Source organism: Rhizobium sp. CF080 (genome assembly GCF_000282095.2).
In the GTDB taxonomy this organism is placed as follows: Bacteria; Pseudomonadota; Alphaproteobacteria; order Rhizobiales; family Rhizobiaceae; genus Neorhizobium.
On the sequence record NZ_AKKC02000009.1, the window covers coordinates 112,477 to 168,065 of the forward strand.

The window sequence follows — 55,589 nt, forward strand, 5'->3', positions numbered from 1 at the left end:
CCCTTGGCTTCTGCGGCCTCTGCCGATGCCTTGTTCAACACGGCGAAAACCTCGTTGGAGGTCGTGTTCCAGGCAAGCCGCGTGCTGTTCAGCGAGCCGATGCCGGCGCGCAGGCGGTCGGCCATGCTGTTGGCGTGGTTTGCCATGTTGAGCCAGAGGCCGTCCTGCAGATAGGCATCGAACTGGGCCGAGATGAAGCGGGTCTTCGAGAACAGCTGGGCGGCGCGCTTGCGGATGAAGGCGAAGTCCCTGGCGAGCTCCGGATTGAAGAAGACAATCGCTTCCGCACACCAGCAGCCGTTCTTGGTGCCGCCGAAGGAGAGGATGTCGATGCCGCGCTTCCAGGTCATTTCGGCGGGTGAGACGTCGAGAGAGACCAGCGCGTTGGCGAAACGGGCGCCATCCATATGCACCGGCAGGCCGTTCGCCTTGGCGATGCTGGTAATCGCGTCGATCTCGTCGAGCGTGTAGATGGTACCGGTTTCGGTCGCCTGGGTGAGGGTGACGGCAGCAGCGCGGCCGTGATGCAGCGAGTCCTGCGGGAAGCCGGCGATGCGGGCCGCCAGTTTGGCCGGGTCCATCTTGCCGTCTTCGCCTTCGACCGGAACCATGCGCATGCCGGAAAAGAAGTCCGGCGCGCCGCATTCGTCCTCGATCACATGCGCTTCCGAATGCGAGAAGGCGACGCCGCCGACCCGCGCGATGCTGGCAAGCGACAGCGAATTGGCCGCCGTGCCGGTGGAAACGAAATAGACGGAGACATCTCGCTCGAAGATCTCGTTGAACCGGGCTTCGACTGCCTTGTCGAGATCGCTGTTGCCGTAGGCGGCGGCAAACCGGGTCGACTCCTTGGAGAGGCGTTCATTGATGGAGGGATGGGCGCCGGCCCAATTGTCGGAAGCGAAAAACATTTTGAAAAATCACCCTGGAAGCTTTGTCTTGGAAGGCGTGCGGAGATTAATCTTTTTGAACCGGTAATCAATCGGCGAGAGCGCTCAAGGGCCCAAAACGGTTAGGTCAGCAAGTAGCACGCTTTAAAACCCCCTCGATTGTAATTAAATTTCGACATCTACGGCATTCGGCGTAATCTTCTGTCGTCAAATGCGGCAGATTTTTATCCACCGCTCTTGTCGCCGGTTAACTTCTATGGCATAGATTTTGGAAATTAGGACAGAAGTGCTGTCCTAATTCGGGGAAACGAAACGTTAATTTCGCGCGTCTTCCCCGCTGACGTTCACGCCGATCCGGGTTATGTTGCGCTGCAAAGCCGCACCTGACGCTGGAGCGGCGCCATCGCATGAAGCACGGGATGGAGCTTGTGTCTGTCATCCCCAAGAGACAATTGAGAGCCACTTTGCCCGCTGCCGAAGGCGGCCAACAGGAGGAATGACGATGACGAAGACCATCTCCGAGATGTCCGGCGCTGAAGCCCCGATGTCCGCCGAGACGAAAACTCGCATTCCGTTTGTCGCGAACGGCATTCCGGCCGCGCAGGGTCTCTATAACCCGCGCAACGAACACGATGCCTGCGGCGTCGGCTTCATCGCCCATATGAAGGGCAAGAAGTCGCACCAGATCGTCAAGGACGGCCTGTTCATCCTCGAAAACCTGACGCATCGCGGTGCCGTCGGCGCCGACCCGCTGATGGGCGATGGCGCCGGCATCCTGGTGCAGATCCCCGACCGTTTTTTCCGCGAGGAGATGGCGGCGCAGGGTGTCACCCTGCCGAAGGCCGGCGAATATGCGGTCGGTCACATCTTCATGCCGCGCAAGGCAGACGAGATCGAGCACTACAAGAAGGTGATCGAGGACGTCATCGCGGAGGAGGGGCAGCAGTTCCTCGGCTTCCGTGACGTGCCGGTCGACAACTCGTCGCTCTCCAAGGCGCCGGATATTGCCGCCACCGAACCGCATCACGTCCAGGTCTTCATCGGCGCCGGCAAGGACGCCGCGACCAACCACGATTTCGAGCGCAAGCTGTTCCTGATCCGCAAGGTGATCTCCAACCGCATCTATGACGCGTTCGGTGGCGTCGACATGGGCTTCTATCCGGTGTCGCTGTCGTCCTCGACAATCGTCTACAAGGGCATGTTCCTCGCCTATCAGGTCGGCGCCTATTACAAGGACCTGGCCGACCCGCGGTTCGAGACGGCGGTGGCGCTGGTGCACCAGCGGTTTTCGACCAACACCTTCCCGTCCTGGAAGCTCGCGCATCCCTACCGCATGGTCGCCCATAACGGCGAAATCAACACCCTGCGCGGCAACGTCAACTGGATGGCCGCGCGCCAGGCGTCGGTTTCTTCGCCGCTGTTCGGCGAGGACATTTCCAAGCTCTGGCCGATTTCCTACGAAGGCCAGTCGGACACGGCCTGTTTCGACAACGCGCTCGAGTTCCTCGTGCGCGGCGGGTATTCGCTTGCCCATGCGGTGATGATGCTGATCCCGGAAGCCTGGGCCGGCAACCAGTCGATGTCGCCGGAACGCAAGGCCTTCTACGAATACCATGCAGCGCTGATGGAGCCGTGGGACGGCCCGGCCGCGGTTGCCTTTACCGATGGTCGCCAGATCGGCGCGACGCTCGACCGCAACGGCCTGCGTCCGGCCCGCTATATGGTCACCGACGACGACCGCATCATCATGGCGTCGGAATCCGGCGTTCTACCGGTGCCGGAAGAGAGTATCATCAAGAAGTGGCGCCTGCAGCCCGGCAAGATGCTGCTGATCGACATGGAAAAGGGCCAGATCGTCTCCGACGAGGAGTTGAAGTCCGAGCTCGCGACCAAGCATCCCTACGGCAAGTGGCTGGACAAGACCCAACTCATCCTCGAAGACCTGAAGCCGGTGGAGCCGCGGGCGCTGCGCCGCGACGTGTCGCTGCTCGATCGCCAGCAGGCCTTCGGCTACACCTCCGAAGACACCAAGATCCTGATGTCGCCGATGGCGACGACGGGCCAGGAAGCCGTGGGCTCGATGGGCACCGACACGCCGATCTCGGCCATGTCGGAAAAGTCGAAGCTGCTCTACACCTATTTCAAGCAGAACTTTGCGCAGGTCACCAACCCGCCGATCGACCCGATCCGCGAGGAACTCGTCATGAGCCTCGTGTCGTTCATCGGCCCGCGCCCGAACATTCTCGACCACGAGGGTGCGGCGAACGCCAAGCGTCTGGAAGTACGCCAGCCGATCCTGACCAATGGCGACCTCGAAAAGATCCGCTCGATCGGCCACACCGAAGACCGGTTCGACACCAAGACGCTCGATTTCACCTATGACATCGAGCGCGGCGCCGAAGGCATGCCGGAAATGCTCGACCGTCTCTGCGAGCGCGCGGAAGCGGCGGTCAAGGGCGGCTACAACATCATCGTGCTGTCCGACCGCCAGATCGGTCCGGACCGCATCGCCATCCCGGCGCTGCTGGCGACCGCTGCCGTGCATCATCACCTGATCCGCAAGGGGCTGCGCACCTCGGTCGGCCTCGTCGTCGAAAGCGGCGAGCCCCGCGAAATCCATCACTTCTGCTGTCTGGCCGGTTACGGCGCCGAGGCGATCAACCCCTATCTCGCTTTCGACACGCTGACCGACATGCATGCGCGCGGCGAATTCCCGAAGGAAGTGGATTCCTCGGAAATCGTCTACCGCTACATCAAGGCGGTCGGTAAGGGCATCCTCAAGGTCATGTCCAAGATGGGCATCTCGACCTACCAGTCCTATTGCGGCGCGCAGATCTTCGATGCGATCGGCCTGTCGTCGGGTCTGGTCGAGAAGTATTTCTTCGGCACGGCGTCGAACATCGAAGGCGTCGGCCTCGAAGAGATCGCAGAGGAGACCGTCACCCGTCACCATGCGGCCTTCGGCAAGGACCCGGTTCTGGCGACGACCCTCGATATCGGCGGCGAATATGCCTACCGCATGCGCGGCGAAAGCCACGCCTGGACGCCGGACGTGGTCGCGACGTTGCAGCATGCGGTGCGCGGCAACAGCCAGGAACGCTACCGCGAATTCGCCGAGATGGTGAACGAGACGGCGGTCCGCATGAACACTATTCGCGGCTTGTTCAAGATCAAGTCGGCAGGTGAGATCGGCCGCGCTCCGGTCTCCATCGACGACGTCGAGCCCGCCGTCGACATCGTCAAGCGGTTCTCGACCGGCGCCATGTCGTTCGGCTCGATTTCCCGCGAGGCGCATACGACGCTTGCCATCGCCATGAACCGGATCGGCGGCAAGTCGAACACCGGCGAGGGCGGTGAGGAAAGCGATCGCTACATGCCGCTACCGGACGGCAGCCAGAACCCGGAACGTTCGGCGATCAAGCAGGTCGCGTCCGGCCGGTTCGGCGTCACGACCGAATACCTGGTCAATGCCGACATGCTGCAGATCAAGGTGGCGCAGGGTGCAAAGCCCGGCGAAGGCGGCCAGCTGCCCGGCCACAAGGTGGATGCGACGGTCGCCAAGACCCGTCACTCGACCCCGGGCGTCGGCCTCATCTCGCCGCCGCCGCACCATGACATCTATTCGATCGAAGACCTGGCGCAGCTGATATACGACCTGAAGAACGTCAACCCGACTTCGGACATTTCCGTCAAGCTCGTCTCGGAAGTGGGCGTCGGTACGGTTGCCGCAGGTGTCGCCAAGGCACGCGCCGACCATATCACGGTCGCCGGCTTCGACGGCGGCACCGGCGCTTCGCCGCTGACCTCGCTGAAGCATGCGGGTTCGCCTTGGGAAATCGGCCTTGCCGAAACCCAGCAGACGCTGGTGCTGAACGGGCTCCGCTCGCGCATCGCGCTGCAGGTCGACGGTGGCCTGAAGACCGGCCGTGACGTCATTATCGGCGCGCTGCTCGGTGCGGACGAATTCGGCTTCGCGACGGCTCCGGTCATCGCCGCCGGCTGCATCATGATGCGCAAGTGCCATCTCAACACCTGTCCGGTGGGTGTGGCGACGCAAGACCCTGTCCTGCGCAAGCGTTTCAAGGGTACGCCGGAGCATGTGATCAACTACTTCTTCTTCGTCGCCGAAGAAGTGCGTGAAATCCTGGCTTCGCTCGGCTTCACCCGCTTCGACGAGATCATCGGCATGGTCGAGCTTCTGGAAAAGGACGAGATGATCGCCCACTGGAAGTCCAAGGGTCTCGATTTCTCGAAGATCTTCCACAAGGTCGAGGCTCCGAAAAACGCCACATACTGGACCGAACGCCAGAAGCATCCGATCGACGACATTCTCGACCGCAAGCTGATTGAGAAGTCGCAGCCTGCGCTCGAAAACAAGGAACCGGTCGTCTTCGAAGTGCCGATCAAGAACGTCGACCGGTCCGCCGGCGCGATGCTCTCGGGTGCGCTTGCCAAGCGCTGGCGGCACAAGGGCCTCAAGGACGACACGATCCATGTGACGCTTCGCGGCACGGCCGGCCAGTCGTTCGGTGCGTTCCTGGCGCATGGCATCACCTTCGATCTGGTCGGCGACGGCAACGACTATGTCGGCAAGGGACTTTCGGGTGGCCGCATCATCGTGCGCCCGCCGGAAAATTCGAAGATCGTTGCCGAAAACTCGATCATCGTCGGCAACACGGTTCTCTACGGCGCGATCACCGGCGAGTGCTATTTCCGCGGCGTTGCCGGCGAGCGTTTTGCCGTTCGCAACTCCGGTGCGATCGCGGTCGTCGAGGGCGTTGGCGATCACGGCTGCGAATACATGACCGGCGGCATCGTCGTCGTGCTCGGCGAGACGGGACGCAACTTCGCGGCCGGCATGTCCGGCGGCGTCGCCTACGTGCTCGACGAAAGCGGCGATTTCGCCAAGCGCTGCAACATGGCGATGGTCGAACTCGAGCCGGTTCCGGAAGAGGACGACATGCTGGAGAAGCTGCACCATCACGGCGGCGACCTCATGCACAAGGGACGCGTCGACGTTTCCGAGGACATGACGCGCCACGACGAGGAGCGCCTCTACCAGCTGATCTCAAACCACCTGCATTACACGGGCTCCAACCGCGCCAAGGAAATCCTCGACCGCTGGAGCGAATACCGGCCGAAATTCCGCAAGGTCATGCCGGTCGAATACCGCCGTGCGCTGGTGGAGATGGAGCGGATGCGGATGGGTGTCGCTGCGGAATAAGTTTCGCGCGGGTTGTTAGGTTTTAACCGGCTGCGAGAGCGGCAGGACGGATTGAGGGTTTAAACATGGGCAAGGTAACGGGTTTCCTGGAGATTGACCGGCAGGTGGGCAAGTATCAGCCGGCCTCCGACCGCATCCGCCATTTCCGCGAATTCACGATCCCGATGTCGGATGCGGAGATCACCAAGCAGGCAGCGCGCTGCATGGACTGTGGCATTCCCTATTGCCACGGCCCGACCGGCTGTCCGGTTCACAACCAGATCCCGGACTGGAACGACCTCGTCTACAACAACAAGTGGGAGGAGGCGATCCGCAACCTCCATTCCACCAACAACTTCCCGGAATTCACTGGCCGCGTCTGCCCCGCGCCTTGCGAGGAAGCCTGCACGCTGAACCTCGAGGATGCGCCGGTTGCGATCAAGACCGTCGAGCAGGCGATTGCCGACAAGGCCTATGAGCTCGGCTTCATCGCGCCGCAGCCGGCGACCATCCATACCGGCAAGAAGGTTGCGATCATCGGTTCCGGCCCCGCCGGCATGGCTGCCGCCCAGCAGCTCGGCCGCGCCGGCCACGAAGTGCATGTCTATGAACGCGAATCCAAGGCTGGCGGCCTGCTGCGCTATGGCATCCCGGACTTCAAGATGGAGAAGAACTTCATCGATCGCCGCGTCGAGCAGATCACCGGCGAGGGCGTCACCTTCCATTACGGCGCCAATATCGGCGTCGACATTCCGGTCGAGAAGCTTCTCGCCGAGCATGATGCGGTGCTCTATTGCGGCGGTTCGGAAACCCCGCGTCCGGCCGGCATTCCGGGCGTCGAGCTGCATGGCGTCTATGACGCCATGCCTTACCTCGTGCAGCAGAACCGCCGCCTCGGCCGCGAGAACATCGAAAGCGTCGCCTGGGCGGCCGACCCGATCCTGGCCGGCGCCAAGCATGTCGTCGTTGTCGGCGGTGGTGACACGGCGTCGGACTGCGTCGGTACGGCCTTCCGCCAGGGCGCCGTCAAGGTGACCCAGCTCGACATCCGCCCGCAGCCGCCCGAGAAGGAAGACAAGCTCGCCGTCTGGCCGTTCTGGGCCACCAAGATGCGGACCTCGTCCAGCCAGGCCGAAGGTGCGGTGCGTGAATTCCAGGTGGCGACGCTCGAATTTGTCGGCGAAGACGGCCAGCTCATCGGCGTGCGCTGCTGCGAAGTCGACGAGCGGCGCAAGCCGATCGCCGGCACGGATTTCATCATCAAGGCTGACCTCGCCTTCATCGCCATCGGTTTCTCCGGCCCGCTGACCGATGGCGTGCTGAACGAACTCGAAGGCAAGCTGACGCTGAATGTTGACCGCCGCGGCTCGACCAACGTGGTTGCCAATGAAAAGGACTACAAGACCTCGGTCGACAAGTTCTGGACCGCCGGCGACGTGCGCCGCGGCCAGTCGCTGGTCGTCTGGGCGATCCGCGAAGGCCGCCAGGCGGCCCGGGCGATCGACGAGGCCCTGATGGGAAGCTCGGTTCTGCCGCGGTAAGTGGCGACAAGCTCCCTTCCATCTCCCCCACAAGGGGGGAGATCGGATGTGGCGCGGTTTCGCTCCCTCTCCCCGTTTGTGGGAAAAGGGCGATCGCTAACGCGTCGCCGCGCTCACGGCCGGAACCCGATAATCGTCAATGCGCCCGGCCGGCGCCGGGGCGAGTTCGCCGCGCCTGACCAGTTTGTCGCGGGGCGTTTCGACGAGGACGGAGGGGAGTGGGCCTGCGCCGAGCAGGTCCTTGCCGCCGTCGAGCTCGGGATCGGAGAGGCTGATCGGATGGGTCGGCACGGACTGGCCGGGCGAGGCCGGAAGGGCCGATAGCGCCGGCAGGTTGGAGCCGTCGAGCTTGACGACGTCGGGGCTTGCCATTTCGCCGAGATGGCGGCGGACCAGTTTCTCCACGTAGAAGGCGAGCTTTTGCTTGCCGGCCTTGGTGAAGGTGATGCCGTCGGAGCCGCGCAGGCGCACCTGCTGGCCGTTGACGTCGGAACCGGTGACGACGAACTTGCCATCCTCGTCGACGAAACCTTCCCAGATATCAACGAATTCGCCGCCAGCCTTTTCCACCTGGTTGCGGTAGATGGCATTGAGCGTCACCGCATCGGCGGTCGCCACCGGCGACTGGAAGGAGGGCAGGCCGACCCAGAGGAGCGGCAGCTTGCGGGTGGTGACGATGCCGACCAGTTCGGTGACCCGCCGCTCGTATTCCTTGAACCAGGCGTCGCTGCGGAACTTTTCCTTGATGCTGCCGCCGATCGTCATCTGCTGGCGGTCGTTGGCGCCGAGCATCACGACGACGACGGCAGGTTTCACCTCGTCGAGCATGACCGGAAGCTCGGCCGGCCAATCGAAATGATCCTCGCGGACGAGACCGGAGGAACCGTCGCTGCGCTCGGTGATCACCACGCCGGGAGACGTGACGAAGGCGGTTTCGAGCTCGCTGCCGATGCCGCCGGCCATGAAATCGCCGACGACCAGGATCTGCTTGGCATTTCCGAGCTTGGCGACCGGTTCCGGGGCGGGTGGTGCGACCGGCTGCACCGGGCGGGGGGCGGCCGCTCGTCCCGGGCTGCGGTTGCGCGGCCGCGGTGACATCTCGATGATCGAGCCGTCGCGGTCATAACGGCGCCGGCTATAAGGAGGGGCGCGCTCGTAGCGGTCGTCGCGTTCATAACGCGGGCCGCCGAACAGGTAGTCGAAGAGATTGCGGCGCGGGAGAGGTTCCTGGGCGGCGGCGGGCGGTGCCGCCAACGGCATGGCAAGCACGACCGCGAGGATGAGAAGGGCCAGAGGAGCCCATCCACTGTTTCGCCCGGCCCTGTTTTGCCCGGATTTATGCAAAGCCTTCATGCCTCCGCCATCCCGCACGCCTTGCGGGATATACCTTTAAACGATGTGGCGCGAAGCACGGTCTTGTCAACGCAAAGCTTCGAGAAGTGTCTTCGACGGTTCGCCGTTCTGCTGCATGCCGAGCCGCTTCTGGATCGCGGAGATCGCCGCCTTCGAGCCGGAGCCGAAATTGCCGTCGACTTCGCCTTCGTAATAGCCAAGCTGCTTCATGCGGTTCTGCAGCTCGAACTTCTGCTTGATGTCGAGCGTGCCCTCGGGACGCGGCCAGCTCTGCTGGACGCCGCCGAAACCGGCGATCTCGTCGGCGAGCAGGCCGACCGCCAGGGCGTAGCTGTCGGCGGCGTTGTATTTCTTCACGGTGAAGAAATTGCCGAGCATCAGGAAGGCCGGGCCGCTCTCGCCGGCCATCAGCTTCAGCGTCGCCCGGTCGGTGCCGCGCGGGAAGCTCTTGCCGTTCGGGCGAGCGAAGCCGAGCTTTGCCCATTCGCCGAGCGTCTTGGTCTGGCCTTCGTGGCGGGCGCCATTGGCCGGGAGCGCTGTCTCGTAGCCCCAGGTCTTGCCGCTCTGCCAGCCGTTCTTGGCGAGCAGGTTGGCCGAGGTGGCGAGCGCATCCGGGACGGAATGCCAGATGTCCCGCTTGCCGTTGCCGTCCGCGTCGATCGCGTAGAGCAGGTAGCTGGTCGGGATGAACTGGGTATGGCCCATGGCGCCGGCCCAGGAGCCGGTAAGCTGCTTCGGGGTGATATCGCCCGACTGCAGGATCTTGAGTGCGGCGATGAGTTGGTTGCGGGCGAACTTGGCACGCTTGGGATCGCCCCAGGCAAGGGTCGCCAGCGCCTGCGGCACATGGTGCAGGCGGTCGGGGTTTTCGAGCGCCGCGCCATAATTGGATTCCATCGACCAGATGGCGAGCAGGATGTTCTTGTCGACGCCGAAATGGCGTTCCAGGGAGGTCAGCGTCGAGCCGTACTTGGCGGCCATCTCGCGGCCGATCTTGACCGTATAGGGGTTTACGCGGCTGTCGAGATAGTCCCAGATCCTGGACTTGAATTCCGGCTGAAAATTCGCCTTCTCAAGTACGTCCTGATCGGGTTCACTGACGCCGGCGAACGCTCGGTCATAGGTGGAGCGTGTGATACCGCTTTTGGCTGCGGTGTCATAGAATTTTGCGATCCACGTCTTGAAACCGGCGTCTGCCTGGGCATCTATCGGCATGGCCGCGGCGGCAAGCCCGGCGATCAGGGAGAAGGCAAATCCACGAAAGAGGTTGGTGCTAAGCGTCTTCATCGGCAGTCGGGTCCATTCTTCTTTTACCAAGCCTGACGGCAAGAGTGGCATGCGGCTTAACGATGTAATAACAGAATTGGGTCAACAAACTCTTTACCATAGAAACCCGACCCACGGCAGTCTTTGCGAAACAGTAGCAATTCGTCATTAGATGCCAAGAATCGAATATACGCACAACGATGTGCTTTCAGGAGGCATGAGTGGCACAACAACAAAAGATCCGTAAGGCAGTGTTTCCGGTAGCAGGTCTGGGCACGCGCTTCCTGCCCGCGACCAAGGCGGTGCCGAAGGAAATGCTGACCGTGGTCGACAAGCCGGTCATCCAGTATGTGGTGGATGAGGCTGCCGAAGCGGGGATCGAGCATTTCGTCTTCGTGACCGGTCGCGGCAAGGCGGTCATCGAGGACTATTTCGACATCCAGTACGAGCTGGAGCAGATGCTGCGCGAGCGCAACAAGAATGCCGAGCTGACGCTGCTCGCCGGCCTTCTGCCGGTTGCCGGCACCGCCAGCTTCACGCGCCAGCAGGTGCCGCTCGGGCTTGGCCACGCGGTCTGGTGCGCCCGCGACATCGTCGGCAACGAGCCTTTCGCGGTCCTGCTGCCCGACATGATCATGGCCGGCGGCAAGGGCTGCCTCAAGGGCATGGTCGATCTTTATGCCGAAAGCGGCGGTAACGTCATCGCGGTTCAGGAATGCGATCCGGAACAGGCTCATAAATACGGCATCGTCGGCATCGGCGCGCCGGTTGGCGAGGGTTTCAAGATCACCCAGATGGTCGAAAAGCCGGCCAAGGGCACCGCGCCGTCCAACCTCTACATCAACGGCCGCTACATCCTGCAGCCGGAGATCTTCAAGATCCTGGAAACCCAGGAGCGCGGCGCCGGCAACGAGATCCAGCTCACTGACGGCATGCTGGCGCTCCTGAAATCCCAGGAATTCGCTGCCTATCCCTTCAAGGGCGACACGTTCGACTGCGGCGCCAAGGACGGCTTCATCCTGGCCAACCTCGCCTTCGCCCTGCAGCGCGCCGACATCCGCCCGGCAATCGAAGGGCCGATGAAGGCACTGCTCGCCTCGCTGAAGTAAATCTTTCCGGCCGGCGATGTGTCGGTCCGGGCGTCACGCAAACCCCTCATGGTCCCGCTATGAGGGGTTTTCTTTTTCACGGTGTCGATTGCAATGGCTGTTTCCGCAGGTAGCGATTTTCTGGAATTCCACGATCTTTCGGCTAATGTCGTCACGGCGGTGCTCGAACGCGCCGGCGCGCTTGGCGAAGCGTGGCGGGAACGGCGAATGCCGAAAAGCCTCGAGGGCAGACGGATCGCCTTGATCGTCGACGATGGTGGCTGGCGCAATACGACGGCGTTCGATCTCGGCATCCAGGCGATGGGCGGCATCTGCGTGCACGCGCCGGTCAGCCTCGGCGGTCGGGAGGCGATCGCTGACCTGGCGGGGTTATCTCAACAACTGGTTCGACATGATCGTCATCCGCACGCCGGAACTCGCCTCGCTCCGGGAACTTGCGGCAATTGCCGAGGCGCCTGTCATCAATGCCCGGACGCGATCGAACCACCCTTGCGAGACGCTTGGCGATCTCGCCTATATCAGCAACAGGCGCGGCGGAATCGACGGGCTGAAGATCGCCGGTGTGGCGCCGGACGCCAATATTCTGCGGTCCTGGGTCGAGGCGTCGATCTCGCTGCCGATCGAGGTGGTGCAGGTCTATCCGGACGATTGGCATGTGAACGATCCGGCGCTTCTCAATCTGAATTTCCGGCTGAGTACGGATATGCGCGAGCTTGAGGATGCGGATGTCATCTTCACCGACAGCTGGCCGGGTGGCGTGCCGGAAGGCGAGGTCGCCGACTATCGCATATCGGCCGAGGTTCTCGATCGCTGCCGCCCGGATGCGGTCTTCATCCCCTGTCCGCCGGTGGCTCGCGGCCAGGAAGTGACCGCGGATGCAATGGCGCATCCTGCCTGCCAGAGCAGGGAGGCGAAGGCGTTTCTGCTGCATGCGCAGAACGCGTTGATGGAGTGGATTGTCGGCTGGCCGGGGGTCAGCGCTTCAAGGTGAGACCGACGCCGGCGCGGACGATCTTGTCGTTGGTGCCGCCGCCGCCCGCATGCTCGTATTCGACGTCGCCGGTCAGATCGAGATAGCGGTTGATCGCCCAGGTGAGGCCGGCGCCGCCGATCCACACCGTTTCGTCGCTCGGGCCGCCGCTCGGGAAATCGCGCAGCGTCGAACTGCCGGTCAACCGGGCGATGAGGTTGTCGCGCATCTCATGGGTCAGCGCTGCCGTCGCCTGGTACTCTACCCAGCCGCTCTGGCCGGGAGTGGTCGAATCCTGCACTGTCGTGCGCAGGCCGAGATCGACATTGGTGCCGCGCTGCGGCGACCAGGTGGCGGTGCCGTTGAAGGTGACCGCGCCGACCGATTTCAGGCGGTCGTCCTCGTAGTCGACGATTTCGTAACCGGTGCCGATTTCGCCGCGCAGTTTTTCGCCCAGATCGAATTCGACGCCGGTGCGCGCCGCATAGCTCTGGGATGAGCGGGCATAGCCGGAATTGTCGCGCCTGAGGTCGTAGAAGGTGTGGCCGGTCGCCACTTCCACATAGGGGACGAGCGCCGGCGACAGTTCGTAGCCAAGCCGCAGGCGGCCGTCGATGCCGGTGCGGTTGCGGTCCTTGCTGCTGACGATCGTGCCGTCGGAGAGTTTCGCATCCGTATAGGCCGCGCGGGACAGATCGAGTGCGGCGGTGCCACGGATCTTGCCGAAGTCGCGCTGGACGGAGGCGCCGCCGGTGAATTCATGGACGCCGGGTTGGGTCGATGCACCGCCGAGCGCATTCGGATCGTAGTCGTCCTCACGGGAGAACCGGTAGCCGCCGGTGATATGGGCGACCGTGTCGTTGGAGAGATCGAGCCGCAGGTCCGCATTGATATTCGCTTCGGGCTGCTCGCCCTGGCTGCTGCTGCCGAGGTTGCGCTCCAGCGTGCCTTCGCCCGTCACCGTCAGCGAATGGCGCGACCAGTCGGAGGTCAACGTTCCGCGGATCGTCGTCGACAGGTAATCGCGACGGATCTTGGTGCCGCTGGAGCGGCGGGTCTCGGTGTCGATGCTCTGGTTGATCGAGGGGCGGAGCAGGAAGCTGCCCATGCGGATGCCGGTCGGATCGCCCGGTTCGCGAGGCTGTTCCTGGGTCTCGACGGGTTCTGCGCCACGATCGAGCGGCTCTTCACGGGGCTGGTTCAGATCCTCCTCATAGGGAGGCTCCTGATTGGCGGTCTGGTTGCGGCCGGGCGTGGTGCCGGTCGCGACATTCGGATCGTCCTGATTCTGGTCTTCGGCGGTATTGGTCGTCGTTTGTGCCGAGGTGCTGCCTCGCAACGCTGTGTTGGAGGCTGTGTTCGAAGTCGGCGACGTGGCGTTCGCGACCGAGGGCAGAGAGCCGTTCTGCGGCGGAAACGGGCTGCGGGTCTGGGCCATTGCCGGGGAAACGGGCGATGAGACAAGCGCCGAACAGGCCAGCAGAAGGCCGAGTGCCGCCCGGCGCCTCTGACGCGTCCCGCCTGTCATTGTGGTGATCTTCATAGGCCTGCCTGGGCAATCGCAAATGCTTACCCAAACGTAAAGCCATGTGGTTAACGTTTGGTTGCGACGCCATAGAGGGTGGCCAACTTGTTTGCCCCGCGCCAAAGCGGATAGACTTGAAAGACGAAAAGAGCTAAGCCTTGCCCATGATCAAGAGAGCTTTGCAACTGGTCGAGAACGACGTAGTCGATTCCGCCTTGAGAACGATTTCCTTCGGGAAACAAGGGCTTAACGCGCTGGAGCTGGCGCTTCAGAATGGTCTCGGGGACGCCTTCCGCAAGGCTGCGGAACTGATTGGAAACATCGAGGGCCGGGTCGTCGTAACCGGGGTCGGCAAGAGCGGACATATCGGCCGCAAGATCGCGGCGAGCCTCGCCTCGACCGGCACGCCCGCCTTTTTCGTCCATTCAGGGGAAGCCAATCACGGCGATCTCGGCATGATCGCGTCGAGCGATGTGGTGCTGGCGCTCTCCTGGGGCGGCGAGACCGCTGAGCTGCAGGGCATCGTCTCCTTCACCCGTCGATTCTCCATTCCGCTGATCGCGATAACGTCAGGCGCGCTTTCGACGCTGGCCCGCGAGGCCGATGTCGTGCTGCTGCTGCCCAAGGAACAGGAAGCCTGCCCTCACGGCCTGGCGCCGACCACCTCGACGCTGATGCAGCTTGCGATCGGCGATGCGCTCGCCGTGGCGCTGCTCGAAGCGCGCGGTTTCTCGGCAACCGATTTCCGCGTCTACCATCCGGGCGGCAAGCTTGGCGCGATGCTGAGCCATGTCAGCGACCTGATGCATACCGGTGACCGGTTGCCGCTGGTGAAAACGGGCGTCCTCATGCCGGAAGCGATCGAGGAACTGTCCCGCAAGCGTTTCGGTTGCGTCGGCGTGCTCGACGGGGACGGCTGCGTCTGTGGCGTGATCACCGATGGCGATATCTCCCGCCACCTGGACCTCGATTTGCGCCAGACACGCGTAGAGGATGTGATGACCCGCAATCCCAAGACGGTCGACAAGGAAACCCTCGCGACCAAGGCGATGGCCATCCTCAACAAGCACAGCATCGGGGCGCTGCTCGTCGTCGATGCGGAGCGCAAGCCGGTTGGCATCGTCCACTTCCACGACCTGCTGCGCGTCGGCGTCGCCTGACGTCGAGCGACTTCGGGCGGAATGATTTACGCCGCTTCGACCCTGAGGTCGCGGCCGCTTGCCGCCACGACCTTCACCTGCGTGCCGGCCGGCAGGTCGGGTCCCATCACCGACCACCATGTATCGTCGAGACGAATGCGGCCGCGCCCTTCGCTGATCGGTTCGTGGAGTGTCGCGGTGCGGCCGACCAGGCTTTCGCCACGACGATTGAGATTGGGCTCGTCGGTTGCCTGGTTGCGGCTGGCATAGAAGCGCCGGCCGGCGAGCGCGAAGGCGCCGGAAAGTAGCGCGAAGAGCAGGAGCTGGACGTGCCAGCTCCAGAAGGCCGCGTCCCAGAGCGCCAGAGACAGAACGCCGATGACGATCGCGGCCGCGCCGATCCAGATCAGGAAGACGCCGGGCGCCGCGAGTTCGGCGGCGAGGAGGACGACACCGAGGATCCACCAGCTCCAGGGACCGAGATTGACCACAGCATCATGCAGCATGGTTCAGGTCTCTGAAGAGTTTGGGTTGAACGGGTTGAGGATCGGCGTGGTGCGCGGGGTGGGCTGGGGACGCGGGCCGGCCGGCGAGCGCGGCGGTGCGGCAGGCCCCGAGCCGTCGCCGAAAACTTCCTTGGCAATGGCGCCGATGCCGCCGAGCGAACCGATGATGGAGGACGCCTCCAGCGGCATCAGCACGATCTTCGAATTCGGCGCCTTGCCGATCGCGACCAGCGCTTCCGTGTATTTCTGGGCGACGAAATAGTTGATCGCCTGCACGTCTCCGGCGGCGATCGCCTGGGAGACGGCCTGGGTAGCCCTGGCTTCGGCTTCCGCCAGGCGCTCACGGGCCTCGGCTTCCCGGAACGCGGCCTCGCGCTTGCCTTCCGCTTCGAGAACCGCCGCCTGCTTGGCGCCCTCGGCGCGCAGGATCTGGGCGCTGCGCGAGCCTTCGGCCTCGAGGATCTGGGCGCGCTTCTCGCGCTCGGCCTTCATCTGTCGACCCATGGATTCGACGAGGTCGGCCGGCGGCTGGATGTCCTTGATCTCGACGCGGGTGACCTTGATGCCCCAGGGGCCGACGGCCTCGTCGACGACGCGCAGCAGCCGCTCGTTGATGACTTCGCGGTTGGACAGCAGCTCATCGAGGTCCATCGAACCCATGACCGAGCGGATATTGGTCATGGTGAGGTTCTGGATGGCGTTTTCGAGATTGGAAATCTGGTAGGCGGCCTGGGCCGGATTGAGGACCTGGTAGAAGGACACCGCATCGGCAGAGACGCTGGCATTGTCCTTGGTGATGACCTCCTGGGTCGGAATACTGAGGACCTGTTCCATGACGTTCATGCGCACCCCGATGCGCTCGATGAAGGGTGTCAGCAGGTTGAGGCCGGGCTCCAGCGTGCGGGTGTAGCGGCCAAAACGCTCCACCGTGTAGCGATAACCCTGAGGCACGGTCTTGATCCCGGCAAACAGGACCAGGATGATCAGCACCACGATGCCGATCACAACGATATCGAAGCCACCCAGGCCGCCCAAGTTCATGACTTTCCTCCATCTTGGCGGTAAGCCCGCCAGGTCACACGTGATGAGTTAGCACGTTCTTTGCAGGGAAGAAATGACAGCTCGACGCTGTCGATGTCGCCCGGGTTATTCACAAGGACGCACCGGCGGTCTAGAGAGCAGGTTCGAACACCCGGTCGCAGCCTACCCGGTCAAAACAAGGATGAAAGCCCATGAAAACCATCGTCGTCTGCTCCGGCGGATTGGATTCCGTATCGCTCGCCCACAGGATTGCCGCCCAGCAGCAACTGCTCGGCCTGATTTCTTTCGACTACGGCCAGCGGCACAGCAAGGAACTCGATTTCGCCGCCGCCTGCGCCGCGCGGCTCGGCGTCTTCCACGAGATCATCGACATGCGCGGAATCGGCAGCCGGCTGACCGGTTCGGCCTTGACTGATGATCTCGATGTGCCGGACGGGCATTATGCCGAGGAGACGATGCGCGTCACCGTGGTGCCGAACCGCAATGCGATCATGCTGTCGGTCGCCTTCGGGGTAGCGGCGGCGCGCGGAGCCGATGCGGTGGCGATCGCCGTGCATGGCGGCGACCACTTCATCTATCCCGATTGCCGTCCGGGTTTCATCGACGCCTTCCAGGCGATGCAGGATCATGCGCTGGAGGGTTACGCCTTGGTCAGGCTGTTTGCACCTTATGTGAACGGCTCGAAGGCGGATATCGTCACGGACGGTACCAGGCATGGAACGCCGTTTGGGGAGACCTGGTCGTGCTACAAAGGCGGTGCCCAACATTGCGGCCGCTGCGGGACCTGCGTCGAGCGGCGCGAGGCCTTCCATCTCGCCGGGATCGAGGATCCGACGGAATACGAGGACCCGGATTTCTGGAAGGCCGCCACGGACGGCTTCAAGGCCACCGAGGTGCGGTGAGGCGGGTTACACCCAGCCCTGAAGTTCGCGGCGGACAACCTTCTCCAGCACGGTCATACCGCCCGGACTGTCGTTCAGGCAGGGGACATGTGCGAACTTTTCGCCGCCGTGATGCAGGAAGATCTCGCCCGCTTCTTCGGCGATCTCTTCGAGCGTTTCCAGACAGTCGGAGACGAAGCCGGGGTTCATCACCGCGATACGCTTGACGCCGTCATGGGCAAGTTTCTCGACCGTCTTGTCGGTATAGGGCTGCAGCCATTCCTCGGGCCCGAAACGGGACTGGAAGGTGATCATGAAATTTTTGTCGGTGAAGCCGAGGGCCTCCTTCAGCAGTCGCGCGGTCTTCTGGCAATGGCAGTAATAGGGGTCGCCCGCCTTGAAATAGGATTGCGGGATGCCGTGGAAGGAGGCGATCAGCATTTCCGGCTCCCAGTCGAGCGCAGCATATTTCGCCCTGACGGAGTCCGCCAAAGCCTCGATATAGGCCGGCTCGTCGTGATAGGGCGGCACGGTGCGCAGCGCCGGCTGCCAACGCAGCTTCATCAGGTGTTCGAAGGCCTTGTCGTTGACGGTGGCGGTGGTGGAGGCCGCATATTGCGGATAGAGCGGGAAGAGGAGGATCTTCTCGCAGCCCTTTTCCTTCAGCGCGTCGATGCGCTCCGCGATTGACGGTTTTCCGTAGCGCATCGCCCAGTCGACGACGACATTCGGCAGGTCCTTCAGCCGCTCGGCCATCAACTCGCCCTGGCTGCGGGTATAGGTGCGCAGGTAGCTTTCGTTCAAATCCTTGTTCCAGATCGCCTCGTAGGCCTTGCCGACCTTCTGCGGCCGCTTGTTGAGCACGATGCCGTAGAGGATCGGGTACCAGTAAAGCCGAGACCACTCGATCACCCGCTTGTCGGAGAGAAACTCGGAGAGATAGCGCCGCATCGACCAGTAGTCCGTGCCGTCGGGCGTGCCGAGATTGACGAGCAGCACGCCGACCTTGCCGAAACTCACCTTCGGATGATCGGAGGGCATGTGGGCGGAATTGGAGGTCATGCGGATACTTTCGGTTGAACGATAGGCGCGCGCTTTATCTGCGGGATTACTTAGGAAGAAAAACCGGCCCGGGAAAGCCCGGGCCGGCTGAAGAAAACGGGACAAATTGTCCTTGTCAGCGATGCCGCGGCTTATTTCGCCGGCAGTTCCAGCTCGGCCCCGACCTGGATGACATTCGGATGGCGCAGCGCGTTCAGCTTGGCAATCTCGGTCCACTTCTCGCCGTCGCCATAGGTGGCTTCGGCGATCTTCCAGAGCGAGTCACCCTTGGCGACCGTGTACTTGGTCGGGCCGGCCGGCTTTGCAGCGGTTGCCGCCGGAGTAGCCGGCGCTGCCGCCATGGTATTCGGAGCCGGTGCCACCGGTGCGGGAGCCGCCGGCTTGGGGGCGGCCGGAGCGGCTGCCATCGTGTTCGGCGCAGGTGCTGCGGGTGCTGCCGGAGCTGCCACGGTCGGGGCAGGGGCAGCGGGTGCCGGAGCAGCAGGAGCCGCCATGGTCGGTGCCGGTGCGGCTGGTGCAGGCGTTGCGGGAGCCGGGGTAGCTGGAGCGGCAGCCGTCGGAGCCGCTGCCGGAGGAGCGGCAGGCGCAGGCTTTGCCGGCGGCGTGTAGCTTGCCGGGGTCAGGTCGGTGACGCGGCCGTCCGTATAGGGCTTGTAGGGGGTATGGGCAACGATGAATTCCGCCGTCACGTCGGCGAGGTCCGGACCGTAGTCATAGGCGTTCTTGCCGCCGGTCTTGAAGATGGCATAACCATCACCGCCTGCGCGCATGAAATTGTTGGTGACGACGCCGTAGGTCTTGGCAGGGTCGATGGCGACGAACTTGTCGCCGTCCTTGACCTGCACGTCGCTGACCTTGGCCCCGGCCGGCTTCGACTTGTCGAAGGAATATTTGAGACCGGCGACCTGCGGGAAACGACCCGCGCCGTCATCGATCTGGCTGACGCCATTTTCGAGCGCCTTGACGACATCGGCACCGGTGAGCTGGAAGGTGGCGAGCGTGTTCTGGAAGGGCAGGACGCTGACGACTTCGCCCTGGGTGACTTCGCCGGCGTCGATCGAGGCGCGCAAGCCGCCGCCGTTCTGGATGGCGATGGTGATGCCCTGGCCCTTGGTGCGCTCGAGCATGGCGTCGGCGACGAGGTTGCCCATCGAGCATTCCTTGGCACGGCAGACGCGGCGGTCGCCGTCGATGACGGCGTCAGAGGCGCCGACGATCTTCTTCTTCATGTCCTCGATCGGCTTCTTCAGCTCCGCGACGCGGGCCAGGAAGACCGGGTCCGGCGTGATCGACTTGTCCATGAGGATCGGCTCGCCTTCGGCCGACTTCACGACGCCGCTGTCGTCGAAGACGATTTTGATGTCGCCGAGATATTTCGAATACTGATAGGCCTGGACGACCGGCACCTTGTAGCCGCCCGGATTGTCCGACCAGGTCGGGTAGGGGCCTTCGGCGCCCTTGGCCACGTTCGAGAGCAGCGTGTGGGTATGGCCGCCGACGACGACGTCGACATCGGGGATCTTGGCGATCAAGGCAAGATCGCGGGGGTAACCCACGTGGGTCAGCGCGATGATCTTGTCGACGCCTTGAGCCTTCAGGCCCTGCACGGCTTCGGTGATCTTCGCGACATCGTCGGCAATGGTGATGTTCGGGCCGGGATTGGCGATTTCGGCGGTATCGTTGGTGACGGCGCCAACGATACCGATCTTCTGGCCGCCGACGGTCAGCACCAGCGACGGCTTGATGCGGTTGCCGATCTTGGCGGCGGCGCTCGGCACGACGTTGGCGGTGACGACCGGGAACTGGATCTTGTCGAGGAAGGTGGCGAGCACGTCGTCGCTGTCGTCGAATTCATGGTTGCCGACGGTCATGGCGTCGAACTTCATGGCGTTCAGCGCTTCGGCTTCGGCCGCACCCTTGTAGGTCGTGTAGAAGAGCGAGCCCTGGAAGTTGTCGCCGCCGTTGAGGAGAATGACGTTCTTGTTCTGGGCCTTCAGCGCGTCGCGCGTCTGGTTGATCGCGGTCAGCAGGCGGGAAGCACCACCGAAGCAGACGCCCTTGCCTTCATCCTCGGCCGAGCAGGTGGAATCGGTCGCGTTGATGGATTCCAGACGCGAGTGGAAGTCGTTGATGTGCAGGATATTGAGCTCGAAATCGGCAAATGCCGCGCCGCTTGAAAGAGCCATGACCGATGCGGTCAAAAGCCCGAGCCCCAATGTCTTCTTCATCTGTTCTCTCCTCTTTCTATTCGGACGGCTTTGCCGCCGCTTTTATCTGTTCTAGTTTTGCAATGTGACAACCGTTCCGGCGGCCATGTTTTCATCAACCGATGGTGGGTTCAAGGGAAATGTGACAGTCGTGCTTCTGGAAATTAATGCCCGGAAAACGCGAAAACCCCGCCGGGGCGGGGGCGCGATGATCGGGATGCGGATGTGTCGGTTCAGCCTCGGCGGGCGAGCGAGAACTGGGCGCCGCTATCCTGCGTGCAATTGAGCTGGTTGGGGTTGACCAGCGAGCAGTTGACGCGCGACTGGGTCTTGCGCACCAGCGAGGTCATGTTGATCTCGACCAGCGTCGGCGACAGGCTGGTATAGGTGCCGGAGGCGAGCAGCGTGTTGCTGTCGCTGGAACGGGTGTTGAACGTGCCGGCCTGGAACGAGGATACGATGCCGTTCGGATCGACCCAGGTGCCTTCCACCCCCTGCGGCTGCACGGCCGCCATCTGTTGCGGCGGAGGGGAAGAAACGCAGGCCGTCAAGCTGGCTGCGGCGATGAGCGCGAAGCTCACTTTGAATTTCATGATCTGTCTCCCGCGATTCGGTCCGGCTTCGGTTGAGAAACCTTGCCGCCATCGCCCTATGTAACGCAAGATGTGGCCTTGAAAAGGCAAGAGCTTTCAACATGCAAAAAACCGCCCGCGGGAAGGCAGGCGGTTTCTATTGTCTTTTATCGGATCAACGAATGGGTTTGTTGACTAACGAACGGGTTCGCGAAATCAGCGAACCAGGATGTTCTTGAACTGCCACGGATCCTTGGTGTCGATATCTTCCGGGAAGAGGCCCGGGCGGCCATCGAGCGGGGTCCAGTCGGTGTAGTGACCTTCGACCGGGCCGAGATAGGGCAGCTGTACTTCGAGGCAGCGCTTATAGTCGATCTCGTCGGCTTCGACGATGCCGGCGGTCGGGTTTTCGAGCGCCCAGACCATGCCTGAGAGAACCGCCGAGGTTACCTGCAGGCCGGTGGCGTTCTGGTAAGGCGCGATGCGGCGGGTTTCTTCGAGCGACAGGCGCGAACCGAACCAGTAGGCGTTCTTCTCATGGCCGTAGAGCAGGACGCCCAGTTCGTCGATGCCGTCCTCCAGCTCGTCCTCGTCGAGAACGTGGTGGACCGGCTGCGGCGTCCCGCCATTGCCGAACATCTCATGCAGCGACAGGACCGCGTCGTTTGCCGGATGGTAGGCATAGTGGCAGGTCGGGCGGAAGGTCACTTCGCCGTCCTTGTCGCGCACCGTGAAATAGTCGGCGATCGAGATCGATTCATTGTGAGTGACGAGGAAGCCATACTGCGGGCCGGGGGTCGGGCACCAGGAACGGACTCGGGTATTGGCGCCCGGCTGTTCCAGATAGATGGCGGCCTTGTTGCCCTTCTTGTGCTTCTTGCCGTTCTTCGGCACCCATTCCTCATGGGTACCCCAGCCGAGTTCGGCCGGCTGCATGCCTTCGGAAATGAAGCCTTCGACCGACCAGGTGTTCCAGAAGACGTTGAGCGGCTTCGGATGCTTGGTGCGCTGGGTGTCGCGCTCGGCGATGTGGACGCCCTTGACGCCGAGCTTCTTCATCAGCTTGGCCCAGCCTTCGCGGTCGTGCTGATCCGGCTCGTCGAACTTCAGGCCGGTGTCGTTGGCGAGGTTGACCAGCGCCTGCTTGACGAACCAGGAAACCATGCCGGGGTTTGCGCCGCAGGTGGACACGGCGGTCGCGCCGCCGGGGCTCTTGGCCTTTTCCTTGCGCACGGTTTCACGCAGCGCATAGTTGGTGCGGTCGGCATTCTTCATGTTCTTGTCGAAATAGAAGCCGAGCCAGGGTTCGACGACCGTGTCGATGTAAAGAACGTCGAGCTTGCGGCAGAGCTTCATCAGGTCGAGCGAACCGGTGTCGACCGAGAGGTTGACGCAGAAGCCCTGGCCCTTGCCTTCGGTCAGAAGCGGCTTCAGGAGGTCCTTGTAGTTCTCCTTGGTCACATATTCCTTGATGTGACGGACGCCGTGCTTCTTCAGGATCTCCATGTCGGCGGGTTCTTCGCGCGGGTCGATGACGACCATCCGGCTCTTGTCGAACTTGAAATGGCGTTCGATCAGCGGCAGCGTGCCGCGGCCGATCGAGCCGAAACCGATCATCACGATCGGACCGGTGATTTCGCCATAAACCGGATAGGTAGTCTCTGACATGTCTTTCTCCTTGATCGCGGCCCGGAGGACCGCTGCCCCGCTTAATCGGCAGTGGAATGGAAATTTAAAGGCTGCACTCGGGCAATTCGCGGCGCTCTAGATCATAAAACTTCGTCACAATAAAGAGCCTGTCGATTTTCGGGGGATGAATCGCGGTCGTTATTCGAGGACGGCGGGCGTCGCTTCGGATTTTCGAAGGGCTGCGACAAACTCGGTGGTATCGAAATCATCGAAGTGTTCGACGGCCGTCGGCGAAAGCCTCGCACGGATCTGGACCATTAGTCACTCGGTCGCGGTACCCTGGTGGAAAACCATGCGCCACTTGCCGTCCGGATCGAGGCGCCAGATGGAGCTGCGGTTGGCGAATTGGCTTGTGCCGTCGTCGTTGACGCGGGTGCCGCGATAGGTGGCGAGCGCGATCGTGTCGCTCAGCATCGTAGCGCTGAAATCGGAGATCGACGTGTTGTTCGGACCGGTCTCGGCAACGAGGCGGGTGATGATGTCCTCGAACGTGTAGGCGAGGCCGGAGCGGCCGAATTCGCGGAATTCCGGCGCCAGCAGTTCGCGCAGCTTCTCCTCGGAATTGCGGACCTCGCGGCTCTGCAGCGCGATCTCGAGCGCAAGCAGATGATCCGCAAGGGTTTCGGATGCGGCCATCTACCGGCCTGCTCGGGCCATCTTGGCCGGGCGGGCGGCAGGGCGAGGGGCTTCCGTCGGCATTTCCGATCGCGCCGCCTGGGCGACGAGTTCGGCGGCGATCAGGCCGCGCAACGAATTGCCGACGAAGAAGCGGCGGTTTTCGAGGTCGGTCGGGCGGAGAACCTGGCTTTTCGCCTTGCCTTCGCGGATCAGGTCGGCGCGCAGGATGCCGGGCAGCAGGCCGCTCGAGAGCGCCGGTGTGAGGAGCGAGCCGTCCTTGGTTTCGACGAAGACGTTGGTGATCGTGCCTTCGCAAACCTCGCCGCGCTCGTTGAGGAGAATCACCTCATCGGCCTCTTCGGGCGTAAATTCGGCGCGGGCGGCCTCGTAGAGCTCGCGGCGGGAGGTCTTGTGGCGATAGGTCGGGTCGTCGGAAGGAAGCGTCGTCCTGGCGACCTGGATCCGCCAGAGGGTGTCGGCGGGCAGGGGCGTGAAGGGCGTCGTGGTGATCTCGATCTTGCCGCGATAGGTCATCACGAGGCGGACGCGGAGCGGCGTCTCGCCACCGGCGGTCGCCGCTTGAAGCTGTTTCAGCGTATCTGCCGGCGGCTGGCGGAAACCCAACGCGTCCGCCGACCGGCTGAGCCGGCGCAGATGCTGGTCCACCCGGAGCAAGCCGTTGCCCGGTTCCCAGCGCATTGTTTCGATCAGCGAGAAATCCATTGGTTGCCCACCGCAAAGCGTGCCTTCAACAGGCACTCGTCATACTCGGCCTCGGCCTTCGAGTCGAAGACGATGCCGCCGCCGACATTGAAGACGGCTTTTTCGTCATTGAAAAGTGTGATCGTGCGGATCGCCACCGAAAAACGCATCGGGCCGGCCGGATCGCACCAGCCGATGGCGCCGCAATAAACGTCGCGCGGTGCCTTTTCGAGATCAGCGAGGATGCGCATGGCCCACATTTTCGGCGCTCCGGTGATCGAGCCGCAGGGAAAGAGCGCGGAGAGAATCTCGGGAAAGCCGATCTCGGGCAGCAGCTTCGCCCGCACATGGCTCACCATCTGGTGGACGGTCGGATAGGTCTCGATCTCGAAAAGTTTCGGCACCGAGAGCGTGCCGACCTCGCTGATCATGGAGATGTCGTTGCGCAGCAGGTCGACGATCATGCGGTTTTCGGCGAGCGTCTTTTCGTCGGCCAGCATGTCCGCGATGATCGCTTCGTCTTCTTCCCCTGTCGCGCCGCGCGGGGCGGTGCCCTTCATCGGATGGGTTTCGATGAAACGATCCGCATCGACCGAAAAGAACAGTTCAGGCGAGCGCGACAGGATGACCGGATCTCCTGAAGCTCCGCCGAGGTCGATATAGGCGCCGTAGCGCACCGGCTGGCGGGCGACGAGCGACCAGAATGCCCGCAGCGGATCGCCGTGCCAGCGCGCGGTGACCGGCATGGTCAGGTTCGCCTGGTAACAATCGCCGTTGCGCAGGTGCCGGTGAAGCCGGTCGAACCGTTCTTGGTAGGTCGCGAGATCCCACATGGCGCGGGGTTCGCTGAGGAACGAGCCCTCTGAGGAGCCATCATCGACCACCTTGCCGGGCGGTCCCGCAAGCGGATGCTCGTTGCCCGAGGGGTGATCGAATATGCCCATGGCGATCAAGGGCGTCGGCCGGTTGTCGACGATCAGGTGCCGGAGCTTGTCCTCGAAGACGTAGCCGGTCTCGTAGCAGATATAGCCTGCCAGCCAGTGGCCGGCGAGGCGCGCCTCTTCCAGGCGCCGAAGTGCGGGCAGCACCTCGGCGGCGGTCCGGGCCATGACGATTTCCTTCGGCCGGTCGAAGACGAGGCTCCGGCCGGCGGGGTCGTCACGAAAGAGCGCGAAGGGCGCTTTCTCATTCATGGGTGTGCATTAAGGGAATGCGTCAGGCCTTGTCCAGAGCCTCCAGCTCGTCGATCAGGCCTTCGATCATCGACAGGCCCTTGGACCAGAAGGATGGATCGGTGGCGTCGAGGCCGAAGGGTTTCAGCAGTTCCGAATGATGCTTGGTGCCGCCGGCCTTCAGGAGCTCGAAATACTTCTGCTGGAAGCCCGGAGCGGCGTTCTGGTAGACCGCGTAGAGCGAATTCACCAGGCAGTCGCCGAAGGCATAGGCGTAGACGTAGAAGGGCGAGTGGATGAAGTGGGGGATGTAGGTCCACCAGCTTTCATAACCTTCGGAAATCTTGATGGCGGGTCCGAGGCTTTCGCCCTGGACGGAGAGCCACAGCTCGCCGATCTGCTCGGCGGTCAGCTCGCCTTCCTTGCGAGCCGTGTGGACCTTGCGCTCGAACTGGTAGAAGGCGATCTGGCGCACGACCGTGTTGATCATGTCCTCGACCTTCTGGGCGAGCATGGCCTTGCGCTCACGTTTGTCGGTGGTCTTTTCAAGCAGCGCGCGGAAGGTCAGCATCTCGCCGAAGACGGAGGCGGTTTCGGCCAGCGTCAGCGGCGTCTGGCACATCAGGGCGCCCTGGTCGCCGGCGAGAACCTGGTGCACGCCATGGCCGAGTTCGTGGGCCAAGGTCATCACGTCGCGCGGCTTGCCCATGTAGTTGACGAGCACGTAAGGGTGGGCGGAGGGCACGGTCGGGTGCGCGAAGGCGCCGGGCGCCTTGCCGGGGCGCACCGGCGCGTCGATCCATTCCTCCTCGAAGAAGCGGCCGGCGATCTCGGCCATTTCGGGCGCGAAGCCGCGATAGGCGTCGAGCACGGTATCCTTCGCCTCAGTCCAGGAGATCAGCGCGTTCGGGGTTTCCGGCAGCGGCGCGTTGCGGTCCCAGAAATTCAGTTGCTCCATGCCGAGCCATTTTGCCTTCATCGCGTAATAGCGATGCGAGAGGCGCGGATAGGCCTGCTTCACGGCTTCGGCGAGCGCATCGACCACTTCGCGCTCAACGCGGTTGGCGAGATGGCGGCTGTCGGCGATATCCTCGAAGCCGCGCCAGCGATCGGAGATTTCCTTGTCCTTGGCGAGCGTATTGGTGATCAGCGTGAAGACGCGCAGGTTGTCGCCGAAGGTCTTCGACAAGGCTGCTGCGGCCTTGGCGCGGGTTTCCGGCTGCGGCTCCTGCAGCATGTTGAGGGTGACTTCGAGCGGCAATTGCTCGCCGTCGATCTCGAAGCGGAGCTCGGCCATGGTCTCGTCGAACAGGCGGTTAAAGGCGGCCGCCGAGGTCATCGATTTTTCGAGGAAAAGCTGTTCGAGCTTGTCGTCGAGCTGGAAGGGCTTGTCCTTGCGCAGGTCGACCAGCCAGGGGCGGTAGTGGCCGGCGGCAGGATCACGGTCCATGCAGGCGTCGATGACCGTATCGTCGATGCGATTGAGTTCCAGCGCGAAGAACAGCAGGTGCGCGGAGAGGTCGGTCAGCTTCGCCTGCACGTCGCCATAGAATTTGCCGTTGGCCGGGCTCGACGTATCGGAGAAATAGGTGAGGCCGGCGAAGGAGCCGATCTTGCCGAGCAGGTCATCGAGCGCCTCGTATTCCTTGAGCGCCTCGCCGATGCCGCCGGCGCCGGTCTTCATTGCGGCTTCGGCAAGCTTGCCCTTCCACTTTTCCTCGAAGGCGATCGAGAGCTTGGCCGCTTTTTCCATGTCGGCCGTGAAGGCCGGGGCATCCTTGGCGGCATAGAGATCCGAGAGCTTCCAGACCGGCAGAAGGCCGAGCGCCGGGTCGGAGGCGGCAGCGCCTGCGGCGGTTGCGGCCAGAATTTCGGGGAGGACGGTGGCGGACATGTTCATCGCTTTTTTCCTTCTCAACCTGTTGCGTCTGTTTTCCTTGCCGGCCGTTAAAATGCAAGCTTTTCTCAAAAGGGGATGTTCAAGGCTTTCTGACACAACCAGCGGCATAACAGCCTAAAAGGGCCATGATGACCATTGCTGGGAGCCGAGCATGATTGCGCAAATCCTCGTTGTCGATGACGATCCGATTCAGCGTCGCCTGTTGAAAAATGCGGTGGAACGTTACGGCCATGCCGCCCATCTTGCCGAGAACGGACTGGCGGCGCTGGAGTTCCTGAAGCGTACCGCGACCGACATCAATGTCATCGTGCTCGACCTGATGATGCCGGAAATGGACGGCCTCACCTTCCTCGCGGCAATCCGCGAACTCGGCATCGAAACGCCGGTGATTGTCCAGACGGGCCAGGGCAGCATCGAATACGTGGTGCAGGCGATGCGCGCCGGCGCCTTCGATTTCGTCGTGAAGCCGGTATCGCCGGAACGGATCGGCGCCTCGATCACCAACGCGCTGAAGCTCGACCAGAAGGAATCGAAGGCCCGCGTCGGCCGCCGCCATCGTGCCGGCGCCGTCGGCTTCGGCGACATCATCTCGGCGAGCCCGGACATGCTGCGCGTGATCGATCTTGCGCAGCGCGCCGCCCATTCCAACATCCCGGTGGTGCTGGAAGGCGAATCCGGCGTCGGCAAGGAAATGATCGCCCGTGCCATCCAGTCGAACAGCGACCGGGCCGGCAAGCCGTTCATCACCGTCAACTGCGGTGCCATTCCTCACAATCTGGTGGAAAGCATCCTCTTCGGCCACGAGAAGGGCGCCTTTACCGGTGCTTCGGAAAAACATACCGGCAAGTTCGTGGAAGCCGATGGCGGCACGCTTTTCCTCGACGAGATCGGCGAATTGCCGCTCGACGTGCAGGTGAAGCTGTTGCGCGCCGTGCAGCAGGGCGAGGTCGAGACCGTCGGCGCTTCCAAGGTCCAGAAGGTCAATGTCCGGCTGATTTCGGCAACCAACAAGGACCTGATCGAGGAAGTCCGGGCCGGCCGCTTCCGCGAAGACCTCTATTATCGTCTCAACGTCTTCCCGATCACCATTCCGGCGCTGCGCCGCCGCAAGGAAGACATTCCGCATCTCGCCCGCGTGTTTGCCGAGCGCTTCTCGACCGAGCAGAAGCTCAACCGGACGCTGGCTGTCGGCGCCGGGGCGCTGGCGCTTTTGACGGCCTACGACTGGCCAGGCAATATCCGCCAGCTCGAAAACGCCGTGTTCCGCGCGGTGGTGCTGGCCGAGGGCGACGAGCTCACCGAAGAGGATTTTCCGCAGATCGCCGCGCAGATCCCGGAATTCCGGCCGGCAGAACTGGCAGCGACTGCGGTCATGCCGTCACCGGGCGCCATGTCCGATCATGCGATGCGCGAGGCGCTCGCCGATTCGCCGGTGTTTGCCAACAGCGACAAGGCCAGGGCGGCACGGCCTGATGCGAAGGCCATGCTGGCCGCTGCTTATCCCCAGGAAAACGTCATCGTCAGCACCGACGAGACGGGCGAGGTGAGGAAACTTGCCGATGTCGAGGAGGAGCTGATCCGCTTCGCCCTGAAGTTCTATCGCGGTCAGATGAGCCAGGTTGCCCGCAAACTCGGCATCGGACGCTCGACGCTTTATCGTAAACTTAAGGATTACGGCATCGATCCTGACGATCCGCTCAAGGAAGCCGCGTAATTACTGCCGCGCAATTGCTAATGTATTAGCTAGTGTTAACCTTCGCGCAAGGATGTCCTGTCAACGTCTGTCAATCTTCGATTAGTCAATTGTTGACTATACGGGAGAAGCTTGTACATGTGTGGCACATTTGCCATCGTGTCACCGCAATTGACAGTCATTTGGGCAACGTGGGACGTTGTCGACAGGACGGGGATCGTTTTGCCGGATCAGTATGCAAAAGAAACGCCTTCGGGTGAGAAAAGGCGCGGCGGCGAAGCCGGGCTTTTTGTGAACCTCACCAAGCGCGTTGTGGCTATCGCCGTGTTGATGTTGATGGCGCTGCCTGTGCTTTCGGTCTCGGCAAGTGATGCGTCCGCCCAGGACAAGAGCCTCAAGCTCTATTTCGTTCATACCGGCGAGAAGGCGGTCATCACCTTCAAGCGGAACGGCAAGTTCGACCCGAAGGGCCTCGCCCAGATCAACCAGTTCCTGCGCGACTGGCGTCGCAACGAACCGGCCCGGATGGATCCGCGGCTCTTCGATCTCGTCTGGGAAGTCTATCGCCGTTCCGGCGCCAGCGACTACATCCATGTGGTTTCCGCCTATCGTTCTCCCACCACCAACAACATGCTGCGCACCCGTTCGCGCAACACCGGTGTGGCCAAGAACAGCCAGCACATGCTCGGCAAGGCCATGGACTTCTACATTCCCGGCGTGAAGCTTTCGACACTGCGCGGGCTTGCCATGCAGATGCAGGTCGGCGGCGTCGGTTATTACCCGACCTCCGGTTCGCCCTTCGTGCATCTCGATGTCGGCGGCGTGCGCGCTTGGCCGCGGATGACGCGCCAGGAACTGGTGCAGATCTTCCCGAACGGCAACACGATCCATCTTCCCGCCGACGGCAAGCCGCTTCCCGGCTACGAAACGGCGATGGCCGACTACAAGCGGCGCGTCGGCTCCGATTCGATCCAGATCGCCGGTACGGCCGGCGGCGGTATCCGTGGCGACGGCTCGGAACGGAAGCGTCAGCCTAACCTTCTGGCCTTCCTGTTCGGCGGCGGTGGTGCCGACGAGGAGGAAGACAACGAGGAAAGTGCTGCTCCGGCCGTGGCGCGGCGTGCTCCTCCGGCTGCAAGGCCTGCTGCGGACGACGAGGGCGAAGCCCCCGTGGCGGTTGCGTCGGCTTCGCCTTTGACAGGCCAGACGCAGAATCAAGCCCAGGCGCCGGCACAGGCGCAGACGATTGCAGCACCCGTACCGCTTTCGCGTCCGGCCTTCCGTTCAGATGCCGGCGGGCTTGCGACGGCGCTCTATTCTCCGGCGCGCAACCCGGCCCAGGAAGCGCTCGCCCTGCAGGCGTCCGCTCCGATCCAGCCCAGTGGCGAAACCTTTGCCGATCTTTCCACCTACAACATCCCGGTTCCGACGCTGCTTGGACCGCGTGGCTTCAAGGGTGACGCGGAAAGCGGCGTGATGACTGCCTCCGTCGGCCCGATGCCGGGGCCGGAGGAAATCGCGTCGGTACCGCTTCCCGGCCAGCGCCCCAACATGGCGGCAGCCGCTCCGGCTGCCAAGGCTGAGGAACAGCAGGAGCTGACGCCGGCCCTCGTTGCCGCGCTTGCCCAGAGCGTCGAGCCGCGGCCAGCGGCCGTGGTGCCGTCCATGCCCGTTGCCTCGGCCCAGCCTGCGCCTGTTCCCGCTCAGCCTGCCCCTGCATTGGCGGCGGCTCCGATGCCGGTCCAGAAGCCGGTCGAAACGGCCTCAGCTTCTCCGAAGGTGATCCATTCCAACAAGAACGCCCAGTTCGGCGACGGTTTCGATGCGCCGCGCAGCCCGGTCACGGCTTCGACAAGCGCGCTTCCGATCCCCGCCAAGGGCGGCCGTCCGGGCCAGCCTGCTGCTGCGCCGCATACGGCCAATGGCGGCGCGCTTACGGGCGACGTGCTGGCGCAATGGGCTCTCAACAACAATCGTGCCAATGCGGCCGCCTCGATGAAGGCACCGCGCGTCGTCAGCCGAACCCTCAACAACGAATATTCGGCAGGCTATTCCGGCGGCGGCTTCAGGCCGGTTGCAGCCACGGTGGCGATCGACCCGAACCGCTTCAGCGGTCCGAACAACTGATCGCCGGACGGATCGAAGGCCATGAAAAAACCCGCCGGAATGGCGGGTTTTTTCATGGCCTTGTGCCGGAGAAGATCAGGCGGCGTCCTGGTCGGCAGGGGCCTCGATCATGCCGAGTGCCTGGAGGTAGGTGTCGAGGATCAGATCCTCTTCCATGCGCTCCTGGTCGTCCTTCTTGCGAAGGGCGATAACCTTTTTCATGATCTTGGTGTCGTAGCCCATGCCCTTGGCTTCGCCGTAGACATCCTTGATGTCGTCGGCGATGGTCTTCTTTTCTTCTTCCAGTCGTTCGATACGCTCGATAAATGCGCGGAGCTGGTCGCGGGCGACGCCATGAGCATCAGACATCGGGGCCTCCTGATCGTGTAGATTTCAATGAATGGTCGTCAACTGCCGAAAAGCCGCCGCAAGGTCAAGCCCAATCGGCAAATCGATCAGCCATGGGCCGGCTTGTTCACGTCGAATGCGGCTTTTTGTGCATCCGAGGCTTCCGCCTGGTGCAGATTTTTCCAATCCTCGTAGGGCATGCCGTAGACGATCTCGCGGGATGCGTCCTTGCTGAGGTCGATGCCGGCGTCGCTGGCGGCGTCGCGATACCAGTTCGACAGGCAGTTGCGGCAGAAGCCGGCGAGGTTCATCAGGTCGATGTTCTGCACGTCGGCGCGCTCGCGCAGATGCTGGACGAGGCGGCGGAAGGCGGCTGCCTCGAATTCGGTCCGCTGTTCTTTCGTGAGTTCGCTCATAGGCCCACCTCTTGGTGTCGTGTCAGACCGGATAGGGACCGGTACGCGAGGGAAAGATCCTGTATTCATGCAATATGGGGTCGGCGTTGAGCGTCTTGAAGACCGGTGCCAGCCTTTCCGCCCAGGCGGCGATGCCGGCCTCGTCTCCGATCAGGTCCTGGCGGACCTCGAGAAGCGCGTGGGCGATACCGGACATCATGCAGTGCCGATACATGGTGTCGCCCTTGAGCGCGCCGTCATAGGGCTCGTTGTCGCCGACGACGATGTCGCCGGGTTGGCCGAGCAGTTTCAGGAACGGCGTCACGGCGCGGTCGTCGCTGTCCCAGAGCACGGCCGCATGCCAGGGGCGGGCGACGCCCTTCCAGAACGGCGTGAAGGAATGCAGCGACAGGACGAGCGGCGCGCGGCCCGAGGCGCCTGATTTGGCGATGGTGCGCTCGACGGCGCGGTGATAGGGCCGGTGATAGGTATCGAGGCGGAGATCCCACTCGTCCTGGGTGATCGGATGATTGCCGGGGATGATCGCGCCGTCGGAAATCTTCATGATCAGGGTCGGATCGTCTTCGCCGCGGTTCGGGTCGATCAGCAGGCGGGAGAAACAGCCGAGCACGGCCGGCACGCCCAGCATCGCCGCCAGCCGGCGGGTCAGCCCCTCGATGCCGATGTCGAAGGCTATATGACGGTGGAAGGCGCTCTCCGGCAGGCCAAGGCTGCCATAGGACGCGGGCAGTCGGTTCATGGCGTGGTCGGCGAGCAGCACCATGCCGCTGTCATAATCGCCTTCTATGATCTCGAAAGGAATGAAGTCCTGCATCGCTGTCCAAAAGGGAGTTGTTTCGGAAGGCCGCTCGAAAGACGGGTGTTGATGGCATGGGGAAAGCCTCGACGCAAGTCGTGCGGGAGCGAAGATCAGCGCAGGTTAAAGGCGTGAGACGGACTAATCGATTAGAGTTACGTTGACTTTCCGACTCCGCCGCGCGAAGAAAGTGCTTCACGAATAACCATGGAGTCCTGACGGAAACCGTGTCGAAAAAATCCCCCAAAGCCACTCTTCGCTCCATCGTTTCCGCCCCGGCGTTTGTTGCCATGGTCGCCTCCGGTGTTCCGCTTCTCGCGGCGACCGCTGCGCATGCGGATTTCCGCGTCTGCAACGCCACGCAGAACCTCGTCGGCGTGGCGATCGGCTATCGCGCCACGGAGGGCTGGACCACGGAAGGGTGGTGGCAGGTTCCGGCCTCCACCTGCGCGACGCTGATCGAGGGCGAGCTGCAGTCGCGCTATTATTATCTTTATGCCGAGGATGCGGCCCGCGGCGGCCGCTGGACCGGCAATGTGAACATGTGCGTCGCGGAGAACGAGTTCAAGATCGTCGGCGTCAACGATTGTTTTGCCCGTGGCTTCCAGCGCATGGGCTTCAAGGAATATGACACGGGCCGTCAGGGAAGTTGGATGGTCCAGCTTTCGGATACGCCTGGCACACAAGAAGGCCAGAACTGATGAGGCGCAACCGCAAAGTAAAGATCCTCGCCACCCTTGGACCGGCTTCGTCCGAAGAGGCGATGATCCAGAAGCTGCACGAGGCGGGGGCCGATCTCTTCCGCATCAACATGAGCCATGCGAGCCACGACCTGATGCGCACGCTGATCACGCGCATCCGCGCCGTCGAGGAACGCAGCGGCCGGCCGATCGGCATTCTCGCCGACCTTCAGGGCCCGAAGCTGCGCGTCGGCAAGTTCGCGGCCGGCAAGGTGACGCTTGCTCCGGGTCAGACCTTCACGCTCGACAACCGCGATGAACCCGGCGACGAGACGCGCGTCTTCCTGCCGCATCCGGAAATCCTGGAAGCGGTGAAGGTGGGCCATCGCCTGCTGATCGACGACGGCAAGCTGGCGCTGAAGGCCGAGAAGGCCGATGGCAAGAGCATCGTCTGCAAGGTCATCGCCGGCACCAGCATTTCCGACCGCAAGGGCGTCAGCCTGCCCGATACGCTGCTCGGCGTCGGCGCGCTGACCGAGAAGGACCGAATCGACCTCGACGCAGTTCTCGCGACCGACGATGTGGACTGGGTGGCGCTGTCCTTCGTCCAGCGTCCCGACGACCTGGCCGAAGTGCGCAAGATTGCCCGTGGTCGCGTCGGCATCATGTCGAAGATCGAGAAGCCCCAGGCGCTCGAGCGTATCGACGAGATCATCGAACTTTCCGACGCCGTCATGGTGGCACGCGGCGATCTCGGCGTCGAAATGCCGATCGAAGCCGTTCCGGGCATCCAAAAGCAGCTGACCCGCTTGTGTCGGCGGGCCGGCAAGCCGGTCGTCGTCGCCACCCAGATGCTGGAATCGATGATCACCGCGCCGGTTCCGACCCGTGCCGAAGTGTCGGACGTGTCGATCGCCGTCTTCGAAGGCGCCGATGCAATCATGCTGTCGGCCGAATCGGCTTCCGGCCAGTATCCGGTCGAGGCGGTCTCGATGATGGCGTCGATCGCCAGCACGGTCGAGCAGGATCCGCTTTACCCGAGCATCATCTACGCCCAGCGCGCGACGCCGGAAGCGACCGGTGCCGACGCCATTTCGCTGGCTGCCCGACAGATCGCCGAAACTCTGAAACTGTCGGCCATCGTCACCTATACCTCGTCGGGCACGACGGGCCTGCGAGCATCCCGCGAACGCCCGCAGGTGCCGATCATCGCGCTGTCGCCGATCGTCCAGACGGCGCGCCGGCTTTCGGTCGGCTGGGGCATGCATTGCGTCGTTACCCATGACGCGACGGATCTTGACGACATGGTCAACCGCGCCTGCCGCATCGTCGTGTCGGAAGGTTTCGGCAAGCCCGGCGACCGGATCATCATTTCGGCCGGCGTGCCGCTCGGCACGCCGGGCGCCACCAACATGCTGCGCATCGCCTATATCGGCTCGGACGGCCAGAGCGGCATCTGAGGCGTATCTCTAGACAGACAAAAACCGCCGGAGCGATCCGGCGGTTTTTTGTTGTGCGCAGTTGATGGGCCGTCAGACGGTGATGCTGACCGTCGGCATGGTGGAGACCGTGCCGGTCAGCGTGTTCACCGAAGCGTCGAGGCTCTGGGTGCCGGGCACGGAGGCAGTGCTGTTCTGCTCGCGCAGCCTGCGGGCGGCCTCTTCCAGCAGCGCCTTGATCTGGCGGGCGACGGTGCTGAATTCCATCGCCGTCTTGATGTCGTCGAGGGAAAGCCTGGGCGTCTCCTGCGGCGTTTCGTCCATCGCGTCGAGATAGGCCTGCTCGGCGTGGGAGACCGGCTTTTCATCCTCCGTCGACTCGTCGCCGGTGGTATCTGCGGCCGCGGCCTGCGCGCTCCCGTCAAGGGTTGGGTCAGTTGTCTCGACGCCAGCCGGAGCATCGGCGGGGGCGGAGGTCATGGCCCCGCTGCTCCCGGTCAGGGCCTCGGTGAACTCGCGGGCGGCGCCGGCGACCATGACGCCGAGCTGAGCTGCCTGCTTGGCGATCACTTCCGGATCGAAACCCCAGCGGCGCATGAATTCGAGCTGCTGCTTGGCATCATCGAGCTTCTGCTTGGCGCGGGCCTTTGCCTGTTCTTCCGCCTCGTCAGTCGCTTTCGTCAGCGACGTCAGGCCATGGACGAGGCGATCGTAAACCTCGTCCTCGGGGCTGGATGCATCGGGCGATGCAGTTGTTGCGGCGTCTGTCGAAGTCGACGTGCCATCCGGCTTTGCAGGCCGCGCCGAGTAGTCCCTGCCAATGCTGCCGATCTCCATCTCGTCTTTCTCCGATTCCGTTGAGCCGGAGGTTGGGACGGGCAGCTTGCTTCGGGCTGGCGCAGGTTGAGCAGGGCTCAGGTTTTCTCGATCGAGAGATCCATTTCGGGGGCGGAGTGTTCCGCCGCCGGTGCCAGACGCGCTTCCGCGATGCGGGCCGCGGCCTTCAGGTCGCGGGGAAGGCCGGCTAGCTTCTCGATCGCCGCGATCACCACGTCGGTCGCCACATAGTCCGGCTTGTGGCCGAGATTGCGGATGGAGACGAGTTCGGACCCGGCGATATCGCGGGCGAGGCCGCGCGAATGGATTTCCTCCGCGACGATCGCGTCGCTGTCGCCGGTGATGATCACCGTCGGTGCGGTTATCTCATTGTAGCGCGGCGCAACACGCGTCACGTAACCGTTGAGATTGGCGACGTCGATCGCGTTGCTGCGGAACGCCTTCGGGCGCAGCACCAGATACGGCGCACCGTCCGCAAGATAGGTCTCGGGGCAGGGGTTGGGGTGGAAGACGGAGCGCGTGGCCGCCTTCATTATCGCGAGGCCGGCCGGCAGGGAGAGAAGATGGCTGAACAGCCGGCCGACCAGGGGGCGGGCGGTGAGATTGTAGTACCAGTCGATCCGGCCGGGCCAGGGATGGGTGGCGGGGGCCAGGAACAGCAGGCCGGCGGTCTTTTCCGGATGGTAGAGGCCGAAGCTCGCGGCGATCGCGCCGCCGAAGGAATGGCCGGCGATGATCGCCTTGTCGATGCCGCGCTTTTCCATCAGCCTTGCGATCGCTGCCGCCTGGCCGTCCGGGAAGCCGTTTTCAGGGCCGCCGCGCTCGGAATAACCGTGGCCCGGCCGGTCGACGAAGAGCATTTCGGCGCGGCCCTGAAGCGCTCGGCGGAAGGCTGCCTCCTGGTCGCGGAAATTGCCGCTGGCGCCATGGATGAAGACGATCGCCGGCAGGTCGGCGCCGGCCGGTTTCGGCAGATGCAGCGAATTCATGGAAAAGCCGCCGACATCGATCAGCTCGCCGGTATTCGGGAACGCTGCCTCGATCGCCTTGGCTTTCCAGGCGGTGAAGCAAAACGCAGTGGCAACAATGCCGGCGATGGCAGGGGGCAAGATCATCATGAATGGACTGCCGAAAGGCTCAGGTCCGGTTGCCGGCGAGCTTTTCGGAAAGCTTGGTAACGGCTTCCTGGGCGTCGCGGTCGGCGGGGTAGACGGCGAGATAGTCCTGCCATGCCTTCAACGCCAGATCGTCCTTGCCGGCTTCGCTGAGGATGCCGGCCATGCCGGCCAGCGCTCCGAAATGGCGCGGCTCGCGCTTCAGCACTTCGGCGATGTCGGCCATGGATTTGCGGGGGTTGCCCATCGTGTAATGCAGCGTTGCGCGGCGGTTCCAGCCCTCGGCAAAGGCCGGATCGAGCACGGTCACCTGATCGAGGAAATCGAGCGCCGCGGCGTTGCGCTTTTCCTTGATGGCGGTCGCAGACCACTGCATCAGCAGGTTGACGGTGGCGCTGCCCGAATCGTTGAGGTCGGCGATGATCTGGCTGGCGATGCCGCGGGCCTTTTCAGGATTGCGTTCGCGCTTCAAGGCATCGAACAACGGATCCACGGGCTTGCCCGGTTTCTGGGCGACAGCCGGAATGAAAGGAGCGGCGGCGGGAGGTGCTGCAGGCGGCTTGGGCGCCGCGGTCTGGGCGAGAGCGGACGAAGCGGTGAGGCTCGCGGCGAGAATCAGGGTGCTGAAACGAAAATAGCGCATGCGGATAAGGTAATCCGCCTGCGCCGAAGGTCAAACCCGATTTGTCGTGTTATCGACAATTTGATCGGCTGCGGTCGAGACCGAAGCCGAATGCCTTTATCAGCCCTGACGAGCCTTGAAGCGCGGGTTCTGCTTGTTGATGATGTAAACGCGGCCCTTGCGGCGAACCAGACGGTTATCGCGGTGACGAGCCTTCAGCGCCTTAAGCGAGTTCTTGATCTTCATTTTCCTGGTCCAGCAGTCTGTGGGCTCGAAGCCGCATGTCTATCAATCAAAAGCGCGCCGCCTGTTTCTTTGAGGGGCACGCTCTCAGTTGGGCGTGCAGATAACCCGAGCCAATCTGCGTGTCAACCTTGTGACGGCGTTTTCAGGCCGTTCAATTCGGTCACATGGCCCATTTTCCGGCCCGGTCGGGATTCCGTCTTGCCATAGAGGTGGACGAGCACGTCTTTCTTCAAAAGCCAGGCCGGTACGTCCTGAATATCGTCGCCGATCAGGTTGGTCATCACGCAGTCGGAATGGCGGTGCGGGTTGCCGAGGGCAAGCCCCGCGACGGCGCGGATGTGCTGTTCGAATTGCGAGACGATGCAGGCGGCTTCCGTCCAATGGCCGGAATTGTGGACGCGCGGAGCGATTTCATTGGCGATCAGCGTGCCGTCCGCCATCACGAAGAACTCCATGCCGATGACGCCGATATAGTCGAGTGCGGCGAGCAGCTTCTCGGCCGATTCGCGGGCGGTCTTCGCCGTCGCTTCGGAGATCCTGGCGGGCAGGGTGGAGGTGTGGAGAATGCCGTTCCTGTGGACGTTCTCGGCTGGGTCGTAACAGGCGACCGTGCCGTCCTTGGCGCGGGCGGCGATGATCGACACTTCGCGCTCGAAGGGCACGAAGCTTTCGAGAATCAGCGGCACGCCGCCGAGCGCGTCATAGGCGCCCGCGGGCGTGTCCTCGGCGGAGCGGAAGACGCGCTGGCCCTTGCCGTCATAGCCCATCCGGCGGGTCTTCAGGACGCCCTGGCTGCCGAAATCGGCGAGCGCCTTCTCAAGGTCGGACTGGCTGTCGACGGCATGGAACTTGGCGGTCTCGATGCCGCAGGAATTCAGGAAGCGCTTTTCGGTCAGCCGGTCCTGCGACATGTCGAGGGCCTTGGCCGGAGGATGGACCGGGACCGAGCGCTGCAGCGCCTCGGCGGCGCCGACCGGCACGTTCTCGAATTCGTAGGTGACGACGTCGCAGCGGCCGGCGAGTTCGGCAAGCGCTGCCGGATCGTCATAGGCGGCGGTGATCTGGGCGTTGGCGACCTGGGCTGCCGGGCAGTCGGCCTGCGGTTCGAGCACGATCGTGCGGAAGTTCAGCCGGGCTGCGGCCATGGCCAGCATGCGGCCGAGCTGACCGCCGCCGATAATGCCGATCGTGTGGACAGTCATGGAGCCTCGTCGATTGGGTAGTCCGCAACGGCCGCACTCTGGCGAGCGCGCCATTCGTCGAGCCGGTCGGCGATCTCGTCGTCGTTGAGGGCGAGGACTGCGGCTGCCAGCAGGGCGGCGTTGATGGCGCCGGCCCGGCCGATCGCCAGCGTGCCGACCGGAATGCCGGCGGGCATCTGGACAATCGACAGGAGGCTGTCCTGGCCGGACAGCGCCTTCGACTGAACCGGCACGCCGAAAACCGGAAGCGGGGTCATGGCGGCGGTCATGCCGGGCAGGTGGGCCGCACCGCCGGCGCCGGCGATGATGACCTGGAAACCTTCGGCACGGGCGCCCTTGGCAAACTGCATCATCCGCTCCGGCGTGCGATGCGCCGAGATGATACGGGCCTCATAGCCGATATCGAGCGCTTCCAGCGTATCGGCGGCGTTCTTCATGGTCTCCCAGTCCGACTGGCTGCCCATGATGATGGCGACAGCAGGTCTTTCAGACATGGCGGCCCCTCTTCAAGCGATGATATCCGGAACGATCTGATCTTCGAACTGCGTGATCTTGTCTTTGAGCGACAGTTTCTTCTTCTTCATGCGCTGCACGCGCAGGGCGTCGCAGCCGACCTGGATCATGGCGTTGATGGCAGCGTCGTAATCCTCGTGTTCCTGCCGAAGTTTCGCGAGCACCAGCCGGATATCCGCCTGTTCCTGATCTGCCATATTCCAGTCCCCATTCTCACGCCCGCATTTTCAGCGGTGGTCGGCCATGTCCGCAAGCCTCTACCACCAAACCGCGTTAACGGGAAGTTAGACAAGGTCACGAATTTGCCTCCTTGAAACCACGATTTCACCTTCGACAAACCCGGCCGATCGTGTCACACTTCCTTCGTAAACCTGAAGCCTCGGCATTAGGGAATGCCGTGGTAGGTACCAAGGAAGGAACATGCCACATGACCGTCCAGGCTCATATCGCATCGCTTGAAAAGAAGCATGGTGCTTTGGAGGAGGAGCTCCAGGCAATTCTCGCGTCACCCTCCGCCGACGACCGTGAAATAGCCGAACTCAAGCGGCGCAAGCTGCGCATCAAGGACCAAATGCAGCGCCTTAAGGCAACCACGCGTCATTAGTTCCTCAGTAGGAGAACCCGCCGCGCGCCCGGTGTTTAATCAGTCAGAGGCGTATTTCAAAGCGGCAAAATAAAAATCCAAAAATATCAATGACAAAGTTCTGGTCGTGGCAAAGATCGCAAATCTTAGGGTTTGCAGTCTGGACCTCACGACCAGAACTGATCAAGCCACAGGTTAAGGCTGTCGAAGCCTTTGCTGTTGACGGAATAGATACGCCGCGTGCCTTCCGCCGTTACATTCACCAGATTGCTGTCCAGAAGAGCCTTCAGATGCTGCGATACCGCGGGCCGGCTGATCGGCAGGCCTTGCGCCAATTCGTTCACGGTTTTCGGGGCGCGCCGTAATTCCTCCAGCAGATACCGCCGGTTAGGATCAGCTATGGCTGCGAAGGGATCAACGGTTGTCATGCGTTGAACTTACGGTAAACGTTGGGTAACGGCAAGATTTATTGTGCGTCGCAACAATAGCCATTGCCTTATTTTGTGTTGCTTTTTTAGCTACGCCGCGCTCGCCTTGCCGGATCAGAACGGCAGGCCGTCCCACAGCAGCTTCAATCCCGCGCAGAATGCCAGACCGTAAGTCATCGGATAGAAGGTTTCCGCCTTCAGATGCTTGACGATGGCCGCGCCGATCATGGTGGCGATCAGGGCCACCGGCAGCAGGGTTGCGGATATGGTCAGGTTCTCCGCGTCGAGCGCGCCGAGGAAGAAGTAAGGGATGACCTTGACCGCGTTGACGATCGCGAAGAAGCGGATACTTGCCCCGGTATAGGATTTCGGATCGAGCCGCATCGGCAGGACGTAGATCTGGAAGGGCGGTCCGCCGGCATGGGCGACGAAGCTCGCGTAACCGGACAAGGCGCCCCAGAAGGTGGCGGCGGCCGGACGGTGCGGCAGGGGAGCCCTCGGCCGGTTGGAGCGGGGACCGTAGACCTGCCAGAAATAGCGCACGGTAAACAGGATCGTCGCGGCCGCGATGACGAGGCGCAATGCGTTGTCGGATACATAGGCCGAGGTCGCCCAGCCGAGCGCAATGCCGATGATGCCGCCGGGCAGGATCATCAGGAGCGTCTTGCGGTCGTTGAAATTCCGCCAGGACCACAGCGCGACGATATCCATGACGATCAGGATCGGCAGGAAGATCGCCGCCGCCTTGACCGGGTCGACGGCGAGCGACATCAGAGGCACGCCGAGCAGCCCGATGGCGCCGCCGATGCCTCCTTTCGAGAGGCCGACAACCAGAACCGCGGGGATGGCGAAGGTGAAGAAGGCGAGGCTGAGCGTATCGGGCATGAAGACTCGGGACGGGGAGGGGAGTGAGGCGAGGGAATGGTTGATCCGGCAGTCCGTCCGGTCTATCGAATTTGCAGACAGAAAACGAGTGCGGATTTGACAAGCCGATCCGCCAAACGGGAAGAAACATGACCGGACAGGAAGACCGCTGCCGCCTCGTGCTGATCGTGCCGCATTATGACGACACCGACCAGCAGGCCAAGGATCTCGAAGCGGCGCTCGCCGGCGGCGACGTCGCCTCGGTGATCCTGCCGCAATACGGCCTTGACGACCAGGCGTTCCAGAAACGCGCGGAAGTGCTGGTCGAGCTGATCCAGGCGGCGGGTGCCGCGGCGCTGATCTCCGGCGACAGCCGGGTGGCCGGCCGTATCAAGGCAGATGGTCTGCATCTCGGCGGGAACCTGACGGAGCTGGAGGAGACGATCGAGAAATTCGTGCCGAAGATGATCGTCGGTTCCGGCGGCGCGGCCGACCGGCATCAGGCGCTGGCGATCGGCGAATTCCGTCCCGACTACATCTTCTTCGGCAAGCTCGATGGCGACATCAAGCCCGAAGCGCATCCGAAGAACCTCGCACTTGCCGAATGGTGGGCCTCGATGATCGAGATCCCCTGCATCGTCATGGGCGGCACTGATCCGTCATCCGCGCTTGCCGTTGCGGAGACGGGTGCGGAATTCGTGGCACTGAAGGGAGCGGTCTTTTCCGGCCCGCAGGGACCAGCTGCGGCAGTCGCCGAAGTCAACGCGATTCTGGACGAAAAAGCGCCACGGTTTGAGGCTTGATGGAGCCCATGCCGTCGAACCGCCTTTCCCGCGTGATTCTGAAAGGGCTGCTGGCGACACTCGTCGCTTTGGCAGCGCTGCCTTCCCTTGCCTTGGCGCAGGCGAATTCCAGGGCGTTCACGCGGCCGGTGGAGCCCGATTTCCAGCCGATGAAAAAGGGCCGGGTCGAGATCCAGCCCGTACCCGGCTCGGCGCAGGGGAGCAAGGAGCCCGAGGGCCAGCCGGACGGCATCGTTCCTTCGGGCGGCGTCGAACTTTACCAGCGCATGGGCGCGACCCTGCCGCCCGCGCCGGCTGAAAAGGCCTATGCCGGCAAAGTCGACGATGCCTACGGCGCCTATCAGCGCGGAATGTACGTGACCGCGCTCGACAAGGCGCTGACGCGCGCCGGAGCCGGAGATGCAGCGGCGCAGACGCTGGTCGCCGAAATGATGACCAAGGGGCTCGGTATCAAGCGCGACGCAAAGACCGCGGCATTCTGGTATCAGAAGGCGGCGGAAGGCGGCGATCCGGCCGCCATGTTCCAGTATGCGCTGCTGCTGATGACCGGGCGCGACGTGCCCCGCGACAAGCGACAAGCCGACGATTTCATGCGCAAGGCGGCGGAGGCCGGCAATGGGTCGGCGCAGTTCAACTGGGCGCAGATCCTGGTCTCCGAAAATCCCGGCGACAAGGGCCTGCATCTGGCGCTGCCCTTCTACGAAAAATCCGCGAAGCAGGGCGTGGCCGACAGCCAATATGCGGTGGCGCAGCTTTATGTGACGCTGAAAGATACGCCCCCGGAGAAGAAGGCGCAGGCTCGCGAATGGCTGGAACGTGCCGCCGATGCGGGTTTCGATACCGCGCAGCTCGACATGGGCCTCTGGATGGTCAACGGTGTGGCTGGAGACCGCAATTACGAAAAGGGTTTCGAGTGGCTGCGGATCGCCGCCCATCGCGGCAATGTCGTGGCTCAGAACAAGCTCGCCCATCTCTATATCAACGCGCTCGGCACTCGGCCCGATCCGGTGGAGGCCGCAAAATGGTACGTGCTGTCGCGCCGCGCCGGCCTTCAGGACCCGGAACTCGAAGATTTCTATCTCGGGATCAACGAAGACCAGCAGCGCCAGGCGATTGAAGCGGCAAACAAGTTCCGGCGTGGGTGAGGCCCGGTCCGGCGAAGCCGGAGCAATCGATCCAGTGAATCGATTGCAGGGCCGAACGCGCTGAGCCAAAGCGAAGCGCCGGGATACGGTGCGGCAAATGACCTTTACTCTTCATCGACAGGCAGGCTCGATCAGTTTCCCGACAATGCGTGACCGACGATCAACGCATGGCCTCCCGCCAGCACGACAATCACGAAGAGCCAGAGAGCCGTATAGAGGACTGGCTTAGCTGCAGCCTTGCGGTCGAAGCGTGGGGCGAGCGCAAATATCACGGTCGAGAGGAGCGCTGCGGCAGGGATAATCGACAGGGCGAAAGGCGCCGGCGCATAGCGGTCGGGCGTGCCGTCGAGGCCGAAATGCACTGCGAGTTCGGTGCCCGGCATTATCATGAACCACGTGGCGAGGGAGGCCGCGATCATGGTGGCGAGCAGCGCGAGGCTCAATGTCAGCGGCGGCGTGGCCTTCATTCTGCATTCCTCCGGAACCGTCGAGCACCAATTTTACAGACGCGGCCGGCGGCGGCAATGCCCGGATTCCGGTGGACGGCTTGAATTTCACGCTGTTTTATGGTCTTGAAGCCGCCAATCAAAAAATCGCTCATAAAACGCCGTCCCGTCCAGACGACAGTCGGGACAACCCCAAGGATTTCCCGCATGGCCCGCTCCGCCCTTCTCAACGTCATGGTCCAGGCTGCCCTCAAGGCAGGCAAGTCGCTTTCGCGAGATTTCGGCGAGGTGCAGAACCTGCAGGTTTCGGTGAAGGGCCCCAGCGATTTCGTATCCCAGGCGGATCTGAAGGCGGAAAAGATCGTCCGTGACGAGCTCCTGAAGGCGCGTCCGACCTATGGTTTCCTCGGCGAGGAAAGCGAAGAGCTGAAGGGCACCGACGGCGCGCATCGCTGGATCGTCGATCCGCTCGACGGCACCACCAACTTCCTGCACGGCATTCCGCAGTTCGCCGTATCGATCGCACTTGAGCGCAATGGCGAAGTGGTTGCCGGCGTCGTCTTCAACCCGGCGACGGACGAGCTGTTTACCGCCGAAAAGGGTGGCGGCGCTTTCATGAACGACCGCCGCATCCGGGTCGCTGCGCGCCGGGTGCTCTCGGACTGCGTGATCGGTTGCGGCATGCCGCATCTCGGCCGCGGCAATCACGGCAAGTTCCTGGTCGAACTGCGCCACGTGATGGGTGAAGTCGCCGGCATGCGCCGGTTCGGTGCCGCCGCTCTCGACCTTGCCTATGTGGCTGCCGGCCGTCTCGACGGTTTCTGGGAAACCGACCTTCTGCCCTGGGACATGGCCGCCGGCCTGATCCTGATCCGCGAGGCGGGCGGCTTCGTCAGCGACATGAAGGGCACGACGGACATCTTCGGCAGCGGCAATGTCGTCGCCGGCAACGAACTTATCCAGAAGGCACTGGTCGAAGTCGTCAACCGGCCCATTCCGACCCGCTGAGGCATTTTTGCGCCACCTCCCGGCTTAGATCTTCCGTACTCGATAGCTGACTGTTTTCCGAAGCTTCCGCACTTCAATTCGTCGCAATTTTCAACTAGCCTCCGGCGCGCAAGACTACCGGAGGCGAAGCATATTATGGCGAATGCGACAGTGGACGATTTGGACGCGTCTGAAACGAATCGCGGCGGCTATGCCTACAAACTTTCCAATCCTGCCTCGTTTTTGTGGACGATGTTGATCTTCCTGATCATCGTCGGTTTCGTCGCTTCCATCCTCTACCGCCAGGCCGCCCACGCCTTCCAGACCAATCCAGGCCTGAACGGCCTCATTCTCGGCGTTCTCCTGATCGGCGTGATCCTGGTTTTCAACCAGGTGATCGCCCTGATGCCGGAAGTGCGCTGGTTCAATTCCTTCCGCGCCGCCGGCAGCGCCGACAAGGTCGGCCGTGAGCCGCGCCTTCTGGCGCCGATGCGCACGCTGATCGGCAGCCGCCGCAGGATGGCGCTTTCGACCAATGCCTTCCGCTCGATCCTCGATACGATCGGCACGCGCCTCGACGAATCACGCGACACGTCACGCTATCTCATCGGCCTGCTCGTCTTCCTCGGCCTGCTCGGTACGTTCTGGGGCCTGATCGAGACGATTGGCTCTATCAGCAACGTCATCGGCGCGCTCGACCCGAATTCCGGCAGCTCCAACGATGTGCTCGCCGCCATCAAGAGCGGTCTTGCCCAGCCGCTCGCCGGCATGGGTACGGCGTTCTCGTCCTCGCTGCTCGGCCTTTCCGGTTCGCTGATCCTGGGCTTCCTCGACCTGCAGGCGGGCCGCGCTCAGAACCGTTTCTATACGGAACTTGAAAACTGGTTGTCTTCGGTGACCGACCTCGGATCGGACCTGCCGCCGGCCGTCGCCGAAACGATTGCGAGCGGTTCCTCCGAAGATTTGAGGGCGCTGACCGAGCAGTTGCGCGCGCTTGCCTCCGCCCAGACCAAGGGGCCGGTCGATGCCCATCAGAACGAGCGCTCGCTGTCGGCCATGGCCAATCTCGCCGAAGGCATCCAGGGTCTGGTCAAGAACATGCGCAACGAACAGCAGATGCTGCGTGACTGGATCGAGGCGCAGCAGGAAGAATCAAAGGCGCTCCGGCGCACGCTCGACCGTCTTTCCGATAAGATCGGGGGGAAGTAAGCGATGGCGCTTGGCAAGAGCCGCCGTCGTGAGCGGGGCGTCGACTATTGGCCGGGTTTCGTGGATGCGCTTTCCACGCTGCTGCTTGCCATCATGTTCCTGCTCACGGTGTTCGTGCTGGCGCAGTTCCTGCTCAGCCGCGAAATTAGCGGCCGCGACGAGGTGCTGAACCGGCTGAACAGCCAGATCGCCGAACTGACGGAACTGCTGGCGCTCGAAAAGGGCAATACCCAGGACGTCGAGGACCAGCTCGCCAACCTGCAGTCGTCGCTCGCGACGGCCGAGGCGGATCGCTCGCGTTTGCAGCAGCTTCTGAGCCAGGGTACCGGCAGTAGCAGCGCCGCCAATGCCCGCATCGGCGACCTCACCAACCAGCTTAACCAAGAACAGCAACTGAGCGCCCGCGCCGCAAGCCAGGTCGAGCTGCTCAACCAGCAGATTGCCGCGCTGCGGGCCCAGATCGCGGCCGTGGAGCAGGCGCTGCAGGCCTCGGAAGCCAAGGACGCTTCCTCGCAGGCGCAGATTTCCGATCTCGGCCGGCGCCTCAACGTCGCGCTGGCGCAGCGCGTCCAGGAACTGAACCGCTACCGCTCCGACTTCTTCGGCCGGCTGCGCGAGATCCTTTCCGACCGGGAGAATATCCGCATCGTAGGCGACCGTTTCGTCTTCCAGTCGGAAGTGCTCTTCCCCGTCGGCGGCAACGAACTCGACCCGGCGGGCCGGGTGGAAATGGACAAGCTTGCGACCGCCCTTCTCGATCTTGCCAAGGAAATTCCGGCCGAGATCAACTGGGTACTGCGCGTCGACGGGCATACGGACAACTCACCGCTTACCGGCACCGGCCGCTATCGCGACAACTGGGAGCTCTCCTCGGCCCGCGCGACTTCGGTGGTCAAGTACCTGATCTCCAAGGGCGTGCCGGCCAATCGCCTCGTTGCCGCCGGTTTCGGCGAATTCCAGCCGCTCGCCCAAGGCGACACGCCGGACGCCCGCTCCCAGAACCGCCGCATCGAGCTGAAGCTCACCGAGCGGTAAGCCGGCCACGGGAAAGACTTGCGTGATGGCCGAAGACAAGCCGGATATGAGCGCCGTAATGAAGGCGGTCGCCGAAAGCCCCAAACGCGACAACAGCGTCTATCACAAGGCGATTGCGGAGGCGCGCCAGGCCTTCGAAGACGCCGAGGCTGCTCTCGGCGGACCGGTCGAGGTGCGCACCAAGACCAAGACGAAGCGCAACGGCGACTATGTGGTGAAGTGGACGTTCAGGCGCCTGGATTAGGTGCTTCTGTCGAGATGGAATGGGTGGTCGACGTGAAGCCCAGCCGCTCCAGGCCGCGACGGACCTCGGGCGCGTTCATGAAAAGGCGCCACAGCAGGCCGGATCGATAATTTTCGATCATCGCGATGATCGGGCCCTGGTCGATCGCCAGGTATGTGCCGGCCACCCAATCGGTTTTCGGCACAAAGGCATCGACAAAGCCGAATGCGCCGAGCAGTTTGCCATCTCCGTAGTGAAGCAATGCACGCATGGCGCTTTCGGCCTCGGCGGGGAGGAAGGGGAAGCTCGACAGGGCGGCGGTCGGGGCGATGACGCCGCGATCGTAGGTCGGCGAGTGGGCGCCGTAACCATTCGGCCCGTCGGATGCGCTGAGGCCCCAGACGCCGGCATGCGCATAATCGGGTACGGTCATGCAATAGTCGTGGTTGATGCGCGTATGCGCCACGGCCTGGTCCTGGTAGTTGCTGCAATAGCGGTCGCCCAGGCCGCGCGGATCCAGCGCGCAGAACGAATAATGCGAGATGAAAAGCGGGCCGCCATAGGGCTCGCCAAGCGGAAGCTTCGTTCCGACATAAGTTTCGCCGTTCAGCATGGCGCCCGACCGCGCCCAGCCCGCATGGTAGCTTTCCGGCTTGATCGGATGGGTGTCGGAGCCGGCCGCCAGGATGTAGCAGGACAATGCCTCGTTCCAGCCGCGGATCGGCAGGTTCATGGCCCAGTCGTAGTTCGGGCTCCAGTGCCAGTAGAGGGCCTCATCCTTGCCGCGGGTGAACCAGTTCCATTCCACCTCGTCGAACAATCGGGTGATATCCGCCCGCAATTTCTCTTCCCGAGCGGTCTCGCCGACGAAATATTCCCGCGCGCAGATCAGGCCCTGCATCAGCAGCGTCGTTTCGACCAGGTCGCCGCCGTCGTCACGTCCGGAGAAGCGGATGACGTCGCTCGTCGAGCCGTCGATGAAATGCGCGAATGCCCCGTGGAAAGTTGGTGAGTGCCTCAGACGGTCGATGATGGTGGATATGCGGGCCAGTGCCTGCGAACGGGTGATCCATCGGCGTTCGCAGGCGACGATGATGGCGAGGACCCCAAAGCCGACGCCGCTGACCGATACGATATTGGGCGAAGGGGCGCCCGAGACGAAGCACTTGTCGAACGGCAGCCCCGATTCGGGATGGGCACCATCCCAGAAGAACCGAAAGGTCCGGGACTGTATCTTGTCCAGGCAATCGTCGAGGGACAGGCTGGGCGGCAGTTGACTGAAATTCATGACCTCAAGCTTTTGGCGGCAATCGTATCTGCGATACTAGCGTTTCTGCAATAGTTAGGCACTCCGCGCGCCCGGTTCACTTCCGGCCTGGACCGGGCGGAACACGTTGGCGTGAAGGATCAGAGCGCGGTCGCGCTCTGCCGTTCGATGTCGTGGAACTGCAGGCGGGCGAGCTTGGCGTAGAGGCCGCCCTCGGCGATCAGGCTCTGGTGGGTGCCTCCCTCGACGATCCTTCCGTCCTCCAGAACGAGGATGCGGTCGGCTTTCAGAACCGTCGCCAGCCGATGGGCGATGACCAGCGTGGTGCGGTTCTTCATCAGCCCGTCGAGCGCCTTCTGGACCAGCGTTTCGCTTTCCGCATCGAGCGCGGAGGTCGCCTCGTCGAGCAGCAGGACCGGGGCATCCTTGAGGATGGCGCGGGCGATGGCGATGCGCTGGCGCTGGCCGCCGGAGAGGGTAATACCCCGCTCGCCGGCCATGGTGTCGTAACCGTCGTCGAGCTTCGAGATGAACTCGTCGGCCTGGGCGGCGATGGCGGCAGCGCGAACCGCTTCACGGCTGGCATCCGGCGCGCTGAAGGCGATGTTGTCGTGGATCGAGGCGGCGAAGATGGTGACGTCCTGGGGCACGATCGCCATACGGGAGCGCAAGTCGGCGAGCCTTGCCTGGCGCAGGTCGACACCGTCGAGCTTCACCGAGCCGGCGGAGGGATCGTAGAAGCGCAAGAGCAGCGAGAAGATCGTGCTCTTGCCGGCGCCGGACGGCCCGACGATCGCCACCGTCTCGCCGGACTTTATCTTGAAGGACAGCGAGTTCAGCGTGATGGCGCTGACGCGGGCGGGATAGGCGAAGGAGACCGCCTCGAACTCGACTTCGCCGCGCGGCGGGGAGGGCAGGGCGACCGGATTTTCGGCGTCGCGGATGGCCGGCACTTCGTGCAGCAGCTCGGTCAGCCGCTCGGCGGCGCCGCCGGCTGCGGAAAGCTCGCCCCAGACTTCCGAAAGCTGGCCGAGCGAACTTGCGGCAATCACCGAATAGAGCACGAATTGGCCAAGCGTGCCGGCGGTCATGGTGCCGGCCAGCACGCTCTGGGCGCCGTACCAGAGCACGCCGACGACGCTGCCGAAAACCAGAAGGATGCCGAAGCCGGTCAACAGCGCACGGGCCTTGATGGCGGTGCGGGCGGCGTCATAGGCGCTTTCGACCGTGTTGCCGTAGCGGCCGTTGGCGGTCGTCTCGCCGCCGAAGGCCTGGACGGTGCGGGTGGCGCCGATCACTTCGGAGGCGAAGGCCGAGGTCTGGGCAAGCGTATCCTGGGCGGCGCGCGAGCGTCTCCTGACCGAGCGGCCGAAACCGACCAGCGGAAACACGATCAGCGGGATGGCGCCGAGCACCAAGGCGGACAGCCGCGGGCTCGTATAGATCATCATGCCCATCGCGCCGAGACAGAGAATGGTATTGCGCAGCGCCTGGGAGGCGGAGGAGCCGAAGGCCGACTTGATCTGGACCGTGTCGGCGGTCAGCCGCGAAACGATTTCGCCGGACTGGTTGACGTCGAAAAAGGAGGGCGACAGCGACGTCACATGCGAAAACACCTCACGGCGAAGGTCGGCCACGACCCGTTCGCCGATGGTGATGACGTAGTAGTAGCGCATGGCGCTGGCGACGGCGAGAAGGGCGGCGAGCGCCAGCAGCATGCCGAAATAGTTGTTGATGAAATGGCCGTCGGAAGAGGCAAAGCCATGGTCGACCATGCGGCGCACGGCAAGCGGCAAGGCAAGCGTGGTTGCGGCGGCGAGCACGAGGAAAACGATTGCCGCGGCGACCATCGAACGATAACGGGCAAGATAGGGAAGGAGCCTTGCGAGCGGTCTTAAAGCTTTGCCTCTCGGCTGGTTTTCTCGGGCGTCTGCCACGTCATCTCCATAGGCTCGAAAGGCTCAATTCTCGGCCTTGCGGGTACTTGTACTTCCGGCGACCTTCCTGTATAGGCTCCGCATCGAATTGGGAAGCCGTGACCAGACCGGTCTGCGGCTTCATTTATTAAAGAGGCCTCTCGCTCGCAATTGCGACAAATGGACCTCGCAGAGCAGGAATATCGACATGAAGGCTGGCATCCATCCGCAATACCACGTGATCAAAGTGGTCATGACCGACGGCACCGAATACGAAACCCGCTCGACCTGGGGTTCGGAAGGCGCAACCATGAACCTGGAAATCGACCCCAAGTCCCATCCGGCTTGGACGGGCGGCAACCAGCAGATGCTGGACCGCGGCGGCCGCGTTTCCAAGTTCAACAAGCGTTTCGGCGGCCTCGGCCTCTAATATGCTTCTTGGCGGAAGAGATAAAAGAGCCTGGCGCGAGCCGGGCTTTTTTCGTTTCTTGTGTTTGATGGGGAGGAGCCGTTGAAAGCGCAATCCGATATTCCGGCCGCGTCCCGGCGGATCGTGATCATGGGGAATGGCGGTTCCGGCAAGACTTGGCTTGCGCGGCGGCTGGCAGAGCCGCTTGGCCTGCCGCTCGTTCACCTCGACGACGTGCATTGGGAGCCGGGTCGCTATGGGATTGCACGCGACAAGGCGGTCGTGCACGAGGATGTCCGGACGATAGCAGCGGGTGAAGCCTGGCTGATCGAAGGCGTCTATGGCCTCTATGTCGGTATCGCCCTGCCGAGGACAACGACGTTGATCTGGCTTGATCTGAGCGAGGAGGAATGCGTAGCGCATATCATGCGCCGCGGCATCCAGGGCGGCGAGAGCCAGGAGTCCTTCGACGGGCTGGTCAAATGGGTATCGGAATACAGAGCCCGAAAGAACAATTGGAATTCGTTCGACGGTCATCTGAAGCTTTATGAAAGCTTCTCAGGCCAGAAGGCCCGGCTGACGAACCGGGGCGAGATCAATGCCTATGCGGAGAGTTTTTTGCAGGCATAAAAAAGCCGGCGCAGAGATGTGCACCGGCCGTGGTATTGTTTAGCCTTTGGATCAGTTGCCGAAGGCGGTGCGCAGCAGGCTGAGCTGGGCGCGGACGCTGTTTTCGTTGTCCGGCAGCACGGCTGCGTCGGCCGGGCGATAGATTTCGCGGTCGAGAATGGCGACGCGGTTCTGGAGGCGCAGCGAACGCTCGACGAGGTCGCGGAAACCTTCCGGCAGATCGAGCCAGCCCGGAGCATTGCGGTCGACGTTGAAGCCGTCGAGGCGCACCTTGCTCTTTTCCGACATGACCTGTTCGCGGCTCATCTCGCCATTGTTGACGGCGCGCTGCAGGAGCAGCCAGGAGGCCATCTGCATGAGGCGGGTGGTCAGCCGCATGGACTCGGCTGCGTAGAGGACCGATGCCATGCGCGGCAAAACCTTCGAAGCGGCGCGGCCCGTACCGTCAAGGTAGCTCGCGGTCTCTTCGACCAGCGACATACCTTCGGAGTAGAGCGCCTTGAACTGCGAAGACGCAGCGGCACGGCCTGCAAAACTTACGGTATTCAATCCCTGTTCGGACATCGAGATCATCCTGCTTAACGCAATCACATTCAGGCAATGACAACGGCGGATAAAAGTTCCCATGCCGTTCTGATGGCTTGAAGATGATACTTATAATGGAAATCCGCAAGGCGTTTCTTAAGGAAAGGTTAATACCCACAAGAAGTGGTAAACAGAGGCCATGTTCCTGAAATGAGACGCTTTTCAGCGCTCAATACAACAGTTTGTTTCTTTGGGAAAGCTGGGCGAAAGCTGGCCGTGGCGGCGTCGAGGGCCGGGGAGCCGGAGCCGGACCGGCGTGGCGATAAAAAAAGAGAGCCGCGGAAAGGCGGCTCTCAAGGTAAAACAGGGAGAAATCAGACCATTCGCCGAATGGTGAAACTGTCTGAGTCCAGGAAACCTGAACGTCTCTATATTCTCCGTTAATGATTAATATAGTCTTAAAACTAAGCGGAAATACTTAGAATTCTTGTCACCGGTCAACGTTCAGGAACGGAACAGACTGTCCGCCGCGCGCCGGCCTGCGGCCTTTATCTCCTTCTCGGCCTCGAGCCGGGAGATTTCCTGCCGCAGGAGATCGATTCGCGATTCGAGCTCGTCGACCGACAGCATGGAGAGGTCGCAGCCGAGTTCGTGGGTTGTCGGCTTCTTCGGCCGGTCGTCATCGAGAAAGCTCATGATGCCTCCTTTCTGGCATTCGTATCGGGTGCTGAGTCGGTGGTGGTGCGGGAGCGGGGGTCGAGCGACAGGCTCTCCGGCGTCGAAAGCTGGGAGCTGCCGCCTGGCGCCGTCGTGTAGGCTTCGCGCTCGGCAACGGGAACGGGCGCCCGCTGGCGGCTGCGGATGACCGCATAGGCAGCGACCAGAAGGTGGGCACCCGCCGTCACCGCAAACAGCGCATGCGGGCCGACCCAGGTCATCACCGGGCCGCCGAGCGTCGGGCCGATGATCGTGCCGATGCCATAGAGCAGAAGCAGGCCGCCGGAGACTTTTACGAAGTCCTCTGGGGCTGCAAAGTCGTTGGCATGGGCAACCGCGATCGGATAGAGCGCGTTGGCGGCAGCGCCATAGATCGCCACCAGCACGACGATGTCATAGGTGCCGGAGGGCCGGATCGCCGCGATCGCCAGGCCTGCCAGGGCTGCCGCGGCCGAGAGGCCGGCCAGCACATGGCGGCGGTCCATCCTGTCGGACAGCCGGCCTGCCGGAAACTGCATGATCGCGCCGGCGAAGATGGTGATGCTGACCATTGCCGCAACCGCCCCCTGGTCGAGCCCGGCGCGCGTGCCGAAGACGGCGCCGAGCGTGCCATAGGCGCCATTGGCGACGCCGATCAGGAGGATGCCGATGCAGGAGATCGGGGAATTGCGGAAGAGGGCGCGCAGATCGAGGCGGGCGCGCTTCAATGGTTGCGGCGAGGCGGCCTTGGACAGCGTGGTCGGCAGTGCGGCAAGGCTGTAGAGGATGCCGCAGATCATGAACAGCGTCGGCGTTGCGATATCGGCGAACGGCACCATCAGCTGGCCGCCGACAACGCCGAAGAGGGTGATCGAGATATAGAGCGAAAAGATGGTTCCGCGGCTCTCGCTCGTGGCGCGCTCGTTCAGCCAGCTTTCGATGATCATCGAGGTGCCGGCGGTGCAGAAGCCGGTGATGGCGCGCAAGACCAGCCAGGTGTTCTGGTCGACCAGCAGCCCGGTCAGCAGCACGTTCAGGCAGATCAGCGACAGGAAGCCGGAAAAGGCACGGACGTGGCCGATGCGGCGCACCACGTTGGGTGCCACGAAACAGCCGATGACGAAGCCGGAGGCCCATGTGGTGCCGAGCAGGCCGAGGACTTCGTTGGAATAACCTTCCTGAGCGCCGCGCACCGGCAGAAGCAGGCTTTGCAGGCCATTGCCCAGGAAAAGGAGAAGCGTACCGCAAAGGAGGGCGAGGACTGGGAGGAGGTTTCGTCTCATCTTTGCTACTGTCAGCTCTCTGCGAGAATGCGACCGATCACGGCTTCACACAAGCATTGTTGCATGCGGGTGAACCGGGCGTTAACGAAAGCGAAGCGGATTAGCTATTCTCCGAATCCCCTCCACATCTATCTGTGGTGGAGCGCAAAAATGTCCAGCCTGTGGCGGACGAGATCGGCAAGGCTTAGATGACAAAGACAATCGCGGTCCTTCTGATCCTCGCCATGCTGGCGCAGATCATCAAGCCGCTCAATCTTCCGGGCTTGAGGCGTCGGGGTGATTTCTGGAAGCTCGCGGTCGTCGCCTTCGCGGTCTGGAGTGCTGCGCTGATCCTGCGCGAATTCACAACTCTCTAGACGTCGAGGGAGCCGCGCATCACGGGCACGCAGCGGCCCGTGATGGTGACGTCGGTGACGGTGCCGGCCGTCTTGACCACATCAAGCTCGATGATGCTGCGGCGGCCCATCTCGACGCCCTGTTCGATCGTCACATGGACTCTGGCATCCATCTGCGGTGCCCGCGTCACCAGGAAAGCGGAGAGGGCGGCGGACGCGCTGCCGGTGGCCGGGTCTTCCATGACATTGTCGAGCGGCGCGAACATGCGGGCGCGGATGGCGAACGGATTTTCCGGGCTGCGGACATAAAGGAAGACAGGAAAGTCCAGGCCGGCGCCCGCGTGTCTTGCGGCTGCCTCGTGGAAGATCGTGATGTTCGGCCGGGCGGCGGCAAGCGCGTCAAGACCGTCGAGTTCGGCGATCACGAAGGCGAGGCCGACGGAGGCGAAGACCGGGTTATGGGCGGTGGTTCGGATGTGTTTCGTGTCGATCGAAACGCAACCGGCGATCAGTGCGGGCTCGATCTCGGCGCCAATTTCCAGCGGACGCGGCGCGCGGATCGTGGCGCCGATCACACCGGTTGCCTCCCGCAGCAGCCTGATCTCCACCAGACCGGCGATCTCCTCGAAACGGAGCGTGTCGGTGACCGGCTTGCCGAACAGGTCGGCCCGCTGGCCGAGCACATAGGCGGTGCCGACATTGGGGTGGCCGGCAAAGGGGATTTCCATCGTCGGTGTGAAGATGCGCACCCGGGCGCTGTTGTCCGGGTTTTCCGGCGGCAGGACGAAGGTGCTCTCGGCGTAACCGAATTCGATGGCGATCTGTTGCATCTGCCGGTCGGTGAGCCCCCTCGCATCCGGCACCACGGCGAGTGGGTTGCCGGCGAAACGTTCGGTCGTGAAGACATCGACGGTGACGAAATCGGCGGTCGGCATGGCGAAACTCTCCGGAAGCGATGCCGGATTTAAAACCGCATCAACCGCCATGACCAGCCAATGTTTTTGATCGCGATCATCACCGAAAAGAAAGCGATCCGCGTCGTCGGCTCAGATAAGGCCGTGGTCCCGCATCGCCTTCTCCTCGTCGCCGGTGATGTAGGCGAAAATTCTCGGGTCGCCATCGGCGATCGTGACCAGATAGAAGTTGGTGAACCGCACATTGCCGGCTTCGCCTGCCTTGTTGACGTAGGAAAAATCCCAGCCGATTTCGGCAAGCGCGTGAAGATCGTTGAGGCAGGTGATCCTCACGCCGGTAATGTCCATCCGCTTGCCGCCGACCTCGCGATATCGAGCGAAGCCCTGTGGGATCACTTCGCGGAACGTAGCGTCATTGGCTCCGCCGAAGACCGCCTGCGGTGTCGAACCGACGAAATAGGCGGCGAAGAATGCTGCGACACCGGCAACATCGACCGACGCTGCGTCCTTCAGGGCGTCATTGCTGGTCCGG

The 55,589-nt window shown here is 62.9% G+C and carries 54 protein-coding genes and 1 pseudogene (2 of these 55 only partly in view); 20 read left to right on the forward strand and 35 right to left on the reverse strand.

Annotated elements, in window-relative coordinates:
• Positions 1–911, reverse strand: partial view of a low specificity L-threonine aldolase gene (locus PMI07_RS20780; protein ID WP_007759028.1) — the 5' portion only. 142 nt of this gene lie to the left of the window's left edge; only the first 911 of its 1,053 coding nucleotides appear in the window; the start codon lies at positions 909–911; the stop codon falls past the left edge of the window.
• 523 nt (positions 912–1,434) lie between these two features.
• On the opposite strand from PMI07_RS20780, the gene gltB reads away from it, so the two are divergent.
• Both gltB and PMI07_RS20790 read left to right on the forward strand, forming a co-directional pair.
• Complete coding sequence (gltB, locus tag PMI07_RS20785; protein WP_245277212.1) at positions 1,435–6,114, forward strand: glutamate synthase large subunit; 4,680 nt, start codon at positions 1,435–1,437, stop codon at positions 6,112–6,114.
• A gap of 65 nt (positions 6,115–6,179) precedes the next feature.
• On the forward strand, positions 6,180–7,634 hold the full coding sequence (locus PMI07_RS20790) for a glutamate synthase subunit beta (protein WP_007759020.1): 1,455 nt from the start codon (positions 6,180–6,182) through the stop codon (positions 7,632–7,634).
• Between the two features lie 96 nt (positions 7,635–7,730).
• Here PMI07_RS20790 and PMI07_RS20795 read toward each other — a convergent pair whose 3' ends face one another.
• The gene (locus tag PMI07_RS20795; protein ID WP_024163995.1) at positions 7,731–8,987 is read right to left on the reverse strand and encodes a DUF459 domain-containing protein; all 1,257 of its coding nucleotides are present in this window, start codon (positions 8,985–8,987) and stop codon (positions 7,731–7,733) included.
• A gap of 66 nt (positions 8,988–9,053) precedes the next feature.
• Positions 9,054–10,274: a lytic murein transglycosylase gene (locus PMI07_RS20800; protein ID WP_007761297.1), complete on the reverse strand. Its 1,221-nt coding sequence runs from the start codon at positions 10,272–10,274 to the stop codon at positions 9,054–9,056.
• 200 nt (positions 10,275–10,474) lie between these two features.
• Here PMI07_RS20800 and galU point away from each other — a divergent pair, with 200 nt between their 5' ends.
• A complete protein-coding gene (gene galU, locus PMI07_RS20805; RefSeq protein ID WP_007761295.1) occupies positions 10,475–11,362 on the forward strand; it encodes a UTP--glucose-1-phosphate uridylyltransferase GalU in 888 nt (295 codons plus the stop codon).
• Positions 11,363–11,455: 93 nt separating this feature from the next.
• Positions 11,456–12,353: pseudogene (locus PMI07_RS20810) on the forward strand (ornithine carbamoyltransferase).
• Here the strand turns inward: PMI07_RS20810 and PMI07_RS20815 are convergent.
• On the reverse strand, positions 12,337–13,875 hold the full coding sequence (locus PMI07_RS20815) for an outer membrane beta-barrel protein (protein WP_007761292.1): 1,539 nt from the start codon (positions 13,873–13,875) through the stop codon (positions 12,337–12,339). The pseudogene PMI07_RS20810 and the gene PMI07_RS20815 sit on opposite strands and share 17 nt — an antisense overlap.
• A 146-nt stretch (positions 13,876–14,021) precedes the next feature.
• Here PMI07_RS20815 and PMI07_RS20820 point away from each other — a divergent pair, with 146 nt between their 5' ends.
• Positions 14,022–15,017 (forward strand): KpsF/GutQ family sugar-phosphate isomerase, encoded by a 996-nt coding sequence (locus tag PMI07_RS20820; protein WP_007761290.1) that lies wholly within the window; start codon positions 14,022–14,024, stop codon positions 15,015–15,017.
• A 26-nt stretch (positions 15,018–15,043) separates the two neighbouring features.
• Here the strand turns inward: PMI07_RS20820 and PMI07_RS20825 are convergent, their stop codons facing one another.
• Entirely contained in the window at positions 15,044–15,502 is a 459-nt protein-coding gene (locus tag PMI07_RS20825) for an NfeD family protein (RefSeq protein WP_007761287.1), read from the reverse strand.
• Between the two features lie 3 nt (positions 15,503–15,505).
• Positions 15,506–16,543, reverse strand: coding sequence for an SPFH domain-containing protein (locus PMI07_RS20830; RefSeq protein ID WP_007761285.1), 1,038 nt, complete (start codon positions 16,541–16,543; stop codon positions 15,506–15,508).
• 191 nt (positions 16,544–16,734) lie between these two features.
• Between PMI07_RS20830 and queC the strand changes: the two genes are divergently transcribed.
• Positions 16,735–17,445, forward strand: a complete 711-nt coding sequence (queC, locus tag PMI07_RS20835; RefSeq protein WP_007761276.1) for a 7-cyano-7-deazaguanine synthase QueC — start codon at positions 16,735–16,737, stop codon at positions 17,443–17,445.
• Between the two features lie 6 nt (positions 17,446–17,451).
• On the opposite strand, the gene hemH is transcribed toward queC, so the two are convergent.
• From hemH to PMI07_RS20875, 8 genes are all read right to left on the reverse strand, one after another.
• Positions 17,452–18,486 (reverse strand): ferrochelatase, encoded by a 1,035-nt coding sequence (gene hemH / locus PMI07_RS20840; protein ID WP_007761272.1) that lies wholly within the window; start codon positions 18,484–18,486, stop codon positions 17,452–17,454.
• A gap of 131 nt (positions 18,487–18,617) precedes the next feature.
• Positions 18,618–20,714 carry a 5'-nucleotidase C-terminal domain-containing protein gene (locus PMI07_RS20845; RefSeq protein ID WP_024163996.1) on the reverse strand — a complete coding sequence of 699 codons (2,097 nt, stop codon included), beginning with the start codon at positions 20,712–20,714 and terminating at the stop codon, positions 18,618–18,620.
• Positions 20,715–20,926: 212 nt separating this feature from the next.
• On the reverse strand, positions 20,927–21,286 hold the full coding sequence (omp10, locus tag PMI07_RS20850) for an outer membrane lipoprotein Omp10 (RefSeq protein ID WP_007758146.1): 360 nt from the start codon (positions 21,284–21,286) through the stop codon (positions 20,927–20,929).
• A 195-nt stretch (positions 21,287–21,481) separates the two neighbouring features.
• Complete coding sequence (locus PMI07_RS20855) at positions 21,482–22,933, reverse strand: homospermidine synthase (RefSeq protein WP_007758145.1); 1,452 nt, start codon at positions 22,931–22,933, stop codon at positions 21,482–21,484.
• Positions 22,934–23,215: 282 nt separating this feature from the next.
• Complete coding sequence (locus PMI07_RS20860) at positions 23,216–23,590, reverse strand: DUF4440 domain-containing protein (protein ID WP_007758142.1); 375 nt, start codon at positions 23,588–23,590, stop codon at positions 23,216–23,218.
• On the reverse strand, positions 23,591–24,295 hold the full coding sequence (locus PMI07_RS20865) for an aminotransferase class IV family protein (RefSeq protein WP_007758141.1): 705 nt from the start codon (positions 24,293–24,295) through the stop codon (positions 23,591–23,593).
• Positions 24,280–25,467: an aminodeoxychorismate synthase component I gene (locus PMI07_RS20870; protein ID WP_007758140.1), complete on the reverse strand. Its 1,188-nt coding sequence runs from the start codon at positions 25,465–25,467 to the stop codon at positions 24,280–24,282. Before PMI07_RS20870 ends, PMI07_RS20865 begins: the two co-directional genes overlap by 16 nt.
• 22 nt (positions 25,468–25,489) lie before the next feature.
• Positions 25,490–27,340: a M3 family oligoendopeptidase gene (locus PMI07_RS20875; RefSeq protein WP_037087862.1), complete on the reverse strand. Its 1,851-nt coding sequence runs from the start codon at positions 27,338–27,340 to the stop codon at positions 25,490–25,492.
• 157 nt (positions 27,341–27,497) lie between these two features.
• Here PMI07_RS20875 and PMI07_RS20880 point away from each other — a divergent pair, with 157 nt between their 5' ends.
• Positions 27,498–29,060 carry a sigma-54 dependent transcriptional regulator gene (locus PMI07_RS20880; protein ID WP_007758137.1) on the forward strand — a complete coding sequence of 521 codons (1,563 nt, stop codon included), beginning with the start codon at positions 27,498–27,500 and terminating at the stop codon, positions 29,058–29,060.
• A gap of 201 nt (positions 29,061–29,261) precedes the next feature.
• Positions 29,262–31,166 carry a DUF882 domain-containing protein gene (locus PMI07_RS20885; protein WP_245277208.1) on the forward strand — a complete coding sequence of 635 codons (1,905 nt, stop codon included), beginning with the start codon at positions 29,262–29,264 and terminating at the stop codon, positions 31,164–31,166.
• A gap of 75 nt (positions 31,167–31,241) precedes the next feature.
• On the opposite strand, the gene PMI07_RS20890 is transcribed toward PMI07_RS20885, so the two are convergent.
• The 3 genes from PMI07_RS20890 to PMI07_RS20900 form a co-directional block, all read right to left on the reverse strand.
• Positions 31,242–31,514, reverse strand: a complete 273-nt coding sequence (locus PMI07_RS20890) for a DUF2312 domain-containing protein (protein ID WP_007752220.1) — start codon at positions 31,512–31,514, stop codon at positions 31,242–31,244.
• 86 nt (positions 31,515–31,600) lie between these two features.
• Positions 31,601–31,909 carry a DUF1244 domain-containing protein gene (locus PMI07_RS20895; RefSeq protein ID WP_007752223.1) on the reverse strand — a complete coding sequence of 103 codons (309 nt, stop codon included), beginning with the start codon at positions 31,907–31,909 and terminating at the stop codon, positions 31,601–31,603.
• A gap of 22 nt (positions 31,910–31,931) precedes the next feature.
• Entirely contained in the window at positions 31,932–32,723 is a 792-nt protein-coding gene (locus tag PMI07_RS20900; protein WP_007752226.1) for an N-formylglutamate amidohydrolase, read from the reverse strand.
• Between the two features lie 272 nt (positions 32,724–32,995).
• Here PMI07_RS20900 and PMI07_RS20905 point away from each other — a divergent pair, with 272 nt between their 5' ends.
• Positions 32,996–33,406 (forward strand): DUF1036 domain-containing protein, encoded by a 411-nt coding sequence (locus PMI07_RS20905; protein ID WP_037087866.1) that lies wholly within the window; start codon positions 32,996–32,998, stop codon positions 33,404–33,406.
• Positions 33,406–34,845, forward strand: a complete 1,440-nt coding sequence (pyk, locus tag PMI07_RS20910) for a pyruvate kinase (RefSeq protein ID WP_024163998.1) — start codon at positions 33,406–33,408, stop codon at positions 34,843–34,845. Before PMI07_RS20905 ends, pyk begins: the two co-directional genes overlap by 1 nt.
• Positions 34,846–34,917: 72 nt before the next feature.
• Here the strand turns inward: pyk and PMI07_RS20915 are convergent, their stop codons facing one another.
• The 7 genes from PMI07_RS20915 to PMI07_RS20945 all read right to left on the reverse strand — a co-directional run bounded on the left by PMI07_RS20915 (position 34,918) and on the right by PMI07_RS20945 (position 39,556).
• Positions 34,918–35,661, reverse strand: coding sequence for a hypothetical protein (locus tag PMI07_RS20915; RefSeq protein ID WP_007757848.1), 744 nt, complete (start codon positions 35,659–35,661; stop codon positions 34,918–34,920).
• Positions 35,662–35,738: 77 nt separating this feature from the next.
• Entirely contained in the window at positions 35,739–36,776 is a 1,038-nt protein-coding gene (locus PMI07_RS20920) for an alpha/beta hydrolase (protein ID WP_245277213.1), read from the reverse strand.
• A 22-nt stretch (positions 36,777–36,798) separates the two neighbouring features.
• Complete coding sequence (locus PMI07_RS20925; protein WP_007757846.1) at positions 36,799–37,419, reverse strand: hypothetical protein; 621 nt, start codon at positions 37,417–37,419, stop codon at positions 36,799–36,801.
• A gap of 99 nt (positions 37,420–37,518) precedes the next feature.
• Positions 37,519–37,644 carry a type B 50S ribosomal protein L36 gene (ykgO, locus tag PMI07_RS20930; protein ID WP_003497670.1) on the reverse strand — a complete coding sequence of 42 codons (126 nt, stop codon included), beginning with the start codon at positions 37,642–37,644 and terminating at the stop codon, positions 37,519–37,521.
• A 122-nt stretch (positions 37,645–37,766) separates the two neighbouring features.
• Positions 37,767–38,846 (reverse strand): 5-(carboxyamino)imidazole ribonucleotide synthase, encoded by a 1,080-nt coding sequence (locus PMI07_RS20935; RefSeq protein WP_007757843.1) that lies wholly within the window; start codon positions 38,844–38,846, stop codon positions 37,767–37,769.
• Positions 38,843–39,340 (reverse strand): 5-(carboxyamino)imidazole ribonucleotide mutase, encoded by a 498-nt coding sequence (purE, locus tag PMI07_RS20940; protein WP_007757842.1) that lies wholly within the window; start codon positions 39,338–39,340, stop codon positions 38,843–38,845. The genes PMI07_RS20935 and purE overlap by 4 nt, the downstream gene beginning before the upstream one ends.
• A gap of 12 nt (positions 39,341–39,352) precedes the next feature.
• Entirely contained in the window at positions 39,353–39,556 is a 204-nt protein-coding gene (locus PMI07_RS20945; protein ID WP_007757840.1) for a DUF465 domain-containing protein, read from the reverse strand.
• Between the two features lie 230 nt (positions 39,557–39,786).
• On the opposite strand from PMI07_RS20945, the gene PMI07_RS34385 reads away from it, so the two are divergent.
• A complete protein-coding gene (locus PMI07_RS34385; RefSeq protein WP_007757839.1) occupies positions 39,787–39,963 on the forward strand; it encodes a DUF465 domain-containing protein in 177 nt (58 codons plus the stop codon).
• A gap of 146 nt (positions 39,964–40,109) precedes the next feature.
• On the opposite strand, the gene PMI07_RS20955 is transcribed toward PMI07_RS34385, so the two are convergent.
• Together PMI07_RS20955 and PMI07_RS20960 are read right to left on the reverse strand one after the other, a co-directional pair.
• Positions 40,110–40,370: a metalloregulator ArsR/SmtB family transcription factor gene (locus PMI07_RS20955; RefSeq protein ID WP_007757835.1), complete on the reverse strand. Its 261-nt coding sequence runs from the start codon at positions 40,368–40,370 to the stop codon at positions 40,110–40,112.
• Positions 40,371–40,484: 114 nt separating this feature from the next.
• The gene (locus tag PMI07_RS20960; RefSeq protein WP_024163999.1) at positions 40,485–41,255 is read right to left on the reverse strand and encodes a sulfite exporter TauE/SafE family protein; all 771 of its coding nucleotides are present in this window, start codon (positions 41,253–41,255) and stop codon (positions 40,485–40,487) included.
• 128 nt (positions 41,256–41,383) lie between these two features.
• Between PMI07_RS20960 and PMI07_RS20965 the strand changes: the two genes are divergently transcribed.
• The gene (locus PMI07_RS20965; protein ID WP_007773001.1) at positions 41,384–42,037 is read left to right on the forward strand and encodes a thiamine phosphate synthase; all 654 of its coding nucleotides are present in this window, start codon (positions 41,384–41,386) and stop codon (positions 42,035–42,037) included.
• A gap of 8 nt (positions 42,038–42,045) precedes the next feature.
• Entirely contained in the window at positions 42,046–43,182 is a 1,137-nt protein-coding gene (locus tag PMI07_RS20970; protein WP_037087869.1) for a tetratricopeptide repeat protein, read from the forward strand.
• 131 nt (positions 43,183–43,313) lie between these two features.
• On the opposite strand, the gene PMI07_RS20975 is transcribed toward PMI07_RS20970, so the two are convergent.
• Together PMI07_RS20975 and PMI07_RS20980 are read right to left on the reverse strand one after the other, a co-directional pair.
• Positions 43,314–43,649 (reverse strand): DUF1648 domain-containing protein, encoded by a 336-nt coding sequence (locus PMI07_RS20975; protein ID WP_007773005.1) that lies wholly within the window; start codon positions 43,647–43,649, stop codon positions 43,314–43,316.
• Positions 43,646–43,837 (reverse strand): hypothetical protein, encoded by a 192-nt coding sequence (locus tag PMI07_RS20980; RefSeq protein WP_037087740.1) that lies wholly within the window; start codon positions 43,835–43,837, stop codon positions 43,646–43,648. Before PMI07_RS20980 ends, PMI07_RS20975 begins: the two co-directional genes overlap by 4 nt.
• Here PMI07_RS20980 and PMI07_RS20985 point away from each other — a divergent pair.
• The 4 genes from PMI07_RS20985 (at position 43,836) to PMI07_RS21000 (ending at position 47,103) form a co-directional block, all read left to right on the forward strand.
• The gene (locus PMI07_RS20985) at positions 43,836–44,636 is read left to right on the forward strand and encodes an inositol monophosphatase family protein (RefSeq protein WP_024164000.1); all 801 of its coding nucleotides are present in this window, start codon (positions 43,836–43,838) and stop codon (positions 44,634–44,636) included. The genes PMI07_RS20980 and PMI07_RS20985 overlap by 2 nt on opposite strands.
• A gap of 135 nt (positions 44,637–44,771) precedes the next feature.
• Positions 44,772–45,824: a hypothetical protein gene (locus PMI07_RS20990; protein WP_024164001.1), complete on the forward strand. Its 1,053-nt coding sequence runs from the start codon at positions 44,772–44,774 to the stop codon at positions 45,822–45,824.
• Positions 45,825–45,827: 3 nt separating this feature from the next.
• Positions 45,828–46,859, forward strand: coding sequence for a peptidoglycan -binding protein (locus PMI07_RS20995; protein ID WP_007775482.1), 1,032 nt, complete (start codon positions 45,828–45,830; stop codon positions 46,857–46,859).
• Between the two features lie 25 nt (positions 46,860–46,884).
• On the forward strand, positions 46,885–47,103 hold the full coding sequence (locus PMI07_RS21000) for a hypothetical protein (RefSeq protein WP_007775484.1): 219 nt from the start codon (positions 46,885–46,887) through the stop codon (positions 47,101–47,103).
• Here PMI07_RS21000 and PMI07_RS21005 read toward each other — a convergent pair.
• Together PMI07_RS21005 and PMI07_RS21010 are read right to left on the reverse strand one after the other, a co-directional pair.
• Positions 47,087–48,370 (reverse strand): glucoamylase family protein, encoded by a 1,284-nt coding sequence (locus PMI07_RS21005; protein ID WP_007775487.1) that lies wholly within the window; start codon positions 48,368–48,370, stop codon positions 47,087–47,089. The genes PMI07_RS21000 and PMI07_RS21005 overlap by 17 nt on opposite strands.
• Before the next feature lie 119 nt (positions 48,371–48,489).
• Entirely contained in the window at positions 48,490–50,286 is a 1,797-nt protein-coding gene (locus tag PMI07_RS21010) for an ABC transporter transmembrane domain-containing protein (protein ID WP_007775490.1), read from the reverse strand.
• A gap of 187 nt (positions 50,287–50,473) precedes the next feature.
• On the opposite strand from PMI07_RS21010, the gene rpmE reads away from it, so the two are divergent.
• Positions 50,474–50,695, forward strand: a complete 222-nt coding sequence (gene rpmE, locus PMI07_RS21015) for a 50S ribosomal protein L31 (RefSeq protein WP_007775493.1) — start codon at positions 50,474–50,476, stop codon at positions 50,693–50,695.
• Between the two features lie 129 nt (positions 50,696–50,824).
• Positions 50,825–51,304 carry an AAA family ATPase gene (locus PMI07_RS21020; protein WP_051484235.1) on the forward strand — a complete coding sequence of 160 codons (480 nt, stop codon included), beginning with the start codon at positions 50,825–50,827 and terminating at the stop codon, positions 51,302–51,304.
• Positions 51,305–51,355: 51 nt separating this feature from the next.
• Here PMI07_RS21020 and PMI07_RS21025 read toward each other — a convergent pair whose 3' ends face one another.
• The 3 genes from PMI07_RS21025 to PMI07_RS21035 form a co-directional block, all read right to left on the reverse strand.
• Complete coding sequence (locus PMI07_RS21025) at positions 51,356–51,868, reverse strand: DUF1465 family protein (RefSeq protein WP_007772431.1); 513 nt, start codon at positions 51,866–51,868, stop codon at positions 51,356–51,358.
• Positions 51,869–52,333: 465 nt separating this feature from the next.
• The gene (locus PMI07_RS21030; RefSeq protein WP_007772433.1) at positions 52,334–52,525 is read right to left on the reverse strand and encodes a DUF1192 domain-containing protein; all 192 of its coding nucleotides are present in this window, start codon (positions 52,523–52,525) and stop codon (positions 52,334–52,336) included.
• On the reverse strand, positions 52,522–53,808 hold the full coding sequence (locus PMI07_RS21035) for an MFS transporter (RefSeq protein ID WP_024164003.1): 1,287 nt from the start codon (positions 53,806–53,808) through the stop codon (positions 52,522–52,524). Before PMI07_RS21035 ends, PMI07_RS21030 begins: the two co-directional genes overlap by 4 nt.
• A 188-nt stretch (positions 53,809–53,996) precedes the next feature.
• Between PMI07_RS21035 and PMI07_RS35395 the strand changes: the two genes are divergently transcribed.
• Entirely contained in the window at positions 53,997–54,164 is a 168-nt protein-coding gene (locus tag PMI07_RS35395) for a hypothetical protein (RefSeq protein ID WP_007774402.1), read from the forward strand.
• On the opposite strand, the gene PMI07_RS21040 is transcribed toward PMI07_RS35395, so the two are convergent.
• Positions 54,161–55,078 (reverse strand): PhzF family phenazine biosynthesis protein, encoded by a 918-nt coding sequence (locus PMI07_RS21040; protein WP_007774404.1) that lies wholly within the window; start codon positions 55,076–55,078, stop codon positions 54,161–54,163. The two genes, PMI07_RS35395 and PMI07_RS21040, sit on opposite strands and share 4 nt — an antisense overlap.
• 111 nt (positions 55,079–55,189) lie before the next feature.
• Positions 55,190–55,589, reverse strand: partial view of a hypothetical protein gene (locus PMI07_RS21045; RefSeq protein ID WP_007774406.1) — the 3' portion only. 47 nt of this gene lie beyond the right edge of the window; the window shows 400 of its 447 coding nt (coding positions 48–447); its start codon lies beyond the right edge, outside the window — the gene reads right to left on this strand; the stop codon is at positions 55,190–55,192.

Bases quoted from the DNA above. Each gene is read 5' to 3' on its own strand.
- PMI07_RS20830 (WP_007761285.1), bottom strand. From the start codon at position 16,543: ATGAACTTGGGCGGCCTGGGTGGCTTCGATATCGTTGTGATCGGCATC.
- PMI07_RS21040 (WP_007774404.1), bottom strand. From the start codon at position 55,078: ATGCCGACCGCCGATTTCGTCACCGTCGATGTCTTCACGACCGAACGT.
- purE (WP_007757842.1), bottom strand. From the start codon at position 39,340: ATGTCTGAAAGACCTGCTGTCGCCATCATCATGGGCAGCCAGTCGGAC.
- PMI07_RS20935 (WP_007757843.1), bottom strand. From the start codon at position 38,846: ATGACTGTCCACACGATCGGCATTATCGGCGGCGGTCAGCTCGGCCGC.
- PMI07_RS20895 (WP_007752223.1), bottom strand. From the start codon at position 31,909: ATGAGCGAACTCACGAAAGAACAGCGGACCGAATTCGAGGCAGCCGCC.
- PMI07_RS21030 (WP_007772433.1), bottom strand. From the start codon at position 52,525: ATGAGCTTTCTCGATGACGACCGGCCGAAGAAGCCGACAACCCACGAA.
- PMI07_RS20945 (WP_007757840.1), bottom strand. From the start codon at position 39,556: ATGGCAGATCAGGAACAGGCGGATATCCGGCTGGTGCTCGCGAAACTT.
- PMI07_RS20990 (WP_024164001.1), top strand. From the start codon at position 44,772: ATGGCGAATGCGACAGTGGACGATTTGGACGCGTCTGAAACGAATCGC.
- PMI07_RS20900 (WP_007752226.1), bottom strand. From the start codon at position 32,723: ATGCAGGACTTCATTCCTTTCGAGATCATAGAAGGCGATTATGACAGC.
- PMI07_RS21020 (WP_051484235.1), top strand. From the start codon at position 50,825: ATGGGGAATGGCGGTTCCGGCAAGACTTGGCTTGCGCGGCGGCTGGCA.
- PMI07_RS21025 (WP_007772431.1), bottom strand. From the start codon at position 51,868: ATGTCCGAACAGGGATTGAATACCGTAAGTTTTGCAGGCCGTGCCGCT.
- PMI07_RS20915 (WP_007757848.1), bottom strand. From the start codon at position 35,661: ATGGAGATCGGCAGCATTGGCAGGGACTACTCGGCGCGGCCTGCAAAG.
- PMI07_RS20815 (WP_007761292.1), bottom strand. From the start codon at position 13,875: ATGAAGATCACCACAATGACAGGCGGGACGCGTCAGAGGCGCCGGGCG.
- pyk (WP_024163998.1), top strand. From the start codon at position 33,406: ATGAGGCGCAACCGCAAAGTAAAGATCCTCGCCACCCTTGGACCGGCT.
- PMI07_RS20965 (WP_007773001.1), top strand. From the start codon at position 41,384: ATGACCGGACAGGAAGACCGCTGCCGCCTCGTGCTGATCGTGCCGCAT.
- PMI07_RS20790 (WP_007759020.1), top strand. From the start codon at position 6,180: ATGGGCAAGGTAACGGGTTTCCTGGAGATTGACCGGCAGGTGGGCAAG.
- PMI07_RS20825 (WP_007761287.1), bottom strand. From the start codon at position 15,502: ATGCTGCATGATGCTGTGGTCAATCTCGGTCCCTGGAGCTGGTGGATC.
- omp10 (WP_007758146.1), bottom strand. From the start codon at position 21,286: ATGAAATTCAAAGTGAGCTTCGCGCTCATCGCCGCAGCCAGCTTGACG.
- PMI07_RS20970 (WP_037087869.1), top strand. From the start codon at position 42,046: ATGCCGTCGAACCGCCTTTCCCGCGTGATTCTGAAAGGGCTGCTGGCG.
- PMI07_RS20820 (WP_007761290.1), top strand. From the start codon at position 14,022: ATGATCAAGAGAGCTTTGCAACTGGTCGAGAACGACGTAGTCGATTCC.
- PMI07_RS21000 (WP_007775484.1), top strand. From the start codon at position 46,885: ATGGCCGAAGACAAGCCGGATATGAGCGCCGTAATGAAGGCGGTCGCC.
- PMI07_RS20880 (WP_007758137.1), top strand. From the start codon at position 27,498: ATGATTGCGCAAATCCTCGTTGTCGATGACGATCCGATTCAGCGTCGC.
- PMI07_RS20975 (WP_007773005.1), bottom strand. From the start codon at position 43,649: ATGAAGGCCACGCCGCCGCTGACATTGAGCCTCGCGCTGCTCGCCACC.
- PMI07_RS20925 (WP_007757846.1), bottom strand. From the start codon at position 37,419: ATGCGCTATTTTCGTTTCAGCACCCTGATTCTCGCCGCGAGCCTCACC.
- PMI07_RS35395 (WP_007774402.1), top strand. From the start codon at position 53,997: ATGACAAAGACAATCGCGGTCCTTCTGATCCTCGCCATGCTGGCGCAG.
- PMI07_RS20795 (WP_024163995.1), bottom strand. From the start codon at position 8,987: ATGAAGGCTTTGCATAAATCCGGGCAAAACAGGGCCGGGCGAAACAGT.
- ykgO (WP_003497670.1), bottom strand. From the start codon at position 37,644: ATGAAGATCAAGAACTCGCTTAAGGCGCTGAAGGCTCGTCACCGCGAT.
- PMI07_RS20860 (WP_007758142.1), bottom strand. From the start codon at position 23,590: ATGGCCGCATCCGAAACCCTTGCGGATCATCTGCTTGCGCTCGAGATC.
- PMI07_RS20905 (WP_037087866.1), top strand. From the start codon at position 32,996: ATGGTCGCCTCCGGTGTTCCGCTTCTCGCGGCGACCGCTGCGCATGCG.
- PMI07_RS20920 (WP_245277213.1), bottom strand. From the start codon at position 36,776: ATGATCTTGCCCCCTGCCATCGCCGGCATTGTTGCCACTGCGTTTTGC.
- PMI07_RS20800 (WP_007761297.1), bottom strand. From the start codon at position 10,274: ATGAAGACGCTTAGCACCAACCTCTTTCGTGGATTTGCCTTCTCCCTG.
- PMI07_RS20995 (WP_007775482.1), top strand. From the start codon at position 45,828: ATGGCGCTTGGCAAGAGCCGCCGTCGTGAGCGGGGCGTCGACTATTGG.
- PMI07_RS20890 (WP_007752220.1), bottom strand. From the start codon at position 31,514: ATGTCTGATGCTCATGGCGTCGCCCGCGACCAGCTCCGCGCATTTATC.
- PMI07_RS20980 (WP_037087740.1), bottom strand. From the start codon at position 43,837: ATGCGGGAAATCCTTGGGGTTGTCCCGACTGTCGTCTGGACGGGACGG.
- PMI07_RS20845 (WP_024163996.1), bottom strand. From the start codon at position 20,714: ATGAAGAAGACATTGGGGCTCGGGCTTTTGACCGCATCGGTCATGGCT.
- PMI07_RS34385 (WP_007757839.1), top strand. From the start codon at position 39,787: ATGACCGTCCAGGCTCATATCGCATCGCTTGAAAAGAAGCATGGTGCT.
- queC (WP_007761276.1), top strand. From the start codon at position 16,735: ATGAAAACCATCGTCGTCTGCTCCGGCGGATTGGATTCCGTATCGCTC.
- hemH (WP_007761272.1), bottom strand. From the start codon at position 18,486: ATGACCTCCAATTCCGCCCACATGCCCTCCGATCATCCGAAGGTGAGT.
- PMI07_RS20875 (WP_037087862.1), bottom strand. From the start codon at position 27,340: ATGTCCGCCACCGTCCTCCCCGAAATTCTGGCCGCAACCGCCGCAGGC.
- PMI07_RS20870 (WP_007758140.1), bottom strand. From the start codon at position 25,467: ATGAATGAGAAAGCGCCCTTCGCGCTCTTTCGTGACGACCCCGCCGGC.
- PMI07_RS20960 (WP_024163999.1), bottom strand. From the start codon at position 41,255: ATGCCCGATACGCTCAGCCTCGCCTTCTTCACCTTCGCCATCCCCGCG.
- PMI07_RS20985 (WP_024164000.1), top strand. From the start codon at position 43,836: ATGGCCCGCTCCGCCCTTCTCAACGTCATGGTCCAGGCTGCCCTCAAG.
- PMI07_RS21035 (WP_024164003.1), bottom strand. From the start codon at position 53,808: ATGAGACGAAACCTCCTCCCAGTCCTCGCCCTCCTTTGCGGTACGCTT.
- gltB (WP_245277212.1), top strand. From the start codon at position 1,435: ATGTCCGCCGAGACGAAAACTCGCATTCCGTTTGTCGCGAACGGCATT.
- PMI07_RS21005 (WP_007775487.1), bottom strand. From the start codon at position 48,370: ATGAATTTCAGTCAACTGCCGCCCAGCCTGTCCCTCGACGATTGCCTG.
- PMI07_RS20955 (WP_007757835.1), bottom strand. From the start codon at position 40,370: ATGACAACCGTTGATCCCTTCGCAGCCATAGCTGATCCTAACCGGCGG.
- PMI07_RS20865 (WP_007758141.1), bottom strand. From the start codon at position 24,295: ATGGATTTCTCGCTGATCGAAACAATGCGCTGGGAACCGGGCAACGGC.
- PMI07_RS20855 (WP_007758145.1), bottom strand. From the start codon at position 22,933: ATGTCAGAGACTACCTATCCGGTTTATGGCGAAATCACCGGTCCGATC.
- rpmE (WP_007775493.1), top strand. From the start codon at position 50,474: ATGAAGGCTGGCATCCATCCGCAATACCACGTGATCAAAGTGGTCATG.